Source organism: Ruegeria sp. AG7 (genome assembly GCF_056541545.1).
Map to the genome: position 1 here is coordinate 1 of NZ_JBQFYP010000016.1, position 56,508 is coordinate 56,508.

Annotated in this window: 55 protein-coding genes (1 of these 55 only partly in view); 24 read left to right on the forward strand and 31 right to left on the reverse strand. The window is 55.5% G+C overall.

Going from position 1 to position 56,508, the window contains the following annotated elements; all coding sequences use genetic code 11:
* Positions 1 to 21: 21 nt before the first annotated feature.
* Positions 22 to 912 carry a LysR substrate-binding domain-containing protein gene (locus ACR0BF_RS17080; protein ID WP_480625381.1) on the reverse strand — a complete coding sequence of 297 codons (891 nt, stop codon included), beginning with the start codon at positions 910 to 912 and terminating at the stop codon, positions 22 to 24.
* Positions 913 to 1,032: 120 nt separating this feature from the next.
* Between ACR0BF_RS17080 and ACR0BF_RS17085 the strand changes: the two genes are divergently transcribed.
* From ACR0BF_RS17085 to pbfA, 4 genes are all read left to right on the forward strand, one after another.
* Positions 1,033 to 2,220 carry a 2-aminoethylphosphonate--pyruvate transaminase gene (locus ACR0BF_RS17085; protein WP_480484612.1) on the forward strand — a complete coding sequence of 396 codons (1,188 nt, stop codon included), beginning with the start codon at positions 1,033 to 1,035 and terminating at the stop codon, positions 2,218 to 2,220.
* Between the two features lie 18 nt (positions 2,221 to 2,238).
* The gene (phnA, locus tag ACR0BF_RS17090; RefSeq protein ID WP_267365552.1) at positions 2,239 to 3,483 is read left to right on the forward strand and encodes a phosphonoacetate hydrolase; all 1,245 of its coding nucleotides are present in this window, start codon (positions 2,239 to 2,241) and stop codon (positions 3,481 to 3,483) included.
* Positions 3,484 to 3,486: 3 nt separating this feature from the next.
* Complete coding sequence (phnY, locus tag ACR0BF_RS17095) at positions 3,487 to 4,950, forward strand: phosphonoacetaldehyde dehydrogenase (protein ID WP_480625382.1); 1,464 nt, start codon at positions 3,487 to 3,489, stop codon at positions 4,948 to 4,950.
* A 106-nt stretch (positions 4,951 to 5,056) separates the two neighbouring features.
* Positions 5,057 to 6,409, forward strand: a complete 1,353-nt coding sequence (gene pbfA, locus ACR0BF_RS17100) for a (R)-1-hydroxy-2-aminoethylphosphonate ammonia-lyase (protein ID WP_480625383.1) — start codon at positions 5,057 to 5,059, stop codon at positions 6,407 to 6,409.
* Between the two features lie 418 nt (positions 6,410 to 6,827).
* On the opposite strand, the gene ACR0BF_RS17105 is transcribed toward pbfA, so the two are convergent.
* From ACR0BF_RS17105 to ACR0BF_RS17165, 13 genes are all read right to left on the reverse strand, one after another.
* Complete coding sequence (locus tag ACR0BF_RS17105; protein WP_480625384.1) at positions 6,828 to 6,974, reverse strand: hypothetical protein; 147 nt, start codon at positions 6,972 to 6,974, stop codon at positions 6,828 to 6,830.
* A gap of 293 nt (positions 6,975 to 7,267) precedes the next feature.
* Positions 7,268 to 9,247 carry a bifunctional 2',3'-cyclic-nucleotide 2'-phosphodiesterase/3'-nucleotidase gene (locus ACR0BF_RS17110; RefSeq protein ID WP_480625385.1) on the reverse strand — a complete coding sequence of 660 codons (1,980 nt, stop codon included), beginning with the start codon at positions 9,245 to 9,247 and terminating at the stop codon, positions 7,268 to 7,270.
* A 280-nt stretch (positions 9,248 to 9,527) separates the two neighbouring features.
* Positions 9,528 to 10,094, reverse strand: coding sequence for a M24 family metallopeptidase (locus tag ACR0BF_RS17115; RefSeq protein ID WP_480625386.1), 567 nt, complete (start codon positions 10,092 to 10,094; stop codon positions 9,528 to 9,530).
* Between the two features lie 15 nt (positions 10,095 to 10,109).
* Positions 10,110 to 10,601 carry an aminopeptidase P family N-terminal domain-containing protein gene (locus tag ACR0BF_RS17120; RefSeq protein WP_480625387.1) on the reverse strand — a complete coding sequence of 164 codons (492 nt, stop codon included), beginning with the start codon at positions 10,599 to 10,601 and terminating at the stop codon, positions 10,110 to 10,112.
* A 200-nt stretch (positions 10,602 to 10,801) separates the two neighbouring features.
* Positions 10,802 to 12,601, reverse strand: a complete 1,800-nt coding sequence (locus ACR0BF_RS17125; protein WP_480625388.1) for an aminopeptidase P family protein — start codon at positions 12,599 to 12,601, stop codon at positions 10,802 to 10,804.
* Positions 12,591 to 13,592: an ABC transporter ATP-binding protein gene (locus ACR0BF_RS17130; RefSeq protein ID WP_480625389.1), complete on the reverse strand. Its 1,002-nt coding sequence runs from the start codon at positions 13,590 to 13,592 to the stop codon at positions 12,591 to 12,593. The genes ACR0BF_RS17125 and ACR0BF_RS17130 overlap by 11 nt, the downstream gene beginning before the upstream one ends.
* Positions 13,589 to 14,584, reverse strand: coding sequence for an ABC transporter ATP-binding protein (locus ACR0BF_RS17135; RefSeq protein WP_480477679.1), 996 nt, complete (start codon positions 14,582 to 14,584; stop codon positions 13,589 to 13,591). The genes ACR0BF_RS17130 and ACR0BF_RS17135 overlap by 4 nt, the downstream gene beginning before the upstream one ends.
* 10 nt (positions 14,585 to 14,594) lie before the next feature.
* Positions 14,595 to 15,461 (reverse strand): ABC transporter permease, encoded by an 867-nt coding sequence (locus tag ACR0BF_RS17140; protein ID WP_480495838.1) that lies wholly within the window; start codon positions 15,459 to 15,461, stop codon positions 14,595 to 14,597.
* Entirely contained in the window at positions 15,458 to 16,399 is a 942-nt protein-coding gene (locus ACR0BF_RS17145; RefSeq protein ID WP_480520891.1) for an ABC transporter permease, read from the reverse strand. Before ACR0BF_RS17145 ends, ACR0BF_RS17140 begins: the two co-directional genes overlap by 4 nt.
* Before the next feature lie 54 nt (positions 16,400 to 16,453).
* Positions 16,454 to 18,040: an ABC transporter substrate-binding protein gene (locus ACR0BF_RS17150; protein ID WP_480625390.1), complete on the reverse strand. Its 1,587-nt coding sequence runs from the start codon at positions 18,038 to 18,040 to the stop codon at positions 16,454 to 16,456.
* 220 nt (positions 18,041 to 18,260) lie between these two features.
* Positions 18,261 to 18,830, reverse strand: coding sequence for a helix-turn-helix domain-containing protein (locus ACR0BF_RS17155; protein WP_480520887.1), 570 nt, complete (start codon positions 18,828 to 18,830; stop codon positions 18,261 to 18,263).
* 728 nt (positions 18,831 to 19,558) lie between these two features.
* On the reverse strand, positions 19,559 to 20,491 hold the full coding sequence (locus tag ACR0BF_RS17160) for a phosphotransferase (protein ID WP_480520885.1): 933 nt from the start codon (positions 20,489 to 20,491) through the stop codon (positions 19,559 to 19,561).
* 15 nt (positions 20,492 to 20,506) lie between these two features.
* Entirely contained in the window at positions 20,507 to 22,930 is a 2,424-nt protein-coding gene (locus tag ACR0BF_RS17165; RefSeq protein WP_480625391.1) for a GcvT family protein, read from the reverse strand.
* 146 nt (positions 22,931 to 23,076) lie between these two features.
* Here ACR0BF_RS17165 and ACR0BF_RS17170 point away from each other — a divergent pair, with 146 nt between their 5' ends.
* The gene (locus ACR0BF_RS17170; protein ID WP_480495848.1) at positions 23,077 to 23,838 is read left to right on the forward strand and encodes a DeoR/GlpR family DNA-binding transcription regulator; all 762 of its coding nucleotides are present in this window, start codon (positions 23,077 to 23,079) and stop codon (positions 23,836 to 23,838) included.
* A 346-nt stretch (positions 23,839 to 24,184) separates the two neighbouring features.
* On the opposite strand, the gene ACR0BF_RS17175 is transcribed toward ACR0BF_RS17170, so the two are convergent.
* From ACR0BF_RS17175 to ACR0BF_RS17200, 6 genes are all read right to left on the reverse strand, one after another.
* A complete protein-coding gene (locus tag ACR0BF_RS17175) occupies positions 24,185 to 24,916 on the reverse strand; it encodes an amino acid ABC transporter ATP-binding protein (RefSeq protein WP_480625392.1) in 732 nt (243 codons plus the stop codon).
* On the reverse strand, positions 24,913 to 25,566 hold the full coding sequence (locus ACR0BF_RS17180; protein WP_480625393.1) for an amino acid ABC transporter permease: 654 nt from the start codon (positions 25,564 to 25,566) through the stop codon (positions 24,913 to 24,915). Before ACR0BF_RS17180 ends, ACR0BF_RS17175 begins: the two co-directional genes overlap by 4 nt.
* Entirely contained in the window at positions 25,566 to 25,997 is a 432-nt protein-coding gene (locus ACR0BF_RS17185; RefSeq protein ID WP_480625394.1) for an amino acid ABC transporter permease, read from the reverse strand. The genes ACR0BF_RS17180 and ACR0BF_RS17185 overlap by 1 nt, the downstream gene beginning before the upstream one ends.
* Positions 25,998 to 26,009: 12 nt before the next feature.
* The gene (locus ACR0BF_RS17190) at positions 26,010 to 26,171 is read right to left on the reverse strand and encodes an ABC transporter permease subunit (RefSeq protein WP_480607222.1); all 162 of its coding nucleotides are present in this window, start codon (positions 26,169 to 26,171) and stop codon (positions 26,010 to 26,012) included.
* Between the two features lie 154 nt (positions 26,172 to 26,325).
* A complete protein-coding gene (locus ACR0BF_RS17195) occupies positions 26,326 to 26,892 on the reverse strand; it encodes an ABC transporter substrate-binding protein (RefSeq protein ID WP_480607225.1) in 567 nt (188 codons plus the stop codon).
* Positions 26,893 to 27,065: 173 nt separating this feature from the next.
* Positions 27,066 to 27,206: a hypothetical protein gene (locus ACR0BF_RS17200; RefSeq protein WP_480555687.1), complete on the reverse strand. Its 141-nt coding sequence runs from the start codon at positions 27,204 to 27,206 to the stop codon at positions 27,066 to 27,068.
* Between the two features lie 427 nt (positions 27,207 to 27,633).
* On the opposite strand from ACR0BF_RS17200, the gene ACR0BF_RS17205 reads away from it, so the two are divergent.
* A complete protein-coding gene (locus ACR0BF_RS17205) occupies positions 27,634 to 28,350 on the forward strand; it encodes a substrate-binding domain-containing protein (protein ID WP_480607228.1) in 717 nt (238 codons plus the stop codon).
* Positions 28,351 to 28,540: 190 nt separating this feature from the next.
* On the opposite strand, the gene ACR0BF_RS17210 is transcribed toward ACR0BF_RS17205, so the two are convergent.
* From ACR0BF_RS17210 to pobA, 7 genes are all read right to left on the reverse strand, one after another.
* Positions 28,541 to 29,602: a 3-carboxy-cis,cis-muconate cycloisomerase gene (locus ACR0BF_RS17210; protein ID WP_480625395.1), complete on the reverse strand. Its 1,062-nt coding sequence runs from the start codon at positions 29,600 to 29,602 to the stop codon at positions 28,541 to 28,543.
* 66 nt (positions 29,603 to 29,668) lie between these two features.
* Positions 29,669 to 30,490 (reverse strand): 3-oxoadipate:acetyl-CoA acetyltransferase, encoded by an 822-nt coding sequence (locus tag ACR0BF_RS17215; protein WP_480607234.1) that lies wholly within the window; start codon positions 30,488 to 30,490, stop codon positions 29,669 to 29,671.
* A gap of 48 nt (positions 30,491 to 30,538) precedes the next feature.
* Positions 30,539 to 31,156 (reverse strand): protocatechuate 3,4-dioxygenase subunit alpha, encoded by a 618-nt coding sequence (pcaG, locus tag ACR0BF_RS17220; protein ID WP_480607237.1) that lies wholly within the window; start codon positions 31,154 to 31,156, stop codon positions 30,539 to 30,541.
* Positions 31,157 to 31,158: 2 nt separating this feature from the next.
* The gene (pcaH, locus tag ACR0BF_RS17225; RefSeq protein WP_480477647.1) at positions 31,159 to 31,887 is read right to left on the reverse strand and encodes a protocatechuate 3,4-dioxygenase subunit beta; all 729 of its coding nucleotides are present in this window, start codon (positions 31,885 to 31,887) and stop codon (positions 31,159 to 31,161) included.
* Between the two features lie 52 nt (positions 31,888 to 31,939).
* Entirely contained in the window at positions 31,940 to 32,317 is a 378-nt protein-coding gene (gene pcaC, locus ACR0BF_RS17230) for a 4-carboxymuconolactone decarboxylase (RefSeq protein WP_480625396.1), read from the reverse strand.
* Positions 32,310 to 33,098 (reverse strand): 3-oxoadipate enol-lactonase, encoded by a 789-nt coding sequence (gene pcaD, locus ACR0BF_RS17235; RefSeq protein WP_480555679.1) that lies wholly within the window; start codon positions 33,096 to 33,098, stop codon positions 32,310 to 32,312. The genes pcaC and pcaD overlap by 8 nt, the downstream gene beginning before the upstream one ends.
* On the reverse strand, positions 33,098 to 34,267 hold the full coding sequence (gene pobA, locus ACR0BF_RS17240) for a 4-hydroxybenzoate 3-monooxygenase (RefSeq protein WP_480623622.1): 1,170 nt from the start codon (positions 34,265 to 34,267) through the stop codon (positions 33,098 to 33,100). The genes pcaD and pobA overlap by 1 nt, the downstream gene beginning before the upstream one ends.
* Positions 34,268 to 34,364: 97 nt before the next feature.
* Here pobA and pcaQ point away from each other — a divergent pair, with 97 nt between their 5' ends.
* From pcaQ to ACR0BF_RS17285, 9 genes are all read left to right on the forward strand, one after another.
* Positions 34,365 to 35,306, forward strand: coding sequence for a pca operon transcription factor PcaQ (pcaQ, locus tag ACR0BF_RS17245; RefSeq protein ID WP_480625397.1), 942 nt, complete (start codon positions 34,365 to 34,367; stop codon positions 35,304 to 35,306).
* A 44-nt stretch (positions 35,307 to 35,350) separates the two neighbouring features.
* Positions 35,351 to 36,058 carry a class II aldolase/adducin family protein gene (locus tag ACR0BF_RS17250; RefSeq protein WP_480625398.1) on the forward strand — a complete coding sequence of 236 codons (708 nt, stop codon included), beginning with the start codon at positions 35,351 to 35,353 and terminating at the stop codon, positions 36,056 to 36,058.
* Positions 36,059 to 36,255: 197 nt separating this feature from the next.
* Positions 36,256 to 37,281 (forward strand): LacI family DNA-binding transcriptional regulator, encoded by a 1,026-nt coding sequence (locus ACR0BF_RS17255; RefSeq protein WP_480625399.1) that lies wholly within the window; start codon positions 36,256 to 36,258, stop codon positions 37,279 to 37,281.
* Between the two features lie 93 nt (positions 37,282 to 37,374).
* Positions 37,375 to 38,679 (forward strand): ABC transporter substrate-binding protein, encoded by a 1,305-nt coding sequence (locus ACR0BF_RS17260; protein ID WP_480625400.1) that lies wholly within the window; start codon positions 37,375 to 37,377, stop codon positions 38,677 to 38,679.
* 106 nt (positions 38,680 to 38,785) lie between these two features.
* On the forward strand, positions 38,786 to 39,652 hold the full coding sequence (locus tag ACR0BF_RS17265) for a carbohydrate ABC transporter permease (RefSeq protein WP_480477633.1): 867 nt from the start codon (positions 38,786 to 38,788) through the stop codon (positions 39,650 to 39,652).
* Between the two features lie 12 nt (positions 39,653 to 39,664).
* Positions 39,665 to 40,495 carry a carbohydrate ABC transporter permease gene (locus ACR0BF_RS17270; protein ID WP_480477631.1) on the forward strand — a complete coding sequence of 277 codons (831 nt, stop codon included), beginning with the start codon at positions 39,665 to 39,667 and terminating at the stop codon, positions 40,493 to 40,495.
* A 12-nt stretch (positions 40,496 to 40,507) separates the two neighbouring features.
* Positions 40,508 to 41,512, forward strand: a complete 1,005-nt coding sequence (locus tag ACR0BF_RS17275) for an ABC transporter ATP-binding protein (protein ID WP_480607256.1) — start codon at positions 40,508 to 40,510, stop codon at positions 41,510 to 41,512.
* Positions 41,509 to 42,282 (forward strand): L-iditol 2-dehydrogenase, encoded by a 774-nt coding sequence (locus tag ACR0BF_RS17280; RefSeq protein ID WP_480520850.1) that lies wholly within the window; start codon positions 41,509 to 41,511, stop codon positions 42,280 to 42,282. Before ACR0BF_RS17275 ends, ACR0BF_RS17280 begins: the two co-directional genes overlap by 4 nt.
* The gene (locus ACR0BF_RS17285) at positions 42,282 to 43,781 is read left to right on the forward strand and encodes a mannitol dehydrogenase family protein (RefSeq protein WP_480607258.1); all 1,500 of its coding nucleotides are present in this window, start codon (positions 42,282 to 42,284) and stop codon (positions 43,779 to 43,781) included. Before ACR0BF_RS17280 ends, ACR0BF_RS17285 begins: the two co-directional genes overlap by 1 nt.
* Before the next feature lie 107 nt (positions 43,782 to 43,888).
* Here ACR0BF_RS17285 and ACR0BF_RS17290 read toward each other — a convergent pair whose 3' ends face one another.
* From ACR0BF_RS17290 to ACR0BF_RS17300, 3 genes are read right to left on the reverse strand one after another with little or no spacing between them, the layout of a single operon-like run.
* Positions 43,889 to 44,047 (reverse strand): EamA family transporter, encoded by a 159-nt coding sequence (locus ACR0BF_RS17290; RefSeq protein WP_480477623.1) that lies wholly within the window; start codon positions 44,045 to 44,047, stop codon positions 43,889 to 43,891.
* 56 nt (positions 44,048 to 44,103) lie between these two features.
* Positions 44,104 to 45,261, reverse strand: coding sequence for an acetylornithine deacetylase (gene argE / locus ACR0BF_RS17295; RefSeq protein WP_480520846.1), 1,158 nt, complete (start codon positions 45,259 to 45,261; stop codon positions 44,104 to 44,106).
* A gap of 3 nt (positions 45,262 to 45,264) precedes the next feature.
* Positions 45,265 to 46,476 carry a M24 family metallopeptidase gene (locus ACR0BF_RS17300; protein WP_480625401.1) on the reverse strand — a complete coding sequence of 404 codons (1,212 nt, stop codon included), beginning with the start codon at positions 46,474 to 46,476 and terminating at the stop codon, positions 45,265 to 45,267.
* A 466-nt stretch (positions 46,477 to 46,942) separates the two neighbouring features.
* On the opposite strand from ACR0BF_RS17300, the gene ACR0BF_RS17305 reads away from it, so the two are divergent.
* The 7 genes from ACR0BF_RS17305 (at position 46,943) to ACR0BF_RS17335 (ending at position 54,213) form a co-directional block, all read left to right on the forward strand.
* A complete protein-coding gene (locus tag ACR0BF_RS17305; RefSeq protein ID WP_480625402.1) occupies positions 46,943 to 47,317 on the forward strand; it encodes a hypothetical protein in 375 nt (124 codons plus the stop codon).
* A 305-nt stretch (positions 47,318 to 47,622) separates the two neighbouring features.
* Positions 47,623 to 49,206, forward strand: coding sequence for an ABC transporter substrate-binding protein (locus tag ACR0BF_RS17310; protein ID WP_480495867.1), 1,584 nt, complete (start codon positions 47,623 to 47,625; stop codon positions 49,204 to 49,206).
* A gap of 68 nt (positions 49,207 to 49,274) precedes the next feature.
* Positions 49,275 to 50,369, forward strand: coding sequence for a M24 family metallopeptidase (locus ACR0BF_RS17315; RefSeq protein ID WP_480625403.1), 1,095 nt, complete (start codon positions 49,275 to 49,277; stop codon positions 50,367 to 50,369).
* The gene (locus ACR0BF_RS17320) at positions 50,369 to 51,376 is read left to right on the forward strand and encodes an ABC transporter permease subunit (protein WP_480477613.1); all 1,008 of its coding nucleotides are present in this window, start codon (positions 50,369 to 50,371) and stop codon (positions 51,374 to 51,376) included. Before ACR0BF_RS17315 ends, ACR0BF_RS17320 begins: the two co-directional genes overlap by 1 nt.
* Entirely contained in the window at positions 51,376 to 52,278 is a 903-nt protein-coding gene (locus ACR0BF_RS17325; RefSeq protein WP_480625404.1) for an ABC transporter permease subunit, read from the forward strand. The genes ACR0BF_RS17320 and ACR0BF_RS17325 overlap by 1 nt, the downstream gene beginning before the upstream one ends.
* Before the next feature lie 4 nt (positions 52,279 to 52,282).
* Positions 52,283 to 53,260: an ABC transporter ATP-binding protein gene (locus ACR0BF_RS17330; protein WP_480488833.1), complete on the forward strand. Its 978-nt coding sequence runs from the start codon at positions 52,283 to 52,285 to the stop codon at positions 53,258 to 53,260.
* On the forward strand, positions 53,257 to 54,213 hold the full coding sequence (locus ACR0BF_RS17335) for a dipeptide ABC transporter ATP-binding protein (protein ID WP_480520838.1): 957 nt from the start codon (positions 53,257 to 53,259) through the stop codon (positions 54,211 to 54,213). Before ACR0BF_RS17330 ends, ACR0BF_RS17335 begins: the two co-directional genes overlap by 4 nt.
* Before the next feature lie 73 nt (positions 54,214 to 54,286).
* Here the strand turns inward: ACR0BF_RS17335 and ACR0BF_RS17340 are convergent, their stop codons facing one another.
* Complete coding sequence (locus tag ACR0BF_RS17340; RefSeq protein ID WP_480520836.1) at positions 54,287 to 55,057, reverse strand: transporter substrate-binding domain-containing protein; 771 nt, start codon at positions 55,055 to 55,057, stop codon at positions 54,287 to 54,289.
* Positions 55,058 to 55,178: 121 nt separating this feature from the next.
* Between ACR0BF_RS17340 and ACR0BF_RS17345 the strand changes: the two genes are divergently transcribed.
* Both ACR0BF_RS17345 and ACR0BF_RS17350 read left to right on the forward strand, forming a co-directional pair.
* Positions 55,179 to 55,919 carry an amino acid ABC transporter ATP-binding protein gene (locus ACR0BF_RS17345; protein ID WP_480484650.1) on the forward strand — a complete coding sequence of 247 codons (741 nt, stop codon included), beginning with the start codon at positions 55,179 to 55,181 and terminating at the stop codon, positions 55,917 to 55,919.
* Positions 55,920 to 55,927: 8 nt separating this feature from the next.
* Positions 55,928 to 56,508: the 5' portion of an amino acid ABC transporter permease gene (locus ACR0BF_RS17350; protein WP_480625405.1), read on the forward strand. The gene runs 178 nt beyond the window's last position; only the first 581 of its 759 coding nucleotides appear in the window; it begins with the start codon at positions 55,928 to 55,930; the stop codon falls past the right edge of the window.

Genomic DNA, 56,508 nt, shown 5'->3' on the forward strand with positions numbered 1-56,508 from the left:
AAAAACTCAAGAACCCGCCGGTCACATATCTCCGGCGGTTTCCTTCTCCCCAAGAACCCGCTCCGCAAAGTCCATAAACGCCCGTATGATCTTGACGTCACGACGCTGGGAAAGTGAGATCATGCTTTCACCCATTTGCAATTTCACACCCTTCAATTTGATTTGCCGCAGTCGATCATCGTGCCCATATTCCGCCTGAGATACAAAACCGATACCTGCACCCGAAGCAACAAGTTCGCGAACGGCTTCTCGGCCTTCAGCTACAATCGCCGGGTTTAACCTTATACCTTGTTTCTCGGCTGCTTCTTCCAGTTTCTCGCGTGTTTTTGACCCGTGCTCTCTGAAAATCAGGGGCAACTCGGCCAGCTCCTTCAGGGTCAGGGTGGGTTTTGATGCCAAAAGCACGCCCTGGCCAGCAAAGGCCACAATTTCAGTGGACCCCAAATTCAATACGTCCATGTCCTTGCCAGGAGACAGGCTGCCTACAACGCCGATCTCAGCATTGTAAGACCGAAGCTCTTCCAGGATTTCTTCGGTGTTGCCGGATCGCACAGTGATCGTGATTTTCGGATATTTCTTTTGGAACGAACCCAGAAAAGACGTCATGTGATGCGCTGAATCGGCAATAATCCTTAATTCACCATCGATCGCGGCTTTGGTTTCAGAGAGGTAATCCTCAATCTGATCTTCGATCTCGAAATATTGTTTTGTGAATCTGTAAAGCTGTTCGCCTTCGGGCGTCAGGTTCACGCGTTTTCGTTCACGCTGGAACAGCAGCAGGTCGTGATCCTGTTCCAGTTTTCGGACCTGCTCGGAAATCGCTGGCTGGGTCAGATACAAAGCCTCTGCCGCACGGGAAAAACCCCCATGTTTGGCCACGTAGTGAAAGGCTTTCAACTGGCTGTGTCGCATGGCAGTTCCCTGTAGATTCGTTCATAGGCTGCGCTTATGATTAGATTGATAATTGCAATTTCACATATAGCAAGCGTTGCTGCAATTGTGTTCCTGAAAACGCTGTTCTGGAGCCTGGTAATGACGCCATCCAAACCAAAATTAGAGCAACCGCGCCTTGGTGAACCCTACCTTTTGACGCCCGGTCCTTTGACAACGTCCTACGCGGTCAAAGAGGCAATGTTACGTGACTGGGGTAGCTGGGACGATGATTTCCGCGCCATGACGCGGGAGGTGCGGTCAAGCCTGCTGAACCTGCTTGGCGAGGGTGCCGACGCGTTCGATTGCGTACCGATGCAAGGCAGCGGATCGTTTTCCGTCGAGGCGATGCTGGCATCCTTTATTCCGCGAGACGGAAAGGCGTTGGTATTGGCAAATGGTGCTTATGGGCAGCGTTCGGCACAAACGTTGCAGTACCTGGGTCGTGATCATGTTGTGTTGGACAAAGGCGATTACCTGCCGCCGAGGGGTGATGAGGTTGCGCGCATTCTCGCGGATGACCCGGACATCACGCATGTCGTCGCCATTCACTGCGAAACCAGCTCGGGCATTCTGAACCCGGTCGAAGAGATTTCGGAGGTCACATATGCCGCCGGGCGCAAGCTCTTGATTGACTCGATGTCCGCCTTTGGAGCGATTGAGCTCAAACCAACTGAAATCCGTTACGAGGCCATGGTGTCTTCGGCGAACAAATGCATCGAGGGCGTTCCGGGTTTCGGGTTCATCGTGGCGCGCAAGACCGAGCTGGAAGCAGCAAAAGGCAACAGTCATTCGCTGTCTCTGGATGTGTATGCGCAGTGGGCGCATATGAACAAAACGGGACAGTGGCGGTTTACCCCGCCGACGCATGTGGTTGCGGCCTTCATCGAGGCACTTCGGGCGCACACTGCCGAAGGCGGTGTTGCAGGTCGCGGCGCCCGCTATACCCGCAACCGGGACGTCATGGTCGCGGGCATGCGGGAACTGGGTTTCGAGACGCTGCTGGATAATCGTTGGTTGAGCCCGATCATCGTCACCTTCTTCTGCCCGGCTGATGAGAATTTCGTTTTCGATCAGTTCTACAACCGGATGAAGGAAAAAGGGTTCATTATCTACCCGGGCAAACTGACTGTCGTCGACAGTTTCCGCGTCGGTTGCATCGGCCAGATGGACGAAGATGTCATGCGTAAAGTTGTGATCGCTGCAAAAGAATCTCTGGAAGAAATGGGCGTGACAAGCGCTGCGCCTCCTCTCCGGGCACTGGAAGAACGCGCCAAGTTGGCCGCATAAAAATCAAGGAAAACACAGATGACCATTCAAACCCCTGTCGAAGCAAATGAGCGCGTCTACCCAACGCCGAAGGTGCCCGCAATTGCCATCTGCCTTGATGGATGTGAACCTGAATACCTCGACGTGGCGATTGCGAAAGGGCTGATGCCCAACCTCAAACGGATGCGGGAGGAAGGTACAGACCGTCTGGCGCATTCTGTTATTCCGTCGTTCACCAACCCCAACAATCTTTCGATTGCCACCGGGCGTCCGCCGATCGTGCATGGAATCTGCGGCAACTACCTTATCGATCCCGACACCGGTGAAGAGGTGATGATGAACGATGTCCGCTTCCTGCGCGCGCCGACCATCTTCTCGCAGTTCTATGATGCAGGTTTCCGGGTGGCGATGGTAACCGCCAAGGACAAGCTTCGCGCGCTGCTTGGTGCCGGGCTGAAGTTTGACGAGGGCAGGGCGGTTGCATTCTCTTCTGAGCGTTCGGGCGAAACAACGCTTGAGGAACATGGCATCGACAACGCCAGCAAGTGGCTGGGCATGGATGTGCCCGAGGTTTACTCGGCCGAGCTGTCGGAATTCGTTTTTGCTGCTGGCGTCAAGCTGCTGAAAGAGTTCAAGCCCGACGTCATGTATTTGTCGACTACCGACTATATCCAGCACAAGTTTGCACCCGATCAAAAGGGCGCACTTGATTTCTACGCCATGTTCGACCGCTATCTGGGCGAGTTGGACGCATTGGGGGCCGCCATCGTGGTGACGGCTGATCACGGCATGAAGCCTAAGCACCTGGCAGATGGATCCCCTTCGGTCGTCTATGTGCAGGACCTGATGGACGAATGGCTGGGCAAGGACGCGGCACGGGTCATCCTTCCGATCACTGACCCCTATGTCGTGCATCATGGTGCACTGGGTTCGTTCGCGACCGCTTATCTGCCGGATGGCGCGGATCAGAGTGACATCATTGCCAAACTCAAGGCGACCGACGGGATCACCCATGTGCTGACCAAGGCTCAGGCCATTGAACGGTTCGAATTGCCCGGTGATCGGATTGGCGACATTGTGATGGTTTCTGGCGAAAACATTTGCATCGGAACGTCCGAGCATCGCCACGATCTGGCAGCGCTCAAAGAGCCCCTGCGCAGCCATGGTGGTTTGACGGAACAAGAAGTTCCCTTCATCGTGAACCGTGTCATCGACCTGCCAAACCAACCCGTGCTGCGCAACTTTGATGCCTTTTTCTACGCAACTACAGCGGCGGCACAGTAAGCCATGAAAGACCAGACCATGTCGAAAATCGAAGTTCGTAACGAAGGAATGCGGATCGGTGGCGAGATCGTCTTTACCGAGAAAACCATTCCTGTTCTTTACCCGTACACCAACGAGGTCGTGGGCCATGTTCCCGCTGGCACCGCAGAACACGCACGCAGGGCTTTCGAAATCGCGGCGAATTACAAACCTAAACTGACCCGGTACGAGCGCAGCCAGATTTTGCAGCGCGCAGGCGAGCTGATCGGCGAGAAACGCGATTACCTTGCAAAATGGCTGACGTTGGAGCTGGGCATCTGCCACCAGCATGCGATCTACGAAACCAAACGCGCACAGGATGTTTATCAGTTTGCGGCGGCTGAGGCACTAAAGGACGATGGCGAGATCTTTTCCTGCGATCTGACCCACAATGGCAAAGCCCGCAAGATTTTCACCACCCGAGAGCCGGTGAAAGCAATCAGTGCGATTACCCCGTTCAATCACCCTTTGAATATGGTAAGCCACAAAATCGCGCCATCTATTGCAACAAACAATTGTATGGTTTGTAAACCCACGGAACTGACTCCGCTGACCGCGCTGACATTGGCCGACATACTTTACGAGGCAGGCCTGCCGCACGAGATGTTCCAGGTGGTGACCGGCTGGCCTGCTGACATTGGCGATGAGATGATCACCAATGAACATATCGACATCATCACCTTCACCGGGGGTGTGCCGGTGGGCAAGTTGATAGCTGAAAAAGGCGTCTACAAGCGGCAGGCGCTGGAACTCGGGGGCAATGATCCTCTGATCGTTCTGAATGACCTCAGTGATGCGGATTTGGACAAGGCCGCAACAATCGCAGTGGCGGGTGCGACCGGAAACTCCGGTCAGCGGTGTACGGCGGTCAAGCGCATCCTCGTGCAGGAAAGTGTGGCCGACAAGTTTGTACCGCTGGTTCTGGAGAAGGCCAAGAAGATCAGATTTGGCGATCCGCAAGACCCCGAAACCGAGCTGGGTTGCGTGATCCACGATAAAGCCGCAGAGATATTCGAAAACCGCGTTCTTCAGGCTGAAAAAGAGGGTGCAGAAATCCTGTATCACCCGGGCCGTCAGGGCGCATTGCTGCCGCCTATCGTCGTCGACAAGGTTCCCCATGACAGCGAGCTGGTGATGGAAGAAACTTTCGGTCCTATCGTGCCAATCGTACGCGTGCCAGACAACGACGAAGAGGTGATGGCGATCTCAAATTCGACCGAGTTCGGCCTGTCTTCTGGGGTCTGCACCAATGACCTGAACAGGGCCATCGCCTTTATCAACGGATTGAATGTCGGCACCTGCAACATCTGGGAACAACCGGGTTACCGCATTGAAATGTCACCCTTTGGCGGCATCAAGGACAGCGGAAACGGCGTGAAGGAGGGTGTTATCGAGGCGATGAAGTTTTTCACCAACGTCAAAACCTATTCGCTGCCCTGGCCCAACTAAACCTTGCGTCCTTTCCCCACAGACGGGAAGGGCGCCTCATATCCTCCCTGATACTGGCGGGCCTTTAGGGGCCCGCATCTTTTGATGACAGAAACGAGGAGCGGACATGCCACAGATTGTCCACACGGAAGGGGAATCAAACACATCCGAGGCGCGCAAGGCGTGGTTGAGAAAGTCCATGGGACCAAAGTCGACACCTCTGCTCAAACGCGATGCGGATGTATTCCTGCATCAATCTCTGTCATCACCCTGCGTCAACACCATTGCAAAGGCCGAGGGGATCTGGATCGAGGATATGGAGGGTCGCCGGTACATGGACTTCCATGGAAACTCGGTGCACCACATAGGCTACGGGCACCCGCGTCTGGTTGCCGCAATCAAGGCGCAGCTTGACGATCTTCCTTTCGCGCCCCGCCGCTTTACCAATGATCCGGCAGTGGACTTGGCGGAAAAACTGGCAGATATCGTACCTGGCGATCTGGGGAAAATGCTCTTTACCACAGGCGGCTCTGACGCCAACGAGGTTGCCCTCAAGATCGCGCGCGCCGCGACCGGTCGGTTCAAAACGATCAGCTTCTGGGATGCCTTCCATGGCGCGGGCTTTGGCGCCGCAAGCGTCGGTGGCGAGGCGACGTTCCGCAGTCATATCGCGGGCCCCCTCTTGTCGGGCACTGAACACGTCGCGCCTTTCGCCTGCTACCGTTGCCCATACAATCACACGGGGCCGGAAACCTGCGGGTTGGCCTGCGCGAAAATGGTCGAATATGTTCTGGAGCGTGAAGGAGATGTGGCGGCGGTCATAGCCGAACCGATGCGTGCGGTGCCCTATGTACCACCGCCGGGGTTTTGGAAATCCGTGCGCGAGGCGTGCAATCGTCACGGCGCGCTTTTGATCATGGATGAAATCCCGACAGGCCTTGGCAAAACCGGCAGGATGTTTGCCTTTGAACATGACGAGATCGTCCCCGACATTGTGACGCTTGGAAAAGCGCTTGGCGGGGGCATCCTGCCCATTGCCGCTTGTGTTGCCCGCAAACAATTGGATGTCTGCGGAGATTTTGCCATTGGTCATTACACACACGAAAAGAACCCGGTTACCGCGCGGGCCGCTTTGACAACGCTTCAAATCATCGAAGATGAGGGGTTGGTTCATCGATCGGCCACGTTGGGTGAGCACGCAATTGGCCGTCTTATGGACGAACTTCAGAACGTACCTACCGTCGGAGACATTCGGGGACGGGGTTTGATGTTCGGGGTCGAAATCGTCGATGATCGCGCCGACAAAACGCCGGGTAATGCGCGTGCCGAACGGATTTACTACGCCTGTCTGGAGGCCGGTTTGAGCTATAAGATCAGTCAGGGATGCGTTCTGACATTGTCGCCGCCGCTGACCATCTCGCAATCGGATCTGGACCACGCAATCGACATTGTGGTTGCTGCGATCAAGGCCGAGAGTTGACACGTCGGATCAGTCAAAATTCGGCAGTTGGTAAAATGGGGCTAGCCGGGACAGCAACGAAGACCCTAAAGCGCGACGTAAGGCAACGAGTTCGATGGCGCACGGCGTACAATAAAATTTGGATTTAGCCGAAGGCGTTGTAATATCCAACTGCACTCAGGCTTCAAGCGCTGACGAAAGTGACGGGAAAGGTAAAATCTTCAATTCGGCCTCTAGTACAAATGAGACTGAATAAACTGACGGGATTACAGAAACTCAATATCAACAGAGCGGGGTCTTTCATGGTATCGAATGTAATTCAGAAGCTGAAAGACCTGTTGTCGCTGTGCTCCACAGATCGCAGCCCGTCGTCTTTGCCAAATGGTGGAAAAAAAGATTCAGTTCAGCAGGCGTCTACTTTTTACCTGCCATAGGGTATTCAAACTCCCTTTGCCGCGAGATCCTTGAATACAGATTTCACCAACTCGCCCCTGCCTTCATCCGTTTCAGGCGGTTTATCTATTTGTCCATCTTCGCAAACACTGATCAGATCAATGGTCTGATCGGCATTACTTCTGTGTGTCATGATCCATCCTTGCAAGGAGAATGATCAACACCGCGATAGTCTGATATAAGGGTCTGGGTCACCCGTTCAGCTTTTATTGAAAGGGCTGGGAGCGCAGAAGCTCAGTTGGCAATCCAACGGTTCGATGAGTTCTATGACCCGCCCTCTCGACGCATGTCGGGAACGCCGATTGAAAATGTAGCATCTTCCGCCGCCGGGGCAGATGGCTTTGAATTGTACGGGTGTTCAGCGCAAACCCGCCACCGAGATAGCAAGGTGGCGGGTCAGGTTATCGTTGTGACAAATTGGTCGGATCAGAGCTTGATGCGGAAGGCTGCGAAACCGTCTGCACCTTCCCCGGCGTCCTCGATTGCCACTCCTTTGACATCGCCCATATAGTCGCGGGCTTTTGGACCGGTCTCGAACAACACCGTGGTGTCCGCCAGCGGCGAAAACGACCAGTTGGCATCCGCTTTGGGATCGATTGTGCCCTGTTCTACTATGTAGCGCACAATGACGTCGCGGTTGGTGTCCGGTGCTTCGAACACGATTGTGTCGCCCATTGCGCCCGGGAAAGCGCCACCACCGGATGCACGGTAATTGTTGGTGGCAATGATGAACTCCATATCATCCGTAACAGGCGCGCCATTGAAGGCAAGGTTCACGATCCGAGCTGCGTCGGGGTTTACCTCTTCGCCCTTTGGCCCAAAGCGCGACGGTTGCGACAGGTCGATCTGATACGTCACGCCGTCCATCACGTCGAAATTGTACGACGGGAACTCGGGGTTCAGAAGGATCGCATCCTTGGATCCAGCTTCGACCTGATTGAACATACCGGCAGAGCGTTCCAGCCAGCCACGCACCTGCGCCCCGTTCACGCGAACCGCACGGACCGTATTCGGATAGAGATACAGATCGGCCACGTTCTTGATGGCAACGTCCCCGACCGGGACATCGGTGTAATACTCTGGACCGCCTCGGCCTCCGGCTTTGAACGGTGCCGCCGCAGACAGGATCGGCAGCCCTTCATGCTCGGTGCCTTTCAGCATGTCTTCGACGTACCATTTCTGCGCGATCGAGACGATCTGCACAGACGGATCATCCGCGACCAACGCAAAATAGCTGTGCAGCGGGGCCGAGGTCTTGCCGACCGCGCGCCGAACATAGGCCAGCGTTTCGTCATGAGCTTTCGCAACCGACTCCAGAACCTTCTGATCATCTTCGACCAGAGCGGTGATCGAGCGGTCTTCGTTGCGTTTGGAAATCGGTCGCGCCTCTGACGTCGTGGTAACGACGCGCCATTCCTTGCCGTCCCGTTCCAAAAGCAGGTCTAGTAGGCCAAGATGCGACCCCCAGAAACCGCCCATGACGGCAGGTTTGCCCATCAGCGTGCCTTTTTCCACATCGATCCCTGGGCGGTCAGCAAATGTCGGTGACGGGAAAACCAGGTGATTGTGGCCGGTGACCAGCGCGTCGATCCCATCGACACCTGCCAGAACCACGGATGCGTTTTCCATGCCGTCCTCATGATCGGCACCCCCGATCCCCGAATGCGACAGGGCGATGATCAAGTCACATCCCTGTTCCTTCATCTCGGGCACATAGGCCTGAGCCGTCTCGACAATATCGCGGGCCTGGACATTGCCCTCCAGATGCCTGCGATCCCAGTTCACGATTTGTGGCGGGGTAAAGCCGATGACACCGATCCTGATCGGATGTTTGGTGCCGTCGCCCATCGCGATTTCACGGTCGAGAATGGCATAAGCCTGTACCAGGGTCTTGTCGTCACGCGGGTTCGTACCTTTTTCCTTGGCGACATTGGCCAGAACAACAGGGAACTCGGCACCGGCCAAAGCCTTGTCCAAGAACTCCAGACCGTAGTTGAACTCGTGATTGCCCAGCGTCGCGGCATCATACCCGACCGTATTGAAGGCCGTGATGATGGGATGGCTGTCACCGTCCTTCATGCCGCGCTCGTAAGCGATGTAGTCGCCCATCGGATTGCCCTGCAGGAAATCGCCGTTATCCACCAAGAGCGAGTTTGTCGCCTCAGACCGGATTTCGTTGATGATCGACGCCGTGCGGGACAGGCCTACTGTGTCGCGGGGTTTGTCCGCATAATAATCATAAGGGAACACATGAACATGGATGTCGGTGGTTTCCATGATGCGCAGATGCGCCTGATTACTGGCCGCTGCCACCGAAAACGGGTGCAGGGTAATTGCCGCTGCACCAGCGGTTGTCGTGGCAAGGAAACGGCGTCGCGAAATTGTAGAACGGCTGGAGAAAGACATAGGTCACCTTTCAGGTTTGTGGTCAACGCGTCTTTTTGCCTGTAATTCACAACAACCATATGAAACGGGGTGCCGGCGCTTTAGACGCGTCATGTGTAGGCGCAATGCTAGGTACAATAGCCCAACTTCCTGTACTTGATAAGACATGGCAGAAGGGGAACCCGTGCCCTGCGATTGCCAAGACAATGCCTCGCAATCAGTGCTTTGCGACATGTCTAACCCGCGTCATGTGGGCATCCGACCACTGACCGCCAACCGTGTGGCTGGGACGGCCCGGTTATCAACGTCCCGCTCCCAGGACAACACGCTCTTTCGGGAAGCTGGTCAGTGATTGGCACCCGTCTTCTGTGACCAGGACGTCATCTTCAATACGAATACCAAAACTGCCCAAGTCATACAGACCCGGTTCGTTGGTCCAGACCATTCCTGCGCGCATTACCTGGTTGTTTCCGCGCATGATATAAGGAGCCTCGTGCAAATCCCGACCCAAACCATGGCCTGTCTTGGTGCGTATGCGATTGGCGAATGGGGATGCTTCAAGAACGCCGATGACCGCATCATCGATATCATGGACGGTCACACCCGGGCGACACACGTTCAGACCCATCTGGTTTGCTCGCAATACAGTTTCGTAGACGGCCTTGCCCTCATCTGAAACTTCGCCAACGAAAAAGGTTCGCGTAATATCCAAGACAAGTCCATCTTTGCGCGCGCCAAAGTCAAAGAGTAGCGCATCGCCAGTTTGAATCCGATAATCCATACGCGCTTTCCCGTGCGGTCGGGTCGAGTTGTCGGCTGCGACCACAATCGGTGTTAAGGCCTGTGAATCGGCGCCTTCGGCAAACATTGCCTGGATCAAAGCCTATTCGATCTGTTTCTCGGTCTGGCCTGCACGTACAGTCCCGAAAACCTGCTCAAGCGCACGTTCCGAGATGGTGATCGCAGCTTGCAGGGAGGCCACATCCTTGCTGGACTTGATCAGGCGCAGTTTCGAGACTTGGTGCTCTGCATCAATTATCTTTAACCCAGGCATAGCTTCGGTCAGTGCATCAGAGACAAAAACACGCATGACCTGTCCTTCAACTGTAAGGGACATGATGCTCAGGTGGTCCGCCAAAGCGGCGAAAGCCCCTTTGTAACCGGCCTCATCCCGCCAATCGAATACCGCTCCTTCGAACCTTAATTGATCCCACGAGCCAAGTTCCAGATTTGGAACAATGGCGGCGGGTTCTCCTGAAGCGGGTATCACAACCACGATGGGGCGTTCGTTGGTCATGAAAGACTTGCCCATGGCACGCTCGAAATTTGGACCCGGCACCAATGCCACGGCATCGACAGAGATTTCACGGGCCAATTGGCGATATTCTGATAAATCTGGTAATCTTACCAACCCTTAATGTGACCAAAACCACCCGCTTCGGCGATCCCGGCACATCTTATTGTTCTTACTCCACGCGCGAGCCGTTATCGGCTTGGTATTCTGACGGTTGGAAACGTCGCCACTCGTTTCGCCGCACAGCAGCATACAGCCCGGCCAAAAGTTCGTTTCGTGTTTCAGATTGCAGTCGTCACTTTTGTCAGCCACTCTTTTGCGGGATCACTCAATCGCGGTGAAAGCATCTGTCTGATTTGACGATGATATTGATTTAACCAGTGCCGCTCGGGCATAGTCAGGTTTTGAACTATCAACATGTCAGTCTGAATTGGCACAAACGTCATATTGCGGAAGGCAAGGAAACCGTTGTCTTCTGTGACGACCTCAAAGACGTTTTCTATGCGGATGCCGAAGCTGGCGGCCTTGTAAAACCCCGGTTCAATCGACATGACCATGCCCGGTTCCAGATCAATCGGGTTATAGGGTTTTCCTATTCTCTGCGGGTGTTCGTGCACTGACAGTCGATGGCCGATGCCGTGACCGGTCCCATGGTCATAGTCCAGCCCGAGATCCCACAAAGGGCGGCGGCAGATCCCGTCGATATGGTGCCCTTGGGTACCAGGCGGGAATCGCAAGGTGGCCAAGGCACAGAAGGCCTTGAAGACTGCCGTGTATGCCTCATCATACCCGTCAGGCCGTGCTCCAAAAGCATAGCACCGGGTGGTATCGGTCGTTCCCGTCTCGTATTGTCCGCCGCTGTCCATCAGATAGGTTTGATCCGGTTGGATAGGATCATTCCGATCCGCGGTCGCGCTATAGTGGCACATCGCCGCGTTCCCGCCTGCCGCTGAGATCGCATGAAAACTGTCACCTAGGAAACCTTGCTGTGCGCAGCGCAGCGCCTTCAATTTTTGCTCTGCTTCACGCTCGGTCACGGGTTCACCACTTTCGGTGCGAACGGGAACCGTGTCTGTAAGCCAGGCACCAAATTCTGCCCACGCGATTCCGTCGGTGAAATGGCAGGTTCGAAGACCCTCCAGTTCGATCGTGTTTTTCAATGCCTTAGTCCGGGTAATCACACTGCGTTCAGAACCAAGTTTCGCACCGGCTTCTTCGATGGTTTGTCTTACGGCGACAGGTGAGAAATCCGGATCAGCCAATACCAGCTGATTTGGCCGAAATCTGGCCTTGAGCGTGGGCAAAAACTCTACCTGTGGAACTATCTGAAGATTTGAGGGCAATGTACTCTCTACGAAATCATCCAGCTTTTGCGGATCGACAAACCAAATCAGCGTCCCGTCCCGATGTGCCAGAAGAAAGGAGTTAACTACCGGATTATAGTCAACATCCGCGCCGCGAATGTTCAGTAACCAGGCGATATTGTCAGGTTGTGTTTCGACAACAAAGTCGGCCTGTCGCTGAACCAGATAGTTCGCCAGATCAGAGCATTTTTCTGCACAGTTTTTCCCGGCAATCTGCGACGGTAAAACTGTCACACGACCACAGGGTGGCGCTGGTTGATCTGTCCAAACCGCGTCGACCGGATTGACTTGTTGCGGCACCATCATTGCGCCCACATCCTTGCAAGCTGCGTCAAACCGGTCAAACCACGACGGGGGTATGTGCATCGGGTCATATCCGAGGCGCCAACCTGTACGCATCTCTTTTCTCAGCCACTCTTCGGGCGTTTCGCCATGAAGATGATGATGAGAGAACAACGCGCCTTTGCACTCTTGCGTAGCCTGCAAGCTGTATCGACCATCGACAAAAAGGGCGACGGTCTCAGGTGTTACAAAGGCAAGTCCGGCAGATCCGGTGAACCCGGTCAGATACGCCAGACGTTCGTCATGCGGTGCGACGTATTCGCCTTGATGGGCATCAAATCGTGGTAGTACAAAGGCATCCAGGTCCTGCACGCTCATTTGGTCGCGGAACAGCGAAATTCTTTCGCTCGGACATAAATGAAACCTATCCAGCATGTGCTTTGATCTCTTCCGCGTGGTGGCAGGCGACCTCTCCAAACTCCCCAAATTGTCTGAGTGCGGGAACGTCGCGTTGACAAAGACTTGTGGCAAAACGACAGCGCACGTGGAACGGGCATCCGGGCGGTACGTTCATTGGTGACGGCAACTCACCCTCCAGTCGGATGACGTTCCCTTTGTCATCCGGATCAAGCGATGGCGCAGCGCTGAGCAGAGCTTGGGAGTAGGGATGTGAGGGATCGGAGAACAAGGTTTCGCTATCGCCGATCTCCACAATCCGGCCCAGATAAATTACGGCCACCCGGTTCGAGACGTGACGTACTAGTCGCAAGTCATGTGCGACGAAAAGAATTGTAAGGTTCAGTTTGTCCTGCAATTCAAGCAGAAGATTGACGACTTGTGCCTGTACTGAAACGTCCAGCGCTGAAACCAGTTCGTCGGCAATCAAAACTTCCGGCTCGACCGCCAGCGCACGTGCGATAGCAATTCGCTGCCTCTGCCCCCCTGAAAACTCGTGTGGAAATTTGTATGCGGCGTCCTGTGGCAGGCGTACCAGATCCAACAGTTCCATAACGCGCGAAGGAATTTCACTCTCGGGACGCATCTTGTGAACACTAAGAGCCTCGGACAGAATCTGACCAGTCGTCATCCGAGGGTTCAGGGACGAATAAGGATCCTGAAACATCATCTGAACGCGACGGTTGTAGTCGCGCTCGTTACGAAAATTCGGGTCAAAGATATCTTTTCCTGCGAAACGGATACTGCCGGCCTGAGGCTGGTGAAGCCGAACGATGCAACGCGCGAGCGTGGACTTGCCACACCCAGACTCGCCGACAACGCCCAGTGTTTCTCCTCGCTTGAGCTCGAGGCTGACACCGTTCAGCGCGTTGACAACCCGCCCGGGTCGCTGGCGGATCAGATCAAGAACCGATCGTGACAAATGAAATTGAAGACCCACATCGTTTATCTCCATGACCGTATCTGTCATGCGACGTCTCCCTGAGCTGCAGGCACATGATTGAAGCACGCCACATGACGACCCTCGGATATTGCCGACAAGGGTGGGCGCGCGTTCAGGCACGCGTCGACTGTGCTGTGGCACCGTGGGGCAAAGGCGCATCCGACAGGCAATCTCTCGAGGCTCGGAGGCGTGCCCGGCACCGAATAGAGCGGTGTGCGCGGCGGCACATTCTGAGGAACAGACCGCATCAGTCCAACAGTATAAGGGTGACGTGGTGCATTCAAAACCTGACGCACTGCCCCCTGTTCAACCACCCGTCCGGCATACATGACAGCCAAGGATTCACAGGTTTGAGCGACCACACCTAGATCATGCGTGACAAGAACCACGCCCATCTGAAGCTCATCGGCCAAGGACAGGATCAAATCAAGAATCTGCGCCTGAATCGTAACGTCCAATGCGGTGGTTGGTTCATCCGCGAGCAACAGTTTCGGGTTAGCTGCCAGAGCAATCGCGATCATAACGCGCTGCCGCATACCACCTGAAAACTGATGTGGGTATTCGTTCAAACGTGACGCGGCAGATGGAATCCCTACATGATCCAGCATCTCAACCGCCCGGTCACGGCGCGCCGCGCGATTGAGGTCGGTATGCGCCTTCAACGTCTCGGTCAGTTGCATGCCAACCGTCAACAACGGGTTAAGCGATGTCATCGGTTCTTGAAAGATCATCGCAATTTCGCCACCGCGAATGCGCCTCAGTTTTCGTTCGGAAAGCGGAACAAGGTTTTGCCCCTGCCAATTCACAACTCCTGTGACTTCGCCATAGCGCCGCGATAGCCCCAGAACCGAGCGCAAAGTGACGCTCTTGCCAGAACCGCTTTCACCGACCAGTCCCAGGACTTCGCCACGTCGAACGGAAAAACTCACGTCTCGCACGGCTGGCAAAGGGGTCCCTTCTTTCCAGAAGGTTGTACTAAGGTTTTTCACTTCGAGGATAGGTTGCTGATTGCCTGTCATTGCCAACTCCTTACCCGCGTGGCCTGAGCAGGTCTGCCAACCCATCGCCAATAAGGGAAAATCCAAGACCTGTGATAACGATCGCGATCCCGGGCATCAGGCTTAACCACCAGGCCGTTGTGATAAAATTACGTCCTTCTGCGATCAGGACGCCCCATTCCGCCTGCGGTGGCTGTGCGCCAAGACCCAGATACCCAAGCGACGAACCCAGCAGAATTGCCAGCGCCATATCTGTCATCCAGTAGACGATAACCGGCGTAATCGCATTCGGCAGAAGGTGGCGAAAGATAATGCGCCTGTCAGAGTATCCCATGACGATGCCCGCAGCGGCGTAGTCGTTTCCCATCTGCGCAATGATCTCGGCTCGCATTAACCGGGCATAATAGACCCAACCAACAACCGTTATCGCAATGTACATATTGACCAAGCCCGGCCCAAGTACGGCGACGACCGCAATGACTAGAACCAGAAATGGGAACGTGATGATCGCGTCCACGACACGCCCGAAGATCATATCAGCGATCCCGCGGTAGTAGCCGACAAGCGCGCCAACTACGACGCCAATGATCAGGGCAAAGACTGTGGCAAGGACTGCCATCTGCATGTTTACCGAATAGGCTGAAATAACGCGGCTCAGACTGTCGCGCCCCAGCAGGTCGGTGCCGAAGGGATGGGCCCAGCTTGGTGGCTGTCGGACCGCGGTGTAATCGATGAAGTTTGGATCATACGGGGCAAACGCATTTGGCATGATCGCAAGCAAAGTCGACATTCCAATGATGCAGAGGCCTATTATGAAACCCGGTTTTCGTAGCGCCGCTGGTATGCGCGTCTTTGGCGGTACGCCCGCCCCACCAGGAGAAGTGGCAGTGTCGGTCATGTCAAACGCATCCTCGGGTCCAACGAGCTTTGAAACAGGTCAGTAAGCAGGAATACGACCGAGACCAGAACCGCAAATGTCAGCGTCAATCCCTGGATGAGCGGGTAGTCGCGCGCGAAAATCGCCTCAAGCATCAAGCGTCCGACACCGGGTACGGCGAAAACTGTTTCGGTAACCAGCGTTCCACTCATGAGGTTGCCGATAGACAGACCCAAAAGTGTAACGGTCGAAATCAGTGCGTTACGTAACACGTGGCGCCCCAAGATCAGCCTGTCGGGCAAACCCTTGGCTCGGGCAAACTGAACGTATTCGGCATCAAGGACCTCGATGATGGCGGCGCGCAGGTTTCGCATGATGATCGCCGACGTGTACAACGCCACCGCTACGGCAGGCAGGAACAGATGATACAGCCTGTCCATAAAGGTGTCGCCATAGCCGCCAACCGGAAACCACCGCAGTTGGGCGGCAAGAAAAGTCAGCAAGATCAGACCGATGTAAAACACAGGCATCGACAACCCCACTTGGAAAACCGTGCGGATCACTGCGTCGGGCCACCGTCCGCGGTTCAGAGCTGCAACAAACGCCAGTGGTCCTGCAATCAACAAAGACATGAGGACTGCATAGATTGTCAGAAAAGCCGTGGTCGGCAGGCGGTTGATGATGACTTCAGTAACCGGTGCGCGCATCAGGATAGACCGGCCCAAATCGCCTTGCATCGTATTTGTCAGAAACAGCCAAAACTGCACCAACAGCGGCTCGTTCAGTCCCAACCTCTCGCGGATAGCAGCAAGATCGGCATCCGAAGCCCGGTCTCCTGCGATGGCGATGGCCGGATCCCCCGGTAGAAGACGAACCAGAACAAAGATGATGATCATCACGAGGATGAATGTGGGGATCATCAACAACAAGCGTTTGAATGTGTATTGAAGGGTTGCCATCAAGGCCTCCGTCAAATGTACCGCCGGCAGGTACTGCCGGCGGCATTTAAGCGATCAGCGGCTGACGGTCGCCTGATCGAAGACGTTATTTCCCAGTGGTGTCTGAATGTATCCGTCCACGCTGGTCGATACTGCCACCGCAAAGGGCGTCTCATACATGAAAAGCAAAGGGGCTGCATCTGCATATATTTCCTGCATTTCAGCATACTGGGCCGCTCTTTTTTCAGCGTCTATTTCTGTTGCCGAAGCCTCAAACAGAGCATTGAATTTCGCGTTTTCCCAACCAGTGCCGACCGCATTGGCTGTAGGGGTATAACCTAACCAGCCGACGACCTGGCTGGGGTCGTTTACGTCGTTCACCCAGCCATAGGTGTGGATGTCAAATTCGCCCGAGCGGTTCTTGGCGCCACGTGTCGGCCCATCCACCTGTTCGACTGACAGATTGATCCCCAACGGAGCCCACATCTGCTGAAGGGCCGCAAATATGGTGCTGTCATCCGCAGAGCCAGCCAAAGTCGTAAAGGTGATTTCGGTTCCCGGCGCTACGCCTGCCTCGGCGATCAGAGCTTTGGCCTTGTCAAGGTCGTAGGCATACAACGGACCAAGATTTGCGGAAAGCTGGGTCGCCGCTGCCATCAGAGGTGAGGTCATTGGCTTGCCAGCGCCTTGCAGCACAAGCCCGATCAGTGCCTCTTTGTTGGTGGCATAGTTGAGTGCCTGCCGAACCCGAGCGTCTGACAACGGGTTAGGCGATCCGTCAGCACGGGTTTCACGCGTGTTGATCGGCGAGTATATGATCCGTGTTGACGGATAGAGTTTCATGTTGATCGCTTGGTCTGCTTCAAGCTCCGGCACACGTGAAAACGGAATGAATTCAGCGGCATCCACTTCACCAGCCTGAAGCTTCAGAATCCGGGTTGCGTCATCAGGTATGATCTCAAAATGCACGCCGTCCAGGTAAGGCAGCGCTTTGCCGTCGGACCCTTTGCGCCAGTAGTTCTTATTGGCACAGAACTCCATGGAGGTTCCCTGCTCAAATCCACACAGATAGAAGGGGCCGGACCCGACACCGGGGCCTTTGGCTGCAAAGATTGCGGCGGACTTTTCCTGGTCAGTGGAACCTTCGGCCGCCTCAAAGACGGCTTTGGAGACAATACCGGTTGTGAAAGTGGCAAGCATTGAGAGGATTGTCGGGTCAGCCGCTTTCAGACTGATCGAGACGACATTTCCTTCCGCGCTTACATTGTCGATGGATCCCAGAAGTCCGGCCCAGGGGCTTAGATCGGGATTGCGGGCGCGATCCAGCGAAAAGACAACGTCTTCTCCGGTCAAAGGCGTTCCATCCGAAAAGGAGACGCCGCTGCGCAAGGTAAGCGATACAGACTGTCCATCATCGGAGATACTGTATTCTTCGGCCAGTCCTGGGATGACAGAGTTTCCATCTTCACTGGGGCGCAATAGCGTGTCGAAAAGGCTGCCAACCATCCAGATGTCAGGGTTTCGATCGGCATAAATCGGGTCAATCAGGTTTGATCCGTCATATCTGGCGAAATTCAGAATGCCACCACGCTCTTGTGCGAACAAAGGTAGGGCCATTGCGGTAGCCACGACGGCAGTCGCTGCCATCAAATTACGTTTCATTGATGAGTTCCTCCCAAAGCGATTCTCGATCGCATGAAGGCGGTATACATTAATTTCAATACTGCTAAAACAATTTTTAGTTTGACGTAAACTGCATATTGCGATCACAGGAGCATTGATTGGAAACCCAGGATGCGCCACGACATTCTGGGCAGCACTTTCAAGTGCGACCCCGCGATAGAACTCGGAGAACTGTCGATGAACGGTTCGGCCGACCTGATTAGTTGGAGGAATTATTGATCGGCGTTGTATTTACCCACAATTCAACTGCTTCAGTGTCTCCTAGGACAATCGAATAATGCGGCTTGGAGGTGTCGTGATGTATCGTGTCACCGCTCGACAAGATGTGGACTTCGTCACCCAGATGGTATTCCAACTGACCCGAAATCAGATAGCAAAAGCTCTCGCCTTCGTGGCACATCTTCTCGGACATGTGGCCCGCAGGACGATGAACGATGCACGGATACAAAAGCGCCCCCGAAAACCCCGGACCCAACTTTTCATAGAACCGCCCGTTGACTCCCAATGCATAGGTTTGACGTCGATCTTTGCGAACGTATTCGATGTATTCCTCGGGAACGCTGACAAGCTGTTCAATGCTGGTCTTTAAAGATGCAGCAATTGCCATAAGCGAAGACAGGGACGGGGCACTGATGCCGCGCTCGACCTGTGATATGAACCCTGTGGTCAAACCAGCTTCATCCGCAACCTCGACAAGTGTTTTGCCAAGCGCTTTCCGGCGGCGTCGAATTGCTTTCCCTAGTTGAGACGGGTGATTTTTCTGATCCATCATTTCTTCTCTAGTGGTCGAGCTCGACGGCTCTCAGGGGCCTTGTTTCAGCAAATCCTGTACCTGCGACCGACGGGAACAGCGATTCGCTTACCTAGGCGAACTTCATAACCGGTACGGTTATCATTGGCTAAGTTTCTACTAAAAGCTTTTTTAACCCGGAAAAGCAAATTAGGTTCCTTCCTTCGTGTCGCTGCAAACTTCTGAATGAGAGGCTTAGTCTCGGCGATCACGTGGGAGGAAGGTAGCCAAAATCAGCTCTCCGCTATGACTGGCTCGGATCTGACGAAGGACCTTGTTGCTGCCGACATACTTCACCGCGCGCACAGAAGAAAATCAGTGAATTTGACGCCTTCATCCCAGAATGGAAGAAGAAACAGCCGCGTGCCCGTTACGTTGAAGTATCTTAGGGCCAAGTGCCAGGAATTCTGCACTGAGCGTTCCTTCGAATGCGCCCTTGCAAAGACCAACGGTGAAAAACGCAACTCGATTGTTGAGGGTCGCCTGATCAACTCTCGGACTGCGTTCGGCCATGATCTCTGTTCGATTGCGACAGGAAACTGTGTGCCTCAAGTGGAATTGCGCAGTATATTGAGCCGTCGTTATTGGGACGTTGCGGCCCCTCAAAGAGCTCATTGTGAAACCTGTTCGAAACCCATTTGTCCGAACCAATCTTTCATTTCCACATGCCAGTCATTCACCAAAAGATTGCAACTTATCCATCTGCTTTATTCGGTCGCAACTGCCTGAACATGCGCTGCGAAAGAAGGATCAAACATTAGTGCCTTGCACCTGTCGAACCGACCCGTGGCATAGGCCCAGAAATCATCGGCCGGGTTATCATCGGCATGTTGGATCAAGCCCCAAAGTGTCCACAGAAGATCGCACATCGCCTTGTAGATCACCATTCGCCCGAATTGAGCCGCTGTTGGTGCCGCGCCGAAATAGGACGTCAGCATCTCGATTTCTTGCACCTCGGTCAGCCCGGCTTCGACCGACAAATCGCCGAGGTCCCAAAGGGCATCATTCATGCCGGAATATTCGAAATCCACGATCCACATACGGTCACCGTTGTCGAGAAAGTTCTCGCAAAGCGGATCGCAATGGCTGGGAACCAGCATGCCCGGCCTGTCTTGCAGCAGCTGTTTGATCGGCGCAGCTTCGGCGACGATTTTTGTATAGCCTTCGGGCAGGGAAATATCCTTTGTTGACAGGACTTTCAGATATTCATCGATCATCGAAAAAAGTTCGAACCGAAATTCGAAAGGGTGGGGTGACTCGTGTAGTTGCCGCAGGGCATGCCCGGCACGTGCGGCCGCTCCGGTGCGCGTTGCGAAAAGTTCGGGTGTCATGGTGACGATACCGTCAATGCAATCACTGATCATCACACCGGTATCTGCATCCGCCCAAAGCACAGCAGGACCGATACCAGCTTCGGCTGCGACCTTGGCATTGTGAATCTCAACGCCGCGATCGATGTAATCCGCAGTGCCATCTCCGGGGATACGAACGATCATGGTGTGCCCGCCGGTTTCCACTCTGTAGACCAGATTGGTCAACCCACCCAGCCGTTTGATTTTGCTGTCTTGTGCTGAGATTTCCTCAAAACCTTTCAGGTTGCGAAGTTCACTCAGGACACGATCAGTGTTTCCGTCAGTCATTTTCTGCCCTCCCTCTCAGGCTTTTAGCCGCTCATTGGTCGGATCGTACAGAGGCCCATCCACCCGGTGGATCTGTTTGCGGTCTCCGAACAATTCGAGTTCGAATTCCGTCTGGTCCATCAGCGCCACCGGAAGATAGCCGTAGATGATCGTTTTCCCGACATGGTGCCCATAGCCACCGCTGCTGGCGCGCGAAACGGTTACGCCATTGTGCAGGATGGTTTCCCCCCCGGTCATCGGCAGTTTTTCCTCGGTCACGAAGGTACAGAGTTTCTGTGCTGCGCCGTTGGATTTCTGGCCCTCCAGAACATCGCGCCCAAAAAAACTTCCCTTGGATTTCAGGTGGACGCGAGAGCTCAGGCCCGCTTCTACAGGTGAATAGTCCGGGGTGATATCGGTGCTCCAGTAAAGATACCCCTTTTCCAGGCGCAGCGAGTCTATGGTCCGGTAGCCAATGTCGCGGATGCCATAGGCCTGTCCGTCCTTCCAAAGCTGATCATAGACATGAAGTGCAAATTCGGTTGGGATGTGCAATTCCCAGCCCAATTCGCCGGTATAGCCGATGCGCACCGCACGCACTTTTGCTGCTCCGACCGTAATGTCGCGCGCTGTTGCAAAGGGAAACGCAGCGTTTGAGATATCCTCTTCGGTTACCGCCTGCAGGACGTCACGCGCTTTTGGTCCGCAGATATTGATCACCGCCCGGGATGAGGTAACCTCGATCAGATGTGCCGATCCGTCTTGCGGCAGATGGCGTCGGATCCAGTCGGAATCGTGCACCCCGAATCCGGCGCCGGTCACGATATAGAAATGGTCGCGCCTCAGGCGGGTGATGGTGACATCCGCCTCGACGCCGCCTTTGTCGTTACAAAGCTGGGTATAGATTACGCTGCCATCCGGCTTGTCCATGTTTGAGACCGCTAGGTGTTGCAACACACCCAACGCGCCAGAGCCGATCAGTTCGAACTTGGAAAAGCTCGACTGGTCGATCAGAACGACACCTTCGCGGGCAGCGCGGTGTTCTTCGGCCGCGAAGACATTCCAACCGGGATTGAGAAAATCGAGTTGATCCACTGGGGCGACCCCAGCTGGCGCAAACCACAAGGGCCGCTCCCACCCGTTCTTTGACCCATAGACCGCCCCGTGTTCTTTCAATCGGTTGTATAGCGGAGACAGTCGCAAATTGCGTGCGGTCTCGGCCTCCTGGCCCGGATAGCGCATCTTGTAGTGATGCGCGTAATGTTCGACGGCTCGGGGATACATAAAGGCCTTGGTCGCATGATGTGGGCTGAACCGCCGCACGTCCAATGGCCAAAGATCCAGGCTTGGACGCCCGTTCAGAATCCATTCCGCGATCATTTCCCCCGCGCCCCCGCCAGCCGCAATACCGTAGAGGAACCCGGTCGAGAGCATCAGGTTTTTAACCTCAGGGGCCCAGCCCATGACAAAATCACCATCGGCGGAGTAGGGGATTGGTCCATTGATGATTTGCCGGATGCCGACCTGGTTCACGACAGGCGTGACGACACCGGCAAGTTCAGCCAGCGGCGCGAAACGGTCAAGATTGTCCGGTAGCAACTGGCGCACGAACTCTCCGGGAATGCCCCGTTCTCCAAATGGCAATGTGTCGTCTTCGTAACCTCCGATGACCAGACGCCCGCCAGCATCGGGCTTGTAATAGACCAGACGCTCAGGGTCGCGCAGCGTGGGCAGGCCCTTGACCAATTCCGGCTCTGGCAACGGTTCTGTTACGACATATTGGTGCTCGACAGCGCAGGCTGGCACCACGACGCCCAGTTTTGCGGCCAGTTCACGGCTCCACATGCCCGAGGCCAGCACAACGGTTTCCGCCTCATAGTCGCCGTTGGTTGTCATCACTTTGGTTATGCGGCCATTGCGGATTTCGAAAACCTTGACCTTCACCCCCTGCCTGATCTGTGCGCCGTGGCTCCGCGCACCGGCTGCAATCGCCAGACACAGGCCAGCGGGGTCAACGTGGCCATCCGATGGAATAAAGGCAGCCCCCTCTAACCCGTCGGCATCAATATAGGGAAACAGGGCTTTCGCTTCGGCTGGTGAGATGATTTCCATCTCCAGGTCAAAACTGCGTGCCATTGTCGCCAGACGTTTTGCCTCCAGCAGCCGTTCCTTGGTTGCCGCCAGCCGCAAGCTGCCGACTTTCTTCCAGTCGAACTCCATACCGGTCTCGTCGGCCAGCCGGTCATAGAGCGCGACCGATCGTTTCAGCATCCGGGTCGTATTGCGGGAAGACCGCAGTTGCCCAACCAGCCCGGCAGCGTGCCATGTTGCCCCCTCTGTCAGAGATGCCTTTTCCAGAAGGACGACATCCGTCTCACCTGCCCGGGCCAGATGATAGGCGATTGAGCATCCGATGATGCCGCCGCCAATAATAAGGTGTTTTGCAGAATGGGTTGTCATGGCCTCGCCCCTGTCGACAAATTTGATGCCAGATCATCGTATCGACCAACAGAAATCAACAAAAATTAAAAAAGAGTGTTGAAATATGTTGATTTAAGGAGGTATCAACAATTCATCCTGTTAGAATCCAACATCCGAGTGGCTGAATGTCGAAATACGAAAAGGACATCCTAAGCGCGGTTAACATTCATGGCCGAATCTCGGTCATGGACCTGGCGCAGAGGCTTAACGTTTCCGATCAGACAATCCGTCGAATTGTGAAGCCATTGGTGGATGCGGGGCACATCGACAAGGTTCACGGCGCGTTGGTCAGCACCCAAAAGGTTCTGGATCCCCCTTTCATCGCGCGTATGACAACCAACCGCGCGGCGAAAGTCGCCATTGCAAAGTCCATTTTGAACCTTGTGCCTGATAACGCGTCCATTGCTATTGATACAGGATCTACGTCGGGTTTTGTGGCTCAGGCTCTCAAGGCGCGCAGAGATCTTACCGTGGTGACGAATTCAGCGTTCATTGCAACAACTCTGGCGATGGGGAACGGCAACCGGGTATTTATGGCGGGCACACAGCTTAGAAATCATGACGGCGCAGCGTTCGACCGCGCGGCCTTTGACGTTATTGCAAATATGTCGGTGGAATACTCGATCCTGTCGGCGTCGCGTGTGCATCCGAAACAGGGTTTTTTGGTGTTCGAACAATGCGAAGTCGATATTGCGGTCGCAATGAAGGCGATCAGCGAACGATGTTTCATGGCAGTGGACTCGACCAAGTTCCAGGCATCCGAACCCAAACCGGCCTTGCATCTTCCAGCTCTTTCGGCAAGTGACTTCCTGATAACCGAGCGGAAGCCTACGTCAAAATTTGAAGGCGTTATAGGTCGGGCAAAGACAGTAATCGCCGCAGATTAGTTTCAAGCTTTTGACGAATGAGCGGCTAAGAAAGGACGCGGCCCACCTGCACGCCGCGTTCAGTCATGTTCTGGACAGAGTGTACCGGGGTTATAAGTTAACAGCGTGCAAGACTGTATCCTTGGGGAAGTGACAGGGCTTCAATGTGATCAAGTTGCGAACTGTTAACGAACTGTTTTATGGGAACAAACGTCAGATCACCTATGCTCCCCAACTGTATTTTAAAGTTGGCAACATAGTCTTCGTCCGCAAATGCGCGGCGTACGTCGCTCCGCCGCGCGTGTTTTCGGGCATCTAGGTCCGGATTAGAAGATAAATTGGCCAGCTGTAGACATCCGGATCTGCTTCAGTGGCTGAGAATCTTGGAAAGGAAATCCTGAGCACGCGGGCTTCGCGGGGAACCAAAAAACTCGGCCGAGGGCGCGTCTTCGACGATTTCGCCAAGGTCCATAAAGACCACGCGGTCGGCCACCTTCTTGGCAAACCCCATCTCATGCGTGACGACCATCATCGTCATGCCTTCCTTGGCCAGTTCCACCATGACGTCCAGAACCTCGTTGATCATCTCTGGGTCGAGCGCCGATGTTGGTTCGTCAAAGAGCATTGCCATCGGCTCCATCGCAAGGCCGCGGGCAATCGCCACCCGCTGCTGCTGGCCGCCGGACAACTGAGAGGGGAATTTCTGCGCATGTTCCGTCAGGCCCACGCGCTCAAGAAGTGCGAGCGCCTTTTCCTCCGCCTCTTTCGGATCGCGCCCCAGCACCTTGATCTGGCCGATCTTGATGTTCTCGGTCACGTTCATATGGGGAAACAGCTCAAAATTCTGAAAGACCATACCGATCTTGGAGCGCATCTTGTCGAGATTTGTCGATTTCGCGGTGATCGAGGTGCCCGCGACGGTGATCTCGCCATCATTGATCGGCTCAAGCCCGTTCACCGTTTTGATCAGCGTGGACTTGCCCGAACCAGAAGGGCCGCAGACCACGATCACCTCACCTTTGGCGACGCTGAGGGTACAGTTCTTCAGAACCTGAAAGGTCTTGCCGTACCATTTGTTGACATTCTTCATCTCGATCATGTGGCAAGCCTTTTTTGCAGATACCGGACGCCCATGGAGGCGAGGAAACAGAGGGTGAAGTAGACCGCAGCGACGAAGAGGAACATTTCCACCAGCTTCTGGTCACGGTTTGCAACGATCTCGGCACTGACAAGGAAATCGCGCAGGCCGACGACATAGACGAGCGATGTGTCCTGAAAGAGGATGATCGCCTGTGTCAGCAGGATCGGCGTCATCGCCCGGAAGGCCTGAGGCAGCACGATATAGCGCATCGACTGGCTGTAGGTGAGGCCGATGGCGCGCGCGGCGGCCAGTTGTCCGGGGCGGACAAAGTTGATGCCGGCCCAGATGATCTCGGAATAATAGGCGGCCTCAAACAGGATAAATGCCACGAGAACCGAGGAGAAGGCGCCGACAGGTCGCCCGACGATAAGCGGCACAAGGAAGAAGAGCCAGAAGATCACGAGGATCAGCGGCAGCGAGCGGAAGAAGTTGACATAGGCCGCAGCGAACTGGCCCAGAACCGGTACCTTTGCGATGCGCAGAAGGGCAAGGACCGTGCCAAGGACGATACCCCCGACCACTGCGAGGCCCGTCAGCAGGAAGGTCATTTTCATGCCGTCCCACAGCAGTTCGCCATTGGCGGAAATGACGGAAAAATCGAGTGTCATCACACAGCCCCTTTCGCGAAGGTGCCGGGCAGGGCGGTCATCTTGTCGACCCGTCGCATAACCGCCATCACCGTGAAGGTGACAAGGCTGTAGACCACAGTTGCTGCGGTGAAGGCTTCAAACCCCTGGAACGTATATTCCTCGATCTGTCGTGTCATCGCCGTCAGTTCGACGACACCGATGGTCAGCGCTAGCGAGGAATTCTTGAAGATCGTCAAAAACTCGCTTGTCAGCGGCGGGATGATGATGCGGTAGGCATTGGGCAGAAGAATATATCGATGAACCTGCACTTCGGTCATGCCGATGGCGCGGCCTGCCTGGCGCTGGCCACGGCCCACGGCCTCGATTCCCGAACGGACCTGTTCGTAGACACGCGAGGCGGTATAAAGGCCGATAGCGACAATGGCGGTGGTCAGTGCCGGGAAGGGCATGTCGCGCTTGACCTAACGCGACCAGTCATCCGGCAGGACTTCGGGGAAAACGAAGTACCACAGGAACAGCTGTACCAGCAGCGGAACATTGCGGAAGATCTCTACATAGGTGGTGCCAACGGCCCTGAGGACCGGGCTGGATGAGGTGCGGAAGACACCGAGCGCTGAGCCCACCGAAAAAGCGATTGTCCTGGCCAGAAGCGAGATAACTATGGTCCAGCCGAAATAGGGCTCGCGGAACAGAATGCCCCCAGTCCCAATTATAGATCATGTCATCCCCCTGCCGCAGCTGGGGAGGGGCGGATGTACCCGCCCCTTCTTTTGTTGCTTATTCTGGCAGTGCCTGAATTTCGAACGCGGTCGCCAGTGTATCGGAAAGCGGCATGTCGATGTTTGTCGGGCCCGGCTCGAACCAATTGGCGTAAATCTCCTTGATCTCACCAGAGCGCATCAGACCGGCCATGACCGTACGTCCAAGACGTTCGAATGTGGAGTCGTTGCGCTGCATCATCAGGGCATAGGGATCGAAGGACAGGTACCGCCCGGTGACCTGATAGCCAGTCGGATCGGACGCCTTTGAGATCAGGCCATAGAGCGGAACATCGTCCGAGCCATAGGCGTCGATGCGGCCCGTTTCCAGCGCCAGCCAGCCCTGGCTGCGATCTTTGACCGGTACGATCTCGACGTTCAGGCCCTTTTCTTCGATGATGGCCTTGATCGCCTTTTCGTTGGTCGTGCCCGCAGACAGGCCAATGACCTTTCCTTCCTGATCCTCGATCTCGGTGATGCCCGACCCGGTTTTAGAGGCAATCTTGGTGCCGGTGAGGAAGGTCGTGGGCGGATATTCCACCTGCAACTGGCGGGTCAGGTTGTTGTTGGTGGTATCGCATTCCATGTCGATCGTGCCATTGGCATCAGTGAGATGCAGGTCTGGCCGGTGACCGGCACATAGTGGACCTCCAGATTGTCTACGCCAAGCTCCGCCTTGATCGCATCGACAATCTTCAGGCACAGGTCGATCGAATAACCGATCGGCTTGTTAACAGGGCCGATACAGGAGAAAGGGATCTAGGTTTCCCTTTGGCCGATACTGACCACGCCGCGTTCTTGAATGCGCTGCAATACCGGGCTCTCGCCGGCATCGGCAAAGGCCGGACCCGCAAGGGGAAGAATCGCCGTGACGGTCACTTGTGCAAGCATGTGCTTCATTTTCGTCTCCTCCCAAAAGTCTGTCTCTATTAGGCTATAGCTTTCATATGGTGCAGTTTCCGCGACCATCTTTGATCCGCCGGGGCTGCACCCTAGCCCCCATCCATCACGCCGAATACTGCGCACCACCCCGACGGACTCGCATTATCATTACTCAATACATGCGCTATCTGAAATTTGTATCGCTATTTAGGCAAGTTTATATGCAGAAACTGCATGCTAATGTGTCGCCGTGGAAAAAGACTCAATACTCGATCTGCTCGCGCTGATCCGCGCCGAAAGCGTTTCGCTTGCCGCGCATAGCCGCATTTCTTCGCAATCCGCCTATTCCAGGCGACTTCAGGCCCTTTAGCATCTGTTTGACACTGAACTGTTGGACCGGTCGCGACGACCGTCAGGCCCGACCTATCAGCTCAGGTCCCTACAGGTGGAGCTTGAAGCAGCACTCGTCGGCCTCAACCGGCTTTCCGACGCTTTTGCGATCACGTCCGCTGAACCATTGCGGATATCCGCATTGCATTCGATCTCGGCCAACATCCTGCCTCGGGCGCTTGCCGCGTTCGGCGACACGCTGGCATCTCACGACTTGCGGCTGCGGTCGGCCAATCAGGAAACCTGCTTTCAGATGCTGATGACCGAAGAGGTCATGGTTGCCTTCTCCTACGAGGCTGAAACCCGCAGGCTAAACCCGCCAAAGGATCTGGTGCATCGCGCACTTGTCGGCAAGGACGGGTTCGTTCCCGTGGCAGCCGCGGGGATGTTGCAGGAGTTTCAGGCGCGTAGCGAGCGGGACGAGGTGTTGCCGATCATCTGCTATCCATCCAACGTCTTTATGGGTGATCTCACCCGCTCGGTGCTGTTGCCGCAAATTCCGCAAAGGGTCTCGTTAAAGATCGTTTCGGGCCTGACCCAGACGATCGCCAAATGCATTGAGCACGGGCTGGGTGTCGGATGGCTGCCACGAAGTTCCATCGAAGACCAGTTAGCGAATGGAACCCTGGTCGAGCTTTCCGATCTCGGCTTTCCGACCGCCTTGATCGACCTGACCATGATGCGGCTCAAGACGCGCAGCTTTTCCCAGCCCGAAAAAGTGGTTGAGGCGATCTCTGCCGAAATATCGGCAATCTTTTCGCGGCAGGCCTGACGCCTGTTCGTTGCCGTCGGCGGTTTCGGCGGCCTTGTCGAAATCCGTCCGTTTCAGCAGTTCGCCCAACTGTCAGTGTAGTCAAGACGCCATCTCCACTGATGCTGACATATATAAGTTACTGCGGCAAAACCGGTGACGCCAAGTCGACGCACCGCCTGAGTAACGTCGGGCTCAGAGGCCAGTGCAGTCACTCCAGGATGCCTATCCGTTCGATCTGTTGCACTAACGTACCACAGCTGATCAGGGCCTGCCCCGTTGCCAGGATCATCTGGGGCAGGATCATCCATTCTAGCGTCCAGGCAACGCCGGAACGTTCCTGCTCGTGCTCCAGCGCCTGATGCATGCCCGACAGTTGGGTTGCGTTGAAACGAGCCAGTGCGACCAGCAGTTCCGCACGGACCGGGTTGCGCTTGTGAGGCATCGCCGAAGATCCGCCGCCACCTGTCAGCGAAACCTCGTCCACCCCTTGCTGGGCCATGAGCGACACGTCCTGACCAATCTTCCCCAGCGATCCGGTTATCAATGAAAGCCATGAGGCAAGTTCTGCAAGATTGTCCCGGCGGGTATGCCAGTTTGCATTGCAGCTGGCCAGGCCAAGCCTGTCGGCCATATGATCTGCGATTGCCTGTCCGGATCCGAGCATCCCAACGCGGTCGCCAACGGCGCCGCCAAGTTGCAGCACAAGCAATCTGGGCTGCAATTCGGTCAGGCGTTTCTGGTGATCGGCCAATGGCAACCGCCAGTTTCGCAGGCGCGTGGCAACTGAAATCTGCAATGCCGCCTGCATTCGGGTTCGCCCCATCATCACGTGTTCGCCATATGCCTGCTCCAGCGCCACAAGCGCATCTATCAGGTCTGAAAGACGGGCCGAAAACACCTCCAGAATGTCTTTGATTGACAAAACCAGAGCGGTGTCGACAACATCCTGCGACGTCATCCCCTTATGCAGCGCGACGTGGCAATGTTCAGGCAATGCCGCTTTGAGCGACCGCACCAGCGCGGGCACCACAACGCCATCCAATGCCGTCCCATCGCGCAGCGCCTGCATGTCGGGACGGTGTTGTCGGATAAGTTTTGCCGCGGTTTCCGCCACCTCTGGTGGTACGGTGCCGACCGCCGCCAAAGCCTCTGAATATGCGGCCTCGACGGCCAGCATGTGTCTCAGCTGAGCCTCTGCACCCAGCAACTCTGAGGTCTGTGGGTCCTGAAACAACCCGCTGAGCCAGGGATGAGTGGAAAGCTGTTCCATCCTATGTGTGGCCTTTGAAATAAAGCGAGCGGATATCAATCGTCATGGCGCCATTCCTCCCTGCGCTCAAAGAGCCAAAATCTCGCGGGCCTGTTGCCAGGTGGCGACCGGACGTTCGTGCTTTGCGCATAACTCGGTCACGCGATTGACCAGCGTTGCGTTCGAAGGCGCTAGTGTATTCCGATCCAGCCGGACATTGTCTTCCAAACCTGTCCGCGTGTGTCCGCCCGCAGCAATGGCCCATTCATTTACCACAATCTGGTTTGGACCGATCCCGGCGGCACACCATTCGGCATCCGGTGCGCGATCCTGCATGGACTTCACGTAAAAGTCGAACACGGCCCTGTCGACCGGCATCGCGTTTTTGACACCCATGACAAACTGAACATACAGCTTGCCATAAAGCTTGCCTTCCTTGTGCAATCTGATCGCTTGCAGGATGTGGGACAGGTCAAACGCCTCGATCTCGGGCGTGACTTTGTATTTTTGCATTTCGGCTGACAGCCAGTCCACCAGGTCGGGTGGATTTTCGTACACCCGGGTGGGAAAGTTGTTCGACCCGACAGACAGCGACGCCATGTCAGGGGCAAGGGGCAGCATTCCGCCCCTGGCCTGACCGGCGCCTGACCGCCCACCAGTGGAAAACTGGATGATCATTCCGGGACAGTGTTTTTGCAAACCCTCTTTCAGGAGAGCGAATTTGTCGGGGTCGCTGCTGGGCGTCTGATCATCGTTGCGAACATGGGCGTGGACAATGCTGGCCCCGGCCTCGAACGCCTCTTGCGTGCTTTCGACCTGTTCTGCAACCGAGATCGGCACCGCGGGGTTGTTGTTTTTGGTAGGCAGGGAACCGGTGATGGCCACGCAGATGATGCAAGGTTTGGTCATGGTGACTTCCTGAATTAAGTGCTGCCTTGGAAAGGCAACACCAAGTAATCAGATATCAAAAAAAACGGTCTCATCTTCGCCTTGTATCTTGATATCGAAGCGATAGACAATTTGACCGTCCCTATTGGTGCGTCTGGCCAGCAGCGTTGCGCGGCGGCGTTCCCATTCGATGAGATTAAGGACCGGGTCCTTGCTGTTGGCCTCTTCCTCGTCCTCGAAATAGATACGCGTATTCAGGCCGACATTGATGCCCCGGGCAACGACCCAAAGGTTGATATGAGGCGCTTGCTGGCCCACGTTTCGTCCCGGTGTCGGGCCGGGTTTGACTGTGTCGAACGCCCATTCGCCGGTTTCAAAATTGGTGATGACGCGTCCCCAGCCGCGAAAGCCGTCTTCGACATCGCCGCCGCCCTCAGGATGGGCATAGACGCCCCTGGCATTTGCCTGCCAGGCCTCGAGCAAAACATCCTTGATGGGCGATCCGGCCCCGTCCACGACCAGTCCTTCGACCCGAATACGCTCACCTTCGGCATTTGGTCCGGCTATATCCCAGCCCAGTTCCTGCCTGTAGATCTCAAATCCGGCAGCCCCAGGCGCCAGACCGATATGGACGTAAGGCCCGGCTGTTTGCGAGGGGGTTTCCTTCAGATAATTCAGCTGTTGCATCTTCAGTTCCCCTCCAGACGGTTTTCAAACAGGGTCGAGCGCCGACCGCGCAAGACCACGTCAAATTTATAGGCGATGGTATCCAGTGGGATCGTTGAATTCATATCGAGCCGCGAAATCAGGCGGCTGATCGCATCGGCGTCAGGAATAGTTTTCACGATCGGGCACCTGTCAATCAGCGGGTCACCTTCGAAATAACATTGTGTGATCAGGCGCTGTGCAAAACCTGTTCCGAATATCGACATGTGGATATGGGCGGGACGCCAGCTGTTCACCCAATTGCGCCAGGGGTAGGCACCGGGTTTTACGGTGCGGAAGAAATAATACCCGTTTTCATCTGTCAGGGTGCGTCCGCAACCACCGAAATTGGGATCAATCGGTGCCAGATAGGTATCCTTCTTGTGGCGATAGCGCCCACCCGCATTCGCCTGCCAGATTTCCACCAACGTGTTTGGCACCGGACGTCCGTTTTCATCCTGCACCCTGCCGTGCAGAATAATTCGCTCGCCAATCGGGCTTTCACCGGGCTGCGCATAGTTCGAGATCAGGTCCTTATCCAGAGGATCAACATCGTTGTGGCCAAAAACCGGGCCGGTGACCTCACTGATCGAGTTTTGCAGCGAGATCAGCGAATATTGCGGTGAACGGGTCACGCTGGTCTTGTAGTCGGGCGTCAGTGCAGGTGGGTGCCACTCGCGGTCACGCTGGTAGAATTCACCTTGTTTCAACATTGTCGGATCACACTTCCTTTTTGTCTAACTGGGGTTTCTGCGCGTTTCCCATTCAGTCCTTTTCCATTTCGTCATACGTTTGTTTTGCCAGCCTGAGGGCCTGATTGGCGCGTGGTACGCCCGCGTAAATCGCGACGTGCTGAAACGCTTCAAGTACATCCTGCTTGCTGGCGCCGGTACGGGCTGTGGCGCGGATATGCATCGGGATTTCTTCGAAATTGCCCAACGCAGCCAGCAAAGCCAGCGTCAGCATGGATCTCTCACGGTCGCTGATCCCGTCCGAAGCCCAGACAGTGCCCCACGCGCCTTCGGTGATAAGCGTCTGAAATGGACCGTCCAGATCAGATTTGGCGGCTTCGGCACGATCCACATGGGCATCGCCCAGAATTCTGCGCCGCACTCGCATACCGGACGCGTATTTGTCACTCATTGCGGTTCTCCATCAGGAATGCGGACAAGTGTTCAGCATAGGTGGCGGGGGCTTCCACGCATGGCAGGTGCCCGGTGTTGGGTATTTCGGCATAGCGCGCCCCGGGGATCATAGCACAGGTCTGCCGGACCAGTTCGGGCGGGCAGGCGCGGTCATCTGATCCGGCGATGGCCAGAACTGGCAATCGCAGCGCCCAGGTCATGGATTCAAGATCAACATTTGAAATCGCGTTGCAGCATCCCAGGTACCCAGAAACAGGGGTACGCACCAGCATGTTGCGCCAAAGCAGCACGTTATCGGTTGCCCTGAAACCCGCTGCAAACCAACGGTCCAGAATTGCGTCAGCCACAGACTCGATGCCGGACGATCGGATTGCGCCCATCCGGTCACGCCACATCTGGGCCGTCCCCATTTTTGCGGCGGTGTTGGAAAGAACAAGGGCGCGGATCAGGTCTGGTCGGCGCGAAGCCAGCGCCTGACCGATCATGCCGCCAATCGACAGGCCGACAAACACCGTGTCGCGAACCCCGATATGGTCAAGCAACGCCTCGGCGTCATCTGTCAGCTCAGCCAAGCTGTAAAGCGCCTGAGGGCATTCCGACAGGCCGTGACCACGCAGATCGAACCGGATCAGGCGCAGCCCCTTGGGCAGTAAGGGCAAAACTTTGTCCCAAAGGCGCAGGTCAGTTCCCAGCGAGTTGGCAAACACCACAGGCGTGCCATCTGGATCGCCATCCTCACGCCAATGCAGGTGAATGTTATCCAGCGCCGCAATCTGCATCAGTAGGGCAGCCCGACGTAGTTTTGTGCAAACACCGATTGGGCCTCTTTGTTTTCGCGCAGGAAATCAATGTCAGCCTTCTGCATTTTCAGGTCAAAGCCGTTCTGTTCCGGAAAACGGTGCAACAGGTTGGTCGTGGACCAACTGAACCGCTCGGCTTTCCAAATTCGGGCCAACGCTTTTTCGGAATAGCGGTCGATTCCTTCGCTATCGTGGTCTTTATAGAATTGCAGCAGGGCGTTGTGCAGATAGTGGATGTCGCTTGCCGCCGTGTTAAGCCCCTTGGCCCCGGTGGGGGGCACGATATGCGCGGCATCCCCACACAGGAACAAACGGCCCCAGCGCATTGGTTCGGTCACAAAAGACCGCAGCGCTGCAATTGATTTTTCGACCGATGGCCCGGTGATCAGTTTCTCAGCATATTGCGTGGGAATCCTGCGTTTCAGCTCCTGCCAGAAGGCTTGATCAGTCCAGTCATCGGCACTGTCAGACAGCGAGCATTGAATGTAGTAACGGCTGAGGTTCTCATTGCGCATGGAACAAAGCGCAAAACCGCGTTCCGACCCGGCATAGATCAGTTCGTCATGGACCGGGGGAGTTTCGGACAAAACGCCCAGCCAGCCAAACGGATAGACCTTTTCATATTCCCGGCGCACGGTCAGCGGGATGGTTTGACGCGACACCCCATGAAACCCGTCGCACCCGGCGACAAAATCGCAATCAATCCGGTGTCCGGTCCCATCCGCTTGATACGTCACATAAGGTGCATCGCTGTCAGCCCCATGAATCTGAAGATCATCGACGTTAAAAGCAATCTTGCCGCCCATCGCATCGCGTACATCATACAGGTCGCGGGTTACTTCCGTTTGTCCGTAAACAACCACATGTTTGCCCGTCAGCTCTTTAAAGTTGATGCCGAATTCGATATCGCCATACGAGATCACTGTGCCGTCATGGACAAAACACTCCTTGTCCATCCGATCTGCTACACCGGCTTCGCGCATCAGCTCCACAAAACCGGTTTCCAGAATGCCAGCGCGAATGCGACCCAGAACATATTCCCTGGTTTTGCGCTCTAACACGATGGTGTCTATGCCGTTGCGGTGCAACAACTGGCTGAGCAAAAGACCTGAAGGTCCACCGCCGATGATCGCGACCTGAACGCGCATGTTGGCTCTCCTGATTTCGCGTGTCTAATAATTGAACGTCATTTCTCGATATGTAAAATGAGTTCTACTTGGACTTAGTTGCTATAATTGGAAAGTAATGATAGATCGCCGCATCAAAGTTAGGCATATTCAATGTTTTATTGAGATATGTCGCGAGAAAAGCCTGAAAGTTGCGGCAGAGAAGCTGTTTCTCACGCAACCGGCGATATCCAAGACGCTTAAGGAGCTTGAGGATATTCTGGGCACTGTGCTGTTGTCCCGTAACCGGTCCGGTGTTTCTCTGACGCGGCAGGGCGAAGTGTTTCTGCATTTCGCCGAAATGTCGCTGGCCGCTTTGCAGCAGGGCTTTTCTGGTGTGGAGCAGATCGAAGCGCGCGGCAGGGCCAGTCTTCGGGTCGGGGTGCTGCCTTCGGTTGCGGCCCGTTTGATGCCAGCCGTTGCCACCGAGTTTTCCGAACTTGCGGGCAATGCCCGACTGAGCGTTTTCGACGGTCCACATGGCCATTTGATGGAGCGTCTTCGTCTGGGCGACCTGGAGCTTGTTATCGGGCGTTTGGGTCGCCCTGAAACCATGCAGGGCATTTCCTTTACCCAGCTTTACGAGGAGAAGGTCGTCTTCGTCGTGCACGCGGATCACCCGCTGCTGAAAGCCCCCGATCTCAGGCGGATTACCGAGTGGCAAGTGCTTTATCCACCTGAAGGATCGGCAATCCGGCCCTTGGTGGATCGCCTCATGATCGCGCATGGGATTGGTGAAATCGAAGATCGTCTGGAAACTGTCTCGGGTGCTTTCGGACGGGTGTATACCCGACAGACCGATGCGATCTGGATTATCTCGGCAGGGGTGGTCGCCAATGAAATCAGCGATGGCCACCTTGTAGCGCTGCCGTTTGATACGTTGATCACACGCGGGCCCGTTGGGCTGATGCGTCGGCCTGACCAGGTTCTGTCACCTCAGGCGCAGGTTTTCGGGTTGGCTTTGGACAATGCAATTGCGAGGTTGGGCTTGTCGCCTGATGGTGCGACCTCTGATAACTAAGGCTGGTCCATTCTGCCGGGGTGGCGCGAGGACAGGAGCACAAGATGGATGACAAGGAACGCAGAATCCGTGAGGCGATTATCGAGAAATGCCTTTTTCTGAATTCCAGTGGTCTTAGCCAGGGAACATCCGGCAATATCTCGGCCCGATACGAGAACCGGATTCTGATCACACCTTCGGCGACGCCATATGACAAGCTGACCCCCGAGATGATCGTCTCAATGCCATTTGATGGAGACTATGGGAGTTGGGATGGCCCGCTCAAACCTTCGACCGAATGGCGGTTCCACTTCGACATCCTCAAGACCCGCCCCGATATGGGCGCTGTTGTCCATGCACATCCGACCTATTGCACGGCGCTGGCGATTGCACACAAAGAGATCCCGGCAGCGCATTACATGGTCGCGGCCTTCGGTGGTACTAATGTTCGCTGCGCACCCTATGCGCGCTTTGGAACGCCCGAGCTGTCGGAGCTGGCGATCGAAGCGCTGCAAGACCGAACCGCCTGTTTGCTTGGCAATCATGGGTCCATTGCCATGGGTGAGGACCTGGACAAGGCCATGTGGCGCGCGGTTGAGCTGGAAACCATTGCCCGGCAATATTACCTTTCCTTGGCCCTCGGTCCGGTAATCCTGACCGATGAACAGATTTCTGAAACGCTATCCGGTTTCGCTTCTTACGGCATTCATGACGACTACAAGGACGTCGCAGAAGGTACTGCCGGGAAGCAAAATGAGCCTGAACAGACCTGACGACCAAGGTGGTTGCGCTGGGGGTCGATATATTGGGCTCAAGTCCAAAACACCGCGACTTGATCAGGAGGTTTTCGGCTGTTCGGCGTTGGCGTCACGCGTCTTACCGTTCGCGCGGATACGGCAGCCTATTGATTTATTGCCGCGCGTAAAGAAAATGTAAGGTCAAAGCAAAAGAATTCCGTAAGCGGGTAGGTATGGCAAAAATAAGAAATATGGAGGAGTTTGCGGCCCTCAGCGGGATTTCTCGGCCAACGGTTTCCAAATATTTCCACGACCCGGAAAGCGTTCGTTCCTCTACGCGGGCGCGTATCGAAGAAGCTTTGGAAAAGTTCGATTACCGTCCGAATATCTATGCGGTGAACCAGAATCGAAAGCTGACCAAGAATATCGGCATCGTTGTTCCCTATCTAGCCGATCCGTTTTTTGCCGAGATGGCCAGATACCTTGAGCAGAGCTGTATTGCCGCCGGGTATCGTCCATCTCTATTCAGCTCGCACGGTGAGCAGGAACTCGAGAACGAAATACTCGACAGCCTGCGGTCGCTCAAGCCGGCCGGAGTGCTGTTTGCCCCTTTGGGTCGCGGGTCGGACCGCGCTCACATCGAGAAATTTTGCGCCGAGGTGCCAACGGTTCTGTTTGACAGCAACCTCGAAGGTTTGGGTGCAGCCTTTATAGGGTCGGACAATTTCAGTTTTGTGTCCCAAACCGTGGAATACATGACCCGGACGGGTGAACCTCCGTCTTTCTTTGAAATGCGCACGCCAGCAAACCCAAACGCCAACAAGCGACGCAAGGCATATATTGAAGTTATGGAGCGTCTGGGGTTCGAGCCCCATGTCATTAAAATTGATGGCGAAGGCTGGGCGTTTGAAGAGATTGGGCATCAAGGTGCTTTGAGAGTGTTGGAGAAAGGCGCTCTCAGGACGAACTCGGTTTTGTGCAGCAATGACCGCCTTGCGATCGGATTTCTGGCAGCCTGTTATGAGCAGGGGATTCGGGTTGGGCGAAAGGAAGATTGCTCACTCCGCGTCGCATCAAATGACGACCACCCCTTTGCAAAATTTACGTGCCCATCGCTGACAACAGCTGCGCATGATTATGACAACGTGGCTGGGCGCAGTGTGGATACCTTGTTTGAACTCATTGAAAGCGGGGGAAAATTTGACGATCGGACGGAAACTCTGTTTCCGGCACGGCTTGTTTTAAGAGAATCTGCGTGAATTAAAACTTAACGCGCGTAAAGTTATTATTGACGCCGCGACAATTTATAAACTAGGGTCTCTGTACAGCATCCAAGCTCAGGGAGGACAGGGATGTATTTGAAGAACGCACTTCGTGCGGCGACTACGTTGACTTTCGTCGTTACGGCAGCAGCCCAAGCGGAAACCATCACGATCGCGACCGTCAACAATGGCGACATGATCCGGATGCAGGGCTACACAGACAACTTCACCAATGCGACAGGCATTGATGTCGAATGGGTGACGTTGGAAGAAAACGTTTTGCGTCAGCGCGTCACGACCGACATCACCACCAAAGGCGGTCAGTTCGACATCATGACCATCGGCATGTACGAAACCCCGATCTGGGGTGCGAACGGCTGGCTGGTACCGCTGGACGGTTTGTCCGATGAATATGATGTTGGTGATCTGCTGCCTGCGATGGCAGGCGGGTTGAGCCATGATGGCACGCTTTATGCTGCGCCTTTTTATGGCGAAAGCTCGATGATCATGTACCGCACCGACCTGATGGAAAAGGCCGGTCTGGAAATGCCAGAAGCACCAACATGGCAATTCATCCGTGAAGCTGCGGCTGCCATGACTGATCGCGACAACGACATCAACGGCATCTGCCTGCGCGGTAAGGCGGGCTGGGGTGAAGGTGGTGCCTTTATCACCGTAACCGGCAATTCCTTCGGTGCGCGCTGGTTTGATGAAAACTGGAAGCCCCAGTTCGATCAGCCCGAGTGGAAAGAGGCGCTGACGTTCTTCGTCGAAATGATGAGTGAATCCGGCCCGGCTGGCTATGCCACTAACGGTTTCAACGAGAACCTGTCTTTGTTCCAGCAAGGCAAGTGCGGCATGTGGATTGACGCCACCGTTGCCGCGTCTTTTGTGACAAATCCGGAAGACTCAACCGTAGCTGACAAAGTTGGCTTCGCACTTGCACCAAATTCGGAAGGCGTCGACAAGCACGCCAATTGGCTTTGGGCTTGGGCGCTGGCGATCCCGGCGGGAACTCAGCGGGAAGATGCGGCCAAGCAGTTCATCGAATGGGCAACCTCGAAAGACTACATCGAGCTGGTGGCTGAAAACGAAGGGTGGGCCAATGTGCCTCCGGGCGCGCGGACCTCGCTTTATGAGAATGACAACTACAAGGCAGTCCCATTCGCAAAAATGACTCTGGAATCGATCCTGAAGGCTGACCCGCAGAATTGCTGTGTGCAGCCGACGCCCTATACCGGTGTCCAATTCGTGGCCATTCCGGAATTTGCAGGGATTGCCACACAGGTAAGTCAGGAATTCTCGGCCGTTTATGCCGGGCAGCAATCAGTGGATGAGGCGCTTGCCAAAGCGCAGGCCTTCACAGCAGAAGAGATGGAAGCCGCAGGGTACTGAGGCAACCTTCCCAGCGGGGGGCAGATCTTCTGTCCCCTGCTCCCACTTCCACAATTCGTGTTTTTCTCGCAGGCTGTCTTACGCCTGAACAGAGAGGTCTTGCGCAATGGCAACTCAACATTCCAGATCAGTTGCACGCCTGATGATGGCACCCGCAGTGGTGCTGCTGCTTGGCTGGATGCTCGTGCCGCTGACGATGACCCTGTATTTTTCCTTCAAGAAGTATCTTCCCCTGCGGGGCGGTGATCTCGGATGGGTGGGTTTCGACAACTATATCCGATTTGTTTCGTCCAGTTCGTTCTGGCCCGCCGTTCAGGCAACGCTTGTCATTGTTCTCGGCGTGTTGGCGATTACGGTCATTCTGGGCATCCTGCTGGCGATGCTTTTAGATCAACCGATGTGGGGCCAGGGGGTGGTGCGCATCCTAGTCATTGCGCCATTCTTCGTTATGCCGACCGTTTCGGCTCTGGTCTGGAAAAACATGTTCATGGACCCGGTCAACGGGTTGCTGGCCCATCTGTGGCGCTTTTTCGGGGCTGAACCGGTCTCGTGGTTGTCCGAAGCTTCAATGACCTCAATTGTCATGATTGTGTCGTGGCAATGGCTGCCATTTGCGACACTGATCCTTTTGACCGCAATCCAGTCGCTGGACAGTGAGCAACTGGAAGCTGCTGAAATGGACGGTGCGCCGCCGCTCAAGCGGTTCTACCACATCATTCTGCCGCACCTGAGCCGTGCAATCACAATCGTAATCCTGATCCAGACAATCTTTCTGCTTTCGATCTTTGCCGAGATTTTCGTCACCACAGGTGGCGCGTTCGGCACCCGTACACTCACCTACCTGATCTTCCAGCGCGTTTTGGAAAGCCAGAATATCGGTCTCGGATCAGCCGGAGGTGTCTATGCAATCATTCTCGCCAATATCGTTGCGGTCTTCCTGATGCGCATTGTCGGCAAGAACCTGGACGCGTGAGGAGATAAAACCATGGCCCGCTCCGTCACAATCCAACGCAAGTCGCTGAACACAGCCCTGGCTTGGGCCGTCGGTCTGCTGATCTTTTTCCCGATCCTCTGGACGATCCTGACCAGCTTCAAAACCGAAGCGCAGGCCATTGCGAGCCCGCCACTGTTCCTGAACTTTGACTGGACGCTTGAGAACTATGCTGTCGTACAGGAACGCTCGAATTACATGCGTTTCCTTTGGAACTCGGTCATCATTGCAGGTGGGTCAACCCTGTTGGGTGTGATCATTGCCGTACCGGCAGCATGGGCAATGGCGTTCGTTCCTTCGAAACGAACAAAGGACATTCTGCTTTGGATGCTCTCTACCAAGATGTTGCCGGCAGTCGGTGTCCTTTACCCGATCTACCTGCTGTTCATCCGTCTGGGGCTGCTTGATACACGAGGTGGACTGGTCGTCGTGTTGATGCTGATCAACTTGCCGATCATCGTCTGGATGCTCTACACCTACTTCCGTGAAATTCCCGGTGAAATCCTTGAAGCCGCACGGATGGACGGGGCGACACTGAAAGAGGAAATCCTGCACATCCTGACACCCATGGCTGTACCGGGCATCGCTTCGACTGTTTTGCTGAACTTCATTCTTGCCTGGAACGAGGCGTTCTGGACCCTCAACCTGACAGCCGTTGACGCGGCCCCGCTGACCGCATTTATCGCCAGCTATTCCAGCCCCGAGGGCCTGTTCTTTGCCAAGCTCAGCGCGGCTTCGACAATGGCGATTGCACCGATCCTGATCCTTGGCTGGTTTAGCCAGAAACAACTTGTCCGCGGCCTGACTTTTGGCGCTGTGAAATAAGGAAAACTTATCATGGGACGTATTCAACTCAGGTCCGTGACCAAAAGCTTTGGCGACGTGCAGGTTATCCCGCCACTGGATCTGACCATCGAAGACGGAGAGTTCACGGTGTTCGTCGGGCCATCGGGTTGCGGCAAGTCCACTTTGCTGCGTCTGATTGCGGGGTTGGAGGACATCACGTCAGGTTCCATCGACATTGACGGGGCCGACGCGACAAACGTACCACCCGCAAAACGCGGTCTGGCGATGGTGTTCCAGTCCTATGCCTTGTATCCGCACATGTCCGTTCGCAAGAACATCGCCTTTCCCTTGCGCATGGCAAAACTGGATCAGGCCGAAATCGACAAACGTGTGAAAGGGGCCGCGCAGGTTCTGAACCTGACCGACTATCTGGATCGCCGCCCCGGCCAGCTGTCCGGTGGCCAGCGTCAGCGCGTCGCTATCGGGCGTGCCATTGTCCGTGAACCCGCAGCGTTCTTGTTCGATGAGCCGCTGTCCAACCTGGACGCTGCGCTGCGCGTTGGCATGCGGTTGGAGATCAGCGAGTTGCACGAACGGCTGGCGACCACCATGATCTATGTGACCCATGATCAGGTTGAAGCAATGACGATGGCCGACAAGATCGTCGTGCTTCAGGCTGGTGTGATCGAGCAGGTCGGAAGCCCGCTGGACCTGTATCGTACGCCACGAAACCTTTTTGTCGCCGGGTTCATCGGTTCGCCCAGGATGAACTTTATCGAAGGCGAAGAAGCTGCAAAACACGGCGCACATACAATCGGCATCCGCCCCGAACATATTGCTGTGTCCGAGAGCGACGGAACCTGGAGCGGTGTTGTAGGCGTGTCCGAGCATCTTGGATCAGATACGTTTTTCCACATACATGAAACCGGTCTGGCGGAAACAATCACGGTGCGAGCAGACGGAGAGGTTGGATTTAGGCATGGCGACCGCATCTACCTGACACCACGTGCCGACGTGCTTCATCGTTTTGACGCGCAAGGGCTGCGGATCGAATGAAGCGACTGGACGGAAAAACCGCGCTTATCACTGGTGCTGCGCGTGGAATCGGGCTGGCCTTCGCAAAAGCTTACGTCGCCGAAGGTGCGCGTGTGGCCATTGCCGACATAGATTTCGCGCGGGCGCAATCCGCAGCCTCGGAAATCGGTGACGCTGCAATGGCGGTCGAAATGAATGTTGTTGATCAGGACAGCATCGACATTGCTGTTGCGCGCGCAGTGGATCAGTTCGGCCAGATTGACATTCTGATCAACAATGCTGCCGTTTTCTCAGCAGCGCCAATCATCGAAATCGACCGCTCCGATTACCAGCGCGTTTTTGATATCAATGTTTCGGGCACCTTGTTTACAATGCAGACCGTTGCGCGGCACATGATCGACGCCAATGTCAAAGGCCGGATCATAAATCTGGCCTCACAGGCTGGTCGGCGTGGCGAACCTTTGGTCGCCGTTTACTGCGCCAGCAAGGCTGCCGTAATATCTTTGACGCAGTCAGCGGGGCTCAATCTGATCGCTCACGGGATAAATGTGAATGCGATCTCACCCGGTGTTGTTGATGGAGAGCATTGGGACGGCGTCGACGCCTTCTTTGCGAAGTACGAAAATAAAAAACCGGGGCAGAAGAAGCGTGAAGTTGCATCAGCGGTACCGTTCGGCCGTATGGGACGGGCCGAGGATTTAACCGGGATGGCGGTGTTTTTGGCGTCTGATGAAGCGGAATACATCGTGGCCCAGACTTACAATGTCGATGGCGGAAACTGGATGAGCTGATGACCCCTTTGGCGGACATAACACCGGTAGAGCTGTGCCTCGAACGCCTCGGATCGCTTCCTGCGGATGTCAAAATACCCGGATACCGGCGTGAAGACCTGACCCCTGGAATTGTTCATATTGGGCTTGGGAATTTTCACCGTGCGCATCAGGCGTGGTACATCCACAGGCTGATGCAAAAAGGGCAGGCCCTGGACTGGGCGATCATCGGGGCGGGCGTTCGGGCTTATGACGCGGACATGCGCGAAAAGCTGATTGGGCAGGACTGTCTGACAACTTTGATCGAGCTTGACCCGTCCGGTGTTTCGGCCGAAGTCATCGGTCCGTTGATGGACTATCTGCCCATTGAACCCGAAAATGCGCCTCTGATCCGGAAAATGTCCGATCCCGCCATTCGGATCGTGTCCCTTACCGTAACGGAAGGTGGCTATTTTCTGGATGCCAAGTCGGGTGTTTTCGACGTGGATCACGATGATATTCGACACGACGTGCAAAACCCGCAACAGCCTCGCACGGTCTTTGGTGCCATTGTGGCGGCACTTGGCAACCGCCGTGCCGCCGGGCATCTGCCCTTTACGGCATTAAGTTGTGACAACCTTCAGGGCAACGGTACTATCTTGCGCAACTGTGTTGTTGAACTGGCGCGCCGGACGGACCCTGATCTTGCGGATTGGATCGATCAGAACGGGGCGTTTCCGAATTCAATGGTGGATTGCATTGTTCCCGCCACCTCTGATCAAGTTCGGTCGCAGGCTCGAGCCCTAGGAATTGAAGACTGCGTTCCGGTGTCACACGAGAATTTCCGCCAATGGGTGATTGAGGATGATTTCTGCGCCGGGCGGCCAATGTTGGAGAATGTCGGCGTTACGATCACCAAGGACGTACACGCATATGAAACACTGAAACTGCGTATTCTGAATGGCGGGCACCAGATTCTGGCGAATGTGGGCGAGGTTCTGAACATCCCCACAATCTCGGACTGCATGAACGACCGGGAAATTTCGGCATTCTTCCTGAAAGTCCAGACCGAAGAAATTCTTCCTCATGCCAGTGCGGTTCCTAGGATGACACCGGAACAGTATCTGGATCTGGTTAAACGCAGATTTTCGAATACGGCTATTCACGATACCACGCGACGCGTGGCCTTTGATGGGTCTGCACGCCACCCCGGTTTCTTGCTTCCGTCCATTCGCGATGCTCTGGCCTCGGGTACATCTGTTACTGGGCTGGCGCTGGTTGAAGCTTTCTGGTGCCGTATGTGCGCCGGTCTGCGTGAGGATGGATCAGAGATTGCGTCCAATGATCCCATCTGGAGCGAATTGCAGAGTGCGGCCCTTGCCGCCAGGGGACGGCCCGAAAAGTGGCTTGAGGTAGCAAACCTGTACGGAAGTACTGGCCGTGAAACGCAGTTCGCAGAATCCTTCACACGCTGGTTGCCACGGATCTGGCAGCACGGATGCCGGTCGACGATCAAAAGCTATGTGAATGCGCTTTCCTGACGGTTGTGATCTCGGTTCAGGTGGTTTCTATCGTTTCGCTGGTCATGGTGATGGGAAATATCACGACAAAAAAGAATGAGTATTGCACTGTGCTAGCCGGTACCGGGTCATTTCGAGTGATCACGCGGCAGGGCAGGGCGGAACACCGCCAGCAGCGGCAGAAGACACAGAACAGCCAGACCATAACGGATCGCAAGCATGGTCATCGGTTCCACATAGGGCAGCCCCATCTTGGCAAAACTGTAGCCACCCGCCCAGAACAGCACGAACAGACCGGTGCACCCAGCCAGAATATCGATACCGCGCGGACCAAGGTCATCATCTACTCCAGCTTCGAAGATAACCGCCGAAGCATATCAAGGCACTGGGCCATCTGTTCGACCGAGACGTATTCATCCGGTTTATGCGCCTGATCGATTGATCCGGGACCGCAGACAACGACGTTCATCCCCAACTGCTGGAATATCCCGGCCTCGGTACCGAAGGGTACAACGTCGGCTCCGTTTGCCCCTGTCAGTTCCATCACAAGGTCACGCGCCTCGTTGTCGTCCATTGGTTCTAGCCCGTCGACCTCACCGATAATTTCGGTCTTGATACCAGCATCGGGGTGAATAGCCTGCATTGCCGGGATCAGGGTTTGCGCGCAAAACCGGTGCAGTTCGTCTTTGACGTAATCCGCATCCGCCTTTTGCACTGGTCGCATCTCCCAATCGACCCGCGCCTTACCGGGGATCACATTATGGGCCACCCCGCCCACCAACGTACCGGTATTTATTGTCGTCCATGGTGGGTCGAACGGGCTGTTTGCCGGTGCTCTCCCTTGCAAATCAGCCTTCAGCGTCAACAGTTTCGAGACGTATTGCACCGCGTATTCGACGGCGTTTACACCGCGCTCGGGGGCCGAGCCATGGCCTTCGAACCCGGTAAAATGCGCTGTATATTCATAGCAGCCCTTATGGCCCTCGATGATGCGCATCGAGGTGGGCTCGCCAATGATGACCACAGCGGGTTTGATCGCTTTCTTCCGCAGGGTCTTGGCCAAAGCCTGCGCGCCAAAACAGCCGATTTCTTCATCATATGTAAAGGCGAAATGCAATGGGCGCTGAAGATCCAGCTTTGCGTAATACGGGGCCATGACGACTGCCGCCGCGATAAACCCTTTCATATCGCAGGTGCCGCGACCAAACCACTTGCCGTCCCGCTCCTCCATCACGAATGGGTCCGAGGACCAGTCCTGATCCGTAACAGGCACCACATCGGAATGGCCTGATAGGACGATACCACCGTCGCGCTTGGGGCCCAATGAGGCAAAAAGATTGGCTTTGGTGCCGGTTTCGTCATGCCATATTTCCACCTCTGCACCGCAATCGCTCAACCGGTCCGCGAGGTGCTTGATCATGTCCAGGTTACTGTCTGACGAAACCGTGGGGAAGCTGATCAGTTCGCCCAGCAGGGTCTTGGCGTCTTCGAGGGTGCTCAAGGCTTAGTCTTTCACAAAGAGCTTTCGCTCGATATTGCATAGGGCTTCGGCGGGGCCGTTTTCAGTGATAAGAATGGTTTCCGTGGTCTCAAGGCCCCAGCTGTCCATCCACAACGCAGGCATGAAATGGAAAACCATGCCCGGTTGCAGAATGGTCTCGTCTTCGGCGCGGATCGACGCTGTCCGTTCGCCCCAATCTGGCGGATAGCTCAAACCGATAGGGTATCCCATGCGCCCCTCCCGTTCGATTCCGTGACGGGCAAGAACCTTAAGAAAAGCGTTTGCAATGTCGCTGGTCCGATTGCCAGCCCGGGCAGCCTCTAGACCCGCAGCTACCCCTTCGATCTGTGCGTGTTCCGCGTCCCGCATTTCCGGCGGCGGAGTGCCAAGATAAACCGTGCGGCAAAGCGGAGCGTGGTAGCGCCGATAGCAGCCTGACAGTTCGAAAAATGTTGCTTCACCCTTCTTCATCGGTGCGCCATTCCATGTCAGGTGCGCGGCTGTGGCATCCAGCCCTGAGGGTGTCAAAGGGACAATGGCTGGGTAATCCCCCCAATCATCCTCAACCCCGGTAATCCCGGCATGAAAGATATCTGCGACAAGGTCGTTCTTGCGCACTCCCACTGCAGCGCGATCAATGGCCGTTTGGATTACTTTTTCCGAAATCCGGGCCGCCTTGCGAATAAAGACAATTTCTTCTTCCGACTTGATTAGACGCTGCCAGTTTACCAGTGCCGTCGCATCCACCAGCGTCGCTTCGGGCAATTCCGTGCCCAAAACCTCGTGTGCCTTTGCGGAATAGTAATAGTTCTCCATCTCAACGCCGATGCGGGTTGTACCCAGCCCGAGCGCGCGAATGTGGCCTGCCAGATCCTGCATGGGATGGCGTACGGTTGATTGAACGTAGTGGTCTGCATAGCCGCGAATGTTGTCCTTGGACATCCAGCAAGTGCGCAACCCACCCAATGCATCCATCTGGCGTCCCCACCAAATCGGCTCACCTTCCATGCCGAGCAATACGCCCTGATGCACATAAAAGGACCAACCATCATAGCCAGTCAGCCAAGCCTGGTTCGAAGGGTCGGTGACAAACAGCAGCTCTAACCCCGCTTTTTCCATAGCGCTTCGGGTCCTGGCGATCCTACGGTCATATTCCGCCTGGCTGAAGGGGGCGTGTTCAATTGGCATGGCATCCTCGGAGGCTGAATCTGACATGTACTTGAGCGCAATCTTACCAATTTGTACACAAATGAACTTGTGAGCGATACCTGAACCGCGACTCCTGTTAGAAACCAATGGATTATCTGATGGGACGATCCCGGTATGGGAACAGAGTAGTCGCACTCAGCATCGAAGGACGCCGTAGAATAGAGCGCTGGAAGCACGCGAAGGTCCCTGTTCGGCGGATAGCGCGCTTCCGGAACCGCGCCAAAAGCCATGAGTCACCGAGGGTCACGAAATAGCTCTTCAGACCTCATCTGATCGCGGTATTCACGGGTCTCTCGGCTATGTGTGCGGTTTTATGCTGCGCCAGAGCGAGGATCGGCATTTCTCCGCTGGATATGATTGCAAGATGGCAACGGTGGCGCCTGATTTCGTGGGTGGCATGGTGCGGGAGGTAGTTGTCCTGAGGCACAGTGAAGGCTCGCTGCCAAACCCCAGATGTCCAAGGACTCAACCAATGTTACACACTGTGCCCGCCTGTCGAGAGGCGGCCCCTTGTTTCGATACATGTCGATCCAGCGCGCTCGACACCAACAGCACTCTCAATTCAACGCGTGCCGCGTCCCCCGTGGTGGACGAGTCAGAGTGTCAGAGCCTGCGCAACTCGACCGGTCAGGGGAATGCGCGCAATCTTTGGGGAATGGTTGCGTGGGGTGTGTTGGTGATAGTCCAAATCGCCGCATACGCCGCCATGTTCTATGGCGTGTTGGTTATGCATATCTCGCTGCTTCCTTACGTATTTCTGGTCACACTGACAGTCTTATTCTGGCTGGGTTACGATTGCATTCGCGATATGCGCAAGGATACTTCCTCAGCTACCGGTCAGAGATAGCTATCCATTCTTACCAAAATGACTTTGGGTCAACGAGAGTCGATATCTGTGGCCAAACTGCCGGAACCTGTGAAATGTTAGTGTCGCCCTTCGCGATTTCCTAGGGGCAGGGCGCTGTCAGGTTCATGACACACCCTGTCAACGGGGCATCATTCACGAAAGTCAGTGACAGAGCCGGTTGACAACAGGTTTTGTATTTTGGATACATTTGTCAGGGATATCGCAACGACCTGTATTGTCACTGAACGCTCTGACGACAAAGAGCCATGCGATTGTCTTGCCAAGTCCATTTCTGGGAGAAAATCATGAAACTCAATCTTCTGGCCGCAACCACGGCAATAGCCCTGTCGGGTGCCGTGGCACAGGCGAATACCCTGGTGTATTGTTCCGAAGGTTCACCCGAGGGGTTTGACCCTGCACTGTTTACCGCAGGAACAACCTTTGATGCCTCGTCGCATCCTATTTATAACCGGTTGCTGGAATTCGAAACCGGTACAACCAACGTGATCCCCGGCCTGGCTGAAAGTGTCGAGGCCAGTGATGATGGCCTGGAATACACCTTCAAGCTGCGCCAGGGTGTCAAATTCCATTCGAATGATGAATTCACCCCGACCCGCGATTTCAACGCCGATGACGTAATCTTCTCGTTCATGCGCCAAAAGGACGAGAACCACCCCTATAACCAAGTGTCTGGCGGCACGTGGGAATACTTCCAGGGTATGGGGATGCCGGATCTGGTCTCTTCTATCGAAAAGATTGATGACTACACGGTGAAGTTCACCCTGTCCAAGCCAGAGGCACCTTTTGTTGCGAATATGGCGATGGATTTTGCATCGATCATGTCAGCCGAATATGGCGATGCCATGATGGCTGCCGGCACGCCTGAGAAACTGAATACCGCACCCATCGGGACCGGGCCTTTCTCGTTCGTGGCCTACCAGAAAGACGCGGTGATCCGCTATGCCGCCAATGGCGATTATTGGAAGGAACCGGCGCAGGTCGAAAACCTGATCTTTGCCATTACGCCGGACGCGTCTGTTCGCTACCAGAAGCTGAAAGCTGGCGAGTGCCATGTGATGCCTTACCCGAACCCGGCTGACATTCAGGCGATGAAGGATGATGCAGACATCAACATGATGGAGCAGGAAGGGCTGAACGTCGGGTATCTTGCCTACAACACCACGATGGCGCCGTTCGACAACCCCAAGGTTCGCAAGGCGTTGAACATGGCGATCGACAAGCAGGCGATCATCGACGTGGTTTTCCAGGGCTCGGGCCAGGCTGCCAAGAACCCGATCCCGCCAACCATGTGGGGCTATAACGACGCCATCGCGGACGATCCATATGATCCCGAAGCGGCCAAGGCCATGCTTGAGGCCGAAGGCGTCTCGGACCTGTCGATGAAGGTCTGGGCGATGCCGGTTCAGCGCCCCTATAACCCTAATGCCCGCCGCATGGCCGAGCTGATTCAGGCCGATTTTGCCAAGGTTGGTGTGGGCGTCGAAATCGTCTCGTACGAATGGGGCGAATACCTGTCACGCTCGAAAGAACTGAACCGCGACGGTGCTGTTCTGCTGGGCTGGACCGGGGATAACGGCGATCCGGACAACTTCCTAGCCGTTCTGCTGGGCTGTGACGGTGTCGAAGCATCGAACCGCGCGCAATGGTGCCACCAGCCGTTCGAGGATCTGATCCTGAAAGCCAAGCAAAGCACCGATCAGGCCGAGCGGACCAAACTGTATGAAGAAGCTCAGGTCGTGTTTAAAGAGCAGGCCCCATGGGCAACCATTGCTCACTCGGTTGTATTCATGCCGATGAGCAACAAGGTGCAAGGCTACAAAGTGCACCCGCTGGGCGGCCACATCTTCTATGGTGTGAGCGTCGAGTAAGCCACCACTCACTCACCGGAGCCGCCTGTTTGGCGGCTCCGGCTTTCTTATTGAGGAGGTCGGCCTGAATGCCGGATCTGTCTGAATATCGTCAACTGGCACGGGACATGTCAGTCGACGCTGTTGCTCTTGTACCTGGCCCGAATTTCACCCGCGCTTTGGGAAAAGCTTTCATGAGCCACGAACGGCCCTTCGTGGTCGTTGTCCCGCCTGAGGGACAGGCCGCGGCGATTGTGCCCAATCTGGAACTGGCCTCATGGGATCTTGTCGGGTTCGAGGGCGCTGTTTTCGATTGGCGCGATCAGACCGGTTATGACGATGCGTTTACCGCATTGGCCGCACAAATGCCGATCCGCTCGCTTGCGGTGGAAGGTCAGGTGATGCGGGTTTTCGTCTCTGCGGCGTTTACCCGTGCTTTGCCGGACTTACGGATCGTCGACGGTGAACACGAAATCTCGGGCCTGCGCATAATCAAGACCGATGAAGACATTGCTGCGATGCAGGCGGCCATCGATATCTCGGAACGTGCTCTGGGTCGTGTGGTTGCAGATGTGCGTGTCGGCCAGACCGAAAAACAGATCGAGCAAGCCCTGATACAGGCGCTGTTTGCAGAAGGGGCCGAGTCACTGGCGTTTTCGCCCATCGTGGTGGCTGGCGACAATTCGGCACGGCCGCATGGGAAAGCGCGCAACGACTACCAGATCAGGGCAGGCGACGCGTTACTGTTCGATTTCGGTGCCCGCAAAGATGGTTTCGCCGCCGATATTACGCGAACCTTCTTTGTTCAGGACGTGTCAGACGAGGGCAGGGAAGTCTACGATGCCGTTCTGCGCGCCAACAAAGCCGGGTTCGAAGCCTGCCGCCCGGGTGTAACGGCCCATGACATCGACGATGCGGTCATAAGCGTGCTCGAGGCCTCGCCATTTGCGGATCGTATTCGCACCAAAACGGGTCACGGGTTGGGTCGGGATGTGCATGAGGCACCTTATATCATGCGTGGGAATCATCAGAAAATCCTGCCGGGTATGGTCTGGACGAATGAACCAGGTCTGTATGCGCTCGAAAGTTTTGGCGTTCGCATCGAAGATGATGTGCTTGTCACTGAGGATGGCTGCCGGTCGCTGACCCATTTCCCCAAAGAGCTTACAATCATAGGTCGCTGATGTTTGGTTACTTACTCACCCGCATTGGCCTGTTCGTCCCGACCTTTCTGGGCGTGACGTTGATTTCATTCATGTTTATCCGGGTGCTACCGGGTGATCCGATCATCGTTATGGCCGGCGAGCGCGGTATGACTGAAGAACGCTACCAGGAAATGGTAGAAAAGCTGGGTTTCGACAAACCGGTGTTGCAGCAATACTGGGAATACCTTGCCGGAGTTTTGCAGGGCGATCTCGGCGAAAGCTTTGTCACCAAAAAACCGGTCTGGGAGGAGTTCTTTTCGCTGTTCCCCGCGACAATGGAACTTTCGCTCTGCGCCATGATCTTCGCCATCGCATTGGGTCTGCCTGCCGGTGTGATTGCGGCGGTAAACCGGGGGAAGTTTTTTGACAGGGCACTGATGTCTTCGGCATTGGTCGGATATTCGATGCCCATCTTCTGGTGGGCGCTGCTGCTGATTATCGTGTTTTCGGGCAATCTTGGCTGGACACCGGTGTCCGGCCGGATCGACCTGCTTTATTACTTCCCAAGTGTCACTGGCTTTATGCTGATCGACAGTCTTTTGTCCGGGCAGGAAGGCGCATTCGGGTCGGCCGTTCGTCATCTGATCCTTCCGACGATTGTGCTGGGTACTATTCCGCTGGCCGTGATCGCGCGTCAGACCCGGTCGGCGATGCTGGAGGTTCTGGGCGAGGATTACATCCGCACCGCGCGTGCCAAAGGGTTGTCGCCGACCCGGGTAAACGGGCTGCATGCGCTACGTAACGCGCTGATACCGGTTGTCACGGTGATCGGGTTGTCGGTTGGTACGTTGCTGGCGGGGGCAATTCTTACTGAAACCATCTTCAGCTGGCCGGGCATCGGCAAGTGGATGGTCGACAGTATTTTCCGCAGGGATTACCCGGTGGTGCAAGGGGGTTTGCTGATGATCGCGGTGATCGTGATGCTGGTGAACCTGCTGGTCGATGTTTTGTACGGCATCATCAACCCCAAAATCCGGAGACGATGATGACCGAGCTTTCGTCGAACCAACCAATGGCCGAAAATCGTCCCAGCGCACTGCGAGAGTTCTGGTACTATTTCAGCGAAAACCGCGGTGCCGTGATCGGGTTGTGGGTTTTTGCCGCCTTTGTGTTCTGTGCGGCCTTTGCCCCTTTGTTGGCCCCCTATGATCCGACCGAACAGTTCCGGGACCATATCCTGCAACCCCCTGTCTGGCAGGAAGGCGGAAGCTGGGCCTTCCCGTTGGGCACCGATCCATTGGGCAGGGATATGCTGTCGCGGCTGATCATGGGTTCACGCTATTCCTTCTTTGTGGGGATCGTTGTGGTCTGTGTTGCCGTAACGGGCGGCGTAATGGTCGGCCTTCTGTCGGGTTTTGCGCCCAAATGGGTTGATACGTTGATTATGCGGGTGATGGACATCGTCCTGGCTTTCCCGTCTCTGCTGCTCGCCCTTGTTCTGGTCGCCATTCTGGGCCCATCACTGACCAATGCGATGATTGCTATCGCCATCGTATTTCAACCGCATTACGTGCGCCTGACCCGCGCGTCGGTTCTGGCGGAACGGCAGAAAGACTATGTGACCTCGGCTCGTGTGGCCGGTGCTGGCAAGTCGCGGCTGATGTTCATCACGGTATTGCCCAACTGTCTGGCGCCAATCATCGTTCAGGCGGCCCTGTCTTTTTCGACTGCCATTCTGGACGCGGCGGCCCTTGGGTTTCTGGGCATGGGCGCGCAGCCCCCCACACCAGAATGGGGCACCATGCTGGCTGAAGCGCGCGAGTTCATCCTGCGCGCATGGTGGGTTGTAACCTTCCCCGGTCTCGCGATTCTGGTCACCGTGCTTGCCATCAATCTGATGGGTGACGGGTTGCGGGATGCGCTGGACCCGAAACTGAAACGGAGCTGATCGCATGAGCCTTTTGCAGATCCGTAATCTGACTGTTGAGTTCGCCACATCTTCGGGTAGTTTCCGCGCCGTGGACGGTGTCGATCTGTCGGTCGACAAAGGCGAATTGCTGGCCATCGTCGGCGAAAGCGGTTCGGGCAAGTCCGTGTCGATGCTGGCACTGATGGGCTTGCTGCCCTGGACCGCCACGATCACCGCTGATGAGATGAGCTTTGAGGGCCGTGACCTGTCCGGTATCTCGGCCCGCGAACGGCGCAAGATCATTGGTAAGGACATGGCGATGATCTTTCAGGAACCGATGTCCTCGCTGAACCCCTGTTTTACTGTCGGGTTTCAGATCAAAGAGGCATTGCGCATCCACCTTGGCCTGAACCGAAAAGAGCGTCACGAGCGTGCGGTCGAATTGTTCGATCAGGTTGGCATTCCCGCGCCTGAAAGCCGCCTGAATTCCTTTCCGCATCAGATGTCAGGGGGCATGAACCAACGGGTTGTGATCGCGATGGCCATTGCCTGCAACCCCAAGCTGCTGATCGCGGATGAACCGACCACGGCGCTGGACGTGACCATTCAGGCGCAGATTCTGGATCTGTTGATCCGGTTGCGTAATGAGCATGGCATGGGTCTGGTTCTGATCACCCATGACATGGGTGTCGTGGCGGAAACCGCCGAGCGGGTTCAGGTGCAATATGCCGGGCAAAAGGTTGAAGAACAGCCTGTCAGGGATTTGTTTCGAACGCCGCGTCATCCCTATACCACGGCCCTGCTAAGTGCTTTGCCGGAGCGGGCAACGTCCAAGATTCTGCCGACGATTCCAGGTGTTGTCCCGGGGCAATTCGACCGGCCAAAAGGATGCCTTTTCAGCCCACGGTGCCGCTTTGCCGATGCGACCTGCGCTCAGACCCCGCCGACCCCTCATGCCGAGGCATTTGGCAAAGCGCGCTGTCACTATGTTGAAAAGATTGCCGCCGGAGAGCTGGTATGACCACACCTATCGTTCAGGCCAACGCCCTGGCCCGGTTTTACACGGTCAAAGGCGGGTTGCTGTCCAAACCCGCAACCGTAAAGGCGCTGTCGGGGGTGGATTTCGACCTGCAACCGGGAAAAACATTGGCCATTGTCGGAGAGTCAGGCTGTGGCAAGTCTACGCTGGCCAGACTGATCACAATGATCGAAGAACCAACCTCGGGCAGCCTGACGATAAACGGGGTCGAAATTACCCCTTCGCAATGGAGCAAGATGCGAGAGACGGTGCAGATCGTCTTTCAGGATCCCTATAGCTCGTTGAATCCGCGTCAGCGCATCGGCCAGATCCTGCAGGAACCGCTGATCATCAACCGGCCTCAGATGACGGCCGCCGACCGTGAAATGCAGGCACGCAAGATGATCGAGATGGTGGGCCTGCGCCCGGAACATTATGACCGCTATCCGCATATGTTCTCGGGTGGGCAGCGCCAGCGGATCGCCATTGCGCGGGCGCTTATGCTGGACCCCAAGGTGCTGGTTCTGGATGAACCTGTCTCGGCACTGGATGTGTCGATTCAATCGCAGATCTTGAACCTGCTGGTCGATCTTCAGGAACGGCTGAACTTGGCCTACCTGTTCATTTCACATGACTTGTCAGTTGTCCGGCATTTCGCCGACGACGTGATTGTCATGTATCTGGGGCGCGCGGTCGAAAAAGGTCCGAAAGAGCAGCTGTTCGCTGCTCCCCGACATCCGTACTCCAAGGCGTTGCTGTCCACGACGCCCCGTGCCGACCCGGATGCCCGGAAAGAGCGGATCAAGCTGGAAGGCGAGTTGCCGTCACCCATGAACATCCCGAAAGGGTGCGCTTTTGCGCAACGATGCTGGCTCGCGACTGACCAGTGCAGGCAAACATTGCCTGAACTGGATGATGAAATCCATCAGGTTGCGTGTCTGCATCCTCTTTTCTGAAAAACCAGATGACCAACGAAAACACCCGGGCCATAGGACCGGGCGTTAGAGTATCCGCACGTCCTTGAAGGCGTCAGAGCCCCCATTTATCGCGGTTTGCTTCAAAGAAGCCTTCCGCTTTTTTCACTTCGATCCAGTTGTTAACATAATTTATCCAGATCTGGTCGCCTTGTGGCAGGATCATTGCAATCGGCGAAGGTGATCGGGGGCCAGCGTTTTTCACGCGCTCTACTGGAAATTTCTCCTCTAGTGTCGATCCTTCGATGTTCGACGTGATGAACACATCAGCACGACCGGCGATAACTTCCTGAAAACCGCGGGCTGGGGCCTCGACCACCTTGATCTCGGCGTCAGGGAACCACTCGCGGACCCGTTTTTCAAACGTGGTGCCCAAAGTCGTCGCGACCTTAACTCCGGGTTGATTGATCGAGTCATATCCGTCGAATTTGTCGGCCTTTTCCTTGGTGGTGTAGGGGAAGAGTTCCACCGAGATATAGCTGTCGGAAAAACCCGCAACTTTCATGCGCGGTGGTGAAATCGATGCCGACCCGGTCAGGTGGTACTTGCCCGCGACCACACCATTCACCAGTGTTTTCCAGTCGGTGGGGACAAATTCGACCTCAACGCCAAGATCGGCGGCCAGTGCATTCATAATGTCGATGTCGTACCCTTTGTAGCTGTTGGTTGCCGGGTCGCGCAGTGTCATAGGGTTCCAGTCACCTGTGGTGCCAACCTTGAGCACGCCGGAATCCAGAATCTCGTTCAGCGCAGATTGCGCCTGTGCGGAACCTGACAATACAAGCCCCAACACGGCAGCCGCCGCGGCTTTCCAAAAAACGCTCATAGGTATCTCCCGTTGGTGGCGTTACGACCTTGTGATTGCAATCCTCATTGATTTCAGTCCAAAGGGAAAGATAACCTCAAGAAAATATTACTATGGGGCAAAAACGGGGGCAGTTCAGCTTATGGCAGGCGCCGCAATCGAGCTTGTGGGCGTGAATAAGTGGTATGACACATTTCACGTTCTCAAGGACATCAACCTGACGGTCAGCAGCGGCGAAAAGGTGGTGATTTGCGGGCCTTCGGGGTCAGGCAAGTCCACCGTCGTTCGATGTATCAACCGGTTGGAAAAACACCAGAAAGGGATCATTCGGATAGATGGGGTTGACCTGGCGGATGACGCGAAGTCAACGGCAACCATCCGGTCCGATGTCGGGATGGTCTTCCAGCAATTCAATCTGTTTCCGCATTTGACCGTTTTGGAAAACCTGACTTTGGGTCCGATCAAAGCGCGCGGCCTGAGCCGGAAGGACGCGGAGGAAAAAGCGCGCCATTATCTGGATCGTGTACATATTCCCGATCAGGCGGACAAAAAGCCCATGCAGTTGTCCGGCGGTCAGCAGCAACGTGTGGCGATTGCACGATCCTTATGCATGGAATCGCGCGTGCTGTTGTTCGATGAACCCACGTCGGCGCTGGACCCCGAGATGATCTCGGAAGTGTTGGAAGTTATGGTTGAACTGGCGAATGAGGGCATGACCATGGTGGTCGTGACCCACGAGATGGGGTTTGCCCGGAAAGTGGCTGACAAAATGATCTTCATGGATGCTGGTGAAATCGTCGAAGAAGGCAAGCCGGAACATTTCTTCACCAACCCTCAGTCTGACCGCTGTCGCAAATTCCTGTCTCAGATACTGCAGCACTGAGAGGGCTGATGAAAAAACTTCTACTAATTGTACCTTTGCTGCTGCTGGCAGGCTGTTCGTCTTCCCAGACCTGGGGTTGGTATGTGATCGACCCGACCACTGCATCGGGCTGGATCAATGTGAAATTTCTGATCTCGGGGATGGGGGCAACGATCCAGATTTCACTGATCGCAGCGGCGATTTCGATCGTCATCGGATTGTTGGTGGCCCTGCCGGGATTGTCCGAGAAACGCGGCTGGCGGCTGGTTAACCGTGTTTACGTTGAATTTATTCGCGCCATTCCCCTGCTGCCAATGCTGTTCTGGGTCTTTTATGGCTTGCCCATCGTGTTCAAGTCTATGGGCATGAATGTCCCCATCGATCCCTTTTGGGGTGCGATCATCACATTGGCGATTTCTGACAGCGCCTTCACTGCCGAGATTTACCGCGCAGGCATTCAATCCATTGCGCGAGGTCAAAGCGAAGCGGCGCAGACCATCGGGCTGAACTACGTGCAGACCATGCGTTATGTGATCCTGCCGCAGGCAATCCGGCGCATTCTGCCGCCCTTGGCAAACCAGTTCATCTACATCGTCAAGATGAGCGCATT

Excerpts from the sequence above, each read along its gene's own strand:
- ACR0BF_RS17280 (WP_480520850.1), top strand. The coding sequence starts at position 41,509 with ATGAAGCGACTGGACGGAAAAACCGCGCTTATCACTGGTGCTGCGCGT.
- ACR0BF_RS17260 (WP_480625400.1), top strand. The coding sequence starts at position 37,375 with ATGTATTTGAAGAACGCACTTCGTGCGGCGACTACGTTGACTTTCGTC.
- ACR0BF_RS17110 (WP_480625385.1), bottom strand. The coding sequence starts at position 9,247 with ATGTCTTTCTCCAGCCGTTCTACAATTTCGCGACGCCGTTTCCTTGCC.
- pbfA (WP_480625383.1), top strand. The coding sequence starts at position 5,057 with ATGCCACAGATTGTCCACACGGAAGGGGAATCAAACACATCCGAGGCG.
- ACR0BF_RS17130 (WP_480625389.1), bottom strand. The coding sequence starts at position 13,592 with ATGACAGATACGGTCATGGAGATAAACGATGTGGGTCTTCAATTTCAT.
- ACR0BF_RS17250 (WP_480625398.1), top strand. The coding sequence starts at position 35,351 with ATGGATGACAAGGAACGCAGAATCCGTGAGGCGATTATCGAGAAATGC.
- pcaH (WP_480477647.1), bottom strand. The coding sequence starts at position 31,887 with ATGTTGAAACAAGGTGAATTCTACCAGCGTGACCGCGAGTGGCACCCA.
- ACR0BF_RS17185 (WP_480625394.1), bottom strand. The coding sequence starts at position 25,997 with ATGCCCTTCCCGGCACTGACCACCGCCATTGTCGCTATCGGCCTTTAT.
- ACR0BF_RS17200 (WP_480555687.1), bottom strand. The coding sequence starts at position 27,206 with ATGAAGCACATGCTTGCACAAGTGACCGTCACGGCGATTCTTCCCCTT.
- ACR0BF_RS17085 (WP_480484612.1), top strand. The coding sequence starts at position 1,033 with ATGACGCCATCCAAACCAAAATTAGAGCAACCGCGCCTTGGTGAACCC.
- ACR0BF_RS17345 (WP_480484650.1), top strand. The coding sequence starts at position 55,179 with ATGGCAGGCGCCGCAATCGAGCTTGTGGGCGTGAATAAGTGGTATGAC.
- ACR0BF_RS17210 (WP_480625395.1), bottom strand. The coding sequence starts at position 29,602 with ATGGAACAGCTTTCCACTCATCCCTGGCTCAGCGGGTTGTTTCAGGAC.
- ACR0BF_RS17300 (WP_480625401.1), bottom strand. The coding sequence starts at position 46,476 with ATGTCAGATTCAGCCTCCGAGGATGCCATGCCAATTGAACACGCCCCC.
- ACR0BF_RS17275 (WP_480607256.1), top strand. The coding sequence starts at position 40,508 with ATGGGACGTATTCAACTCAGGTCCGTGACCAAAAGCTTTGGCGACGTG.
- ACR0BF_RS17315 (WP_480625403.1), top strand. The coding sequence starts at position 49,275 with ATGCCGGATCTGTCTGAATATCGTCAACTGGCACGGGACATGTCAGTC.
- ACR0BF_RS17115 (WP_480625386.1), bottom strand. The coding sequence starts at position 10,094 with ATGTTTGCCGAAGGCGCCGATTCACAGGCCTTAACACCGATTGTGGTC.
- phnA (WP_267365552.1), top strand. The coding sequence starts at position 2,239 with ATGACCATTCAAACCCCTGTCGAAGCAAATGAGCGCGTCTACCCAACG.
- pobA (WP_480623622.1), bottom strand. The coding sequence starts at position 34,267 with ATGCGCGTTCAGGTCGCGATCATCGGCGGTGGACCTTCAGGTCTTTTG.
- pcaG (WP_480607237.1), bottom strand. The coding sequence starts at position 31,156 with ATGCAACAGCTGAATTATCTGAAGGAAACCCCCTCGCAAACAGCCGGG.
- ACR0BF_RS17270 (WP_480477631.1), top strand. The coding sequence starts at position 39,665 with ATGGCCCGCTCCGTCACAATCCAACGCAAGTCGCTGAACACAGCCCTG.
- pcaQ (WP_480625397.1), top strand. The coding sequence starts at position 34,365 with ATGATAGATCGCCGCATCAAAGTTAGGCATATTCAATGTTTTATTGAG.
- ACR0BF_RS17320 (WP_480477613.1), top strand. The coding sequence starts at position 50,369 with ATGTTTGGTTACTTACTCACCCGCATTGGCCTGTTCGTCCCGACCTTT.
- ACR0BF_RS17105 (WP_480625384.1), bottom strand. The coding sequence starts at position 6,974 with ATGACACACAGAAGTAATGCCGATCAGACCATTGATCTGATCAGTGTT.
- ACR0BF_RS17335 (WP_480520838.1), top strand. The coding sequence starts at position 53,257 with ATGACCACACCTATCGTTCAGGCCAACGCCCTGGCCCGGTTTTACACG.
- ACR0BF_RS17170 (WP_480495848.1), top strand. The coding sequence starts at position 23,077 with ATGTCGAAATACGAAAAGGACATCCTAAGCGCGGTTAACATTCATGGC.
- ACR0BF_RS17125 (WP_480625388.1), bottom strand. The coding sequence starts at position 12,601 with ATGCTGGATAGGTTTCATTTATGTCCGAGCGAAAGAATTTCGCTGTTC.
- ACR0BF_RS17165 (WP_480625391.1), bottom strand. The coding sequence starts at position 22,930 with ATGACAACCCATTCTGCAAAACACCTTATTATTGGCGGCGGCATCATC.
- ACR0BF_RS17180 (WP_480625393.1), bottom strand. The coding sequence starts at position 25,566 with ATGACACTCGATTTTTCCGTCATTTCCGCCAATGGCGAACTGCTGTGG.
- ACR0BF_RS17215 (WP_480607234.1), bottom strand. The coding sequence starts at position 30,490 with ATGACCAAACCTTGCATCATCTGCGTGGCCATCACCGGTTCCCTGCCT.
- ACR0BF_RS17305 (WP_480625402.1), top strand. The coding sequence starts at position 46,943 with ATGTTACACACTGTGCCCGCCTGTCGAGAGGCGGCCCCTTGTTTCGAT.
- pcaD (WP_480555679.1), bottom strand. The coding sequence starts at position 33,098 with ATGCAGATTGCGGCGCTGGATAACATTCACCTGCATTGGCGTGAGGAT.
- pcaC (WP_480625396.1), bottom strand. The coding sequence starts at position 32,317 with ATGAGTGACAAATACGCGTCCGGTATGCGAGTGCGGCGCAGAATTCTG.
- ACR0BF_RS17155 (WP_480520887.1), bottom strand. The coding sequence starts at position 18,830 with ATGGATCAGAAAAATCACCCGTCTCAACTAGGGAAAGCAATTCGACGC.
- phnY (WP_480625382.1), top strand. The coding sequence starts at position 3,487 with ATGAAAGACCAGACCATGTCGAAAATCGAAGTTCGTAACGAAGGAATG.
- ACR0BF_RS17140 (WP_480495838.1), bottom strand. The coding sequence starts at position 15,461 with ATGACCGACACTGCCACTTCTCCTGGTGGGGCGGGCGTACCGCCAAAG.
- ACR0BF_RS17330 (WP_480488833.1), top strand. The coding sequence starts at position 52,283 with ATGAGCCTTTTGCAGATCCGTAATCTGACTGTTGAGTTCGCCACATCT.
- ACR0BF_RS17175 (WP_480625392.1), bottom strand. The coding sequence starts at position 24,916 with ATGATCGAGATGAAGAATGTCAACAAATGGTACGGCAAGACCTTTCAG.
- ACR0BF_RS17145 (WP_480520891.1), bottom strand. The coding sequence starts at position 16,399 with ATGGCAACCCTTCAATACACATTCAAACGCTTGTTGTTGATGATCCCC.
- ACR0BF_RS17255 (WP_480625399.1), top strand. The coding sequence starts at position 36,256 with ATGGCAAAAATAAGAAATATGGAGGAGTTTGCGGCCCTCAGCGGGATT.
- ACR0BF_RS17340 (WP_480520836.1), bottom strand. The coding sequence starts at position 55,057 with ATGAGCGTTTTTTGGAAAGCCGCGGCGGCTGCCGTGTTGGGGCTTGTA.
- ACR0BF_RS17195 (WP_480607225.1), bottom strand. The coding sequence starts at position 26,892 with ATGGAATGCGATACCACCAACAACAACCTGACCCGCCAGTTGCAGGTG.
- ACR0BF_RS17310 (WP_480495867.1), top strand. The coding sequence starts at position 47,623 with ATGAAACTCAATCTTCTGGCCGCAACCACGGCAATAGCCCTGTCGGGT.
- ACR0BF_RS17325 (WP_480625404.1), top strand. The coding sequence starts at position 51,376 with ATGACCGAGCTTTCGTCGAACCAACCAATGGCCGAAAATCGTCCCAGC.
- ACR0BF_RS17150 (WP_480625390.1), bottom strand. The coding sequence starts at position 18,040 with ATGAAACGTAATTTGATGGCAGCGACTGCCGTCGTGGCTACCGCAATG.
- ACR0BF_RS17135 (WP_480477679.1), bottom strand. The coding sequence starts at position 14,584 with ATGACAGGCAATCAGCAACCTATCCTCGAAGTGAAAAACCTTAGTACA.
- ACR0BF_RS17160 (WP_480520885.1), bottom strand. The coding sequence starts at position 20,491 with ATGACTGACGGAAACACTGATCGTGTCCTGAGTGAACTTCGCAACCTG.
- ACR0BF_RS17265 (WP_480477633.1), top strand. The coding sequence starts at position 38,786 with ATGGCAACTCAACATTCCAGATCAGTTGCACGCCTGATGATGGCACCC.
- ACR0BF_RS17080 (WP_480625381.1), bottom strand. The coding sequence starts at position 912 with ATGCGACACAGCCAGTTGAAAGCCTTTCACTACGTGGCCAAACATGGG.
- ACR0BF_RS17285 (WP_480607258.1), top strand. The coding sequence starts at position 42,282 with ATGACCCCTTTGGCGGACATAACACCGGTAGAGCTGTGCCTCGAACGC.